Origin of the sequence: Aminobacter ciceronei (assembly GCF_014138625.1) — a bacterium.
Classification (GTDB): Bacteria; Pseudomonadota; Alphaproteobacteria; order Rhizobiales; family Rhizobiaceae; genus Aminobacter; species Aminobacter ciceronei.
Window position 1 is genome coordinate 1 of record NZ_JACJHY010000041.1, and the last position, 44,977, is coordinate 44,977.

Below are 44,977 nucleotides of genomic sequence, written 5' to 3' on the forward strand. Positions count from 1 at the left end.
ACAGAGGACCCTGCAGACCATCGACAACCCGTTCGGCACGAGGTTGTCACCCATGTCTTAGGTACAAACTGTTACCTATGTCTTCGGGCTGTACACAGACGCAGAAAGGTGAGCGCCCAGGGATTCGAACCCTGGATCTGCTGATTCCGTCTCGCCGCTCCAGGAACAATTGTCGTCTCCCGCCGTTATGCCCGTGAAGGAACATCCGCTTTACGAGGAAACGATCATGAACAAATTCATCTCAAGCGTCATGGCAACGGCCATCGCGGCTTCATTTGCGGTGCTGCCTGTGGCCGAGGCGATGGCGGCGCCGGCCTTCGTGCCCAAAGCTCCCCAGGCCGACACGGCTATCCAACAGGTCCAGTATGACGGCTACTGGAAAAAGCGCCGTGTGATGCGCAGCGACAGCGCCAGCCATTTCCGCGCACCGCGCAGCGGTTTCTATCGCGAACGTGGCGACGTGGTGTATTTCAACGGTCATCGCGGTTATCGCGACTACCGACCCGGCTATCGTCGCCACAACAATTTCTGGTTCCCGGCAGGCGCCTTCATAGCGGGTGCGATCATCGGCGGCGCCATCGCCAACCAGCCCCAGCCCCGCTACGTCCAGCCGAGCCGCTACGGCAATGCGCATGTCCAATGGTGTTATGACCGCTACCGGTCCTACCGGGCCTATGACAACACCTTCCAGCCCTATAACGGGCCGCGCCAGCAGTGCTATTCGCCTTACTAGGCACGCTGACGCTCAGGCGCGCTCACTCAGGACCCGCGCTCACGGCGCGGGTCTTTTCGTTTCGACGAGCTGCACGTCCGATTCCGCACAGATCTTGCGGATGCTGGGAATGTCGCAATGGTCGGTGATGAAGGTGTCCATTTGCGACAGATGCGCGATGCGCACCGGTGCGGTGCGCTCGAACTTGGTCTGGTCGGAGACGAGGATGACGTGGCGTGCGTTGGCGATGATTGCCTGCGCCACCTTGACTTCGCGGAAGTCGAAGTCGAGCAAAGCGCCATCATGGTCGATCGCCGAGGCGCCGATCACCGCATAATCGACCTTGAACTGGCGGATGAAGTCGACCGCCGCCTCGCCGACGATGCCACCGTCCGAGCCGCGCACCACACCACCGGCGATCACCACCTCCATGTCAGGGTAGACCCGCATCCTGTTGGCGACGTTGATGTTGTTGGTGATGACCATCAGCCCCTTATGGTCGAGCAGCGCCTTGCCGACGGCCTCCGTGGTCGTGCCGATATTGACGAACAAAGAGGCGTTGTCGGGAATGATGCGCGCCGCCGCCTGGCCGATCGCGTCCTTCTCGTCGGCGGCAATCTTGCGCCGCGCCTCATATTCGAGGTTCTCGATGCCAGAGGGGAATAGCGCCCCGCCATGGATGCGGCTCAACAGCCGCTGGTCGCAGAGATCGTTGAGATCCTTGCGGATCGTCTGCGGCGTCACCTGGAAATGGCTCGCCAGGTCGTCGACCAGCACGCGTCCGTTGTCCTTGGCCAGTTGGATGATCTCGGACTGGCGCGGCGACAGATACATGATGAGCGTTCCCTGAATTTCGTTTTGAGCAACGATAGGCCAGAACGAAAGCAGTGAAAAGGCACTTCGAAAGTCACATCGAAGCCGCATTGGTCGAATATCCGGCCTCCGCGGGATGTGGAACAAATGCGGTTTCGGCCTTGAAATCCGCGCAGCGATCGATTACCAACCTGCCACCCAGGCCGGGCCCCTCTGGCAGTCACCATGGCTGCGATGTCGGACTGGAGTTTCCAATCCGGCGGCCTGGCTCAACATGCATTCACCACTCAGCACGTCCTGATTCTTGCTCGACCGGAGCCATCCCGGTGCGGCAGATCATGTCTGCAAGCCACGCCGCCCTTGCTGAAAGCAAAGGGTGCCATATGACAGAATTCTTTACCCCCGAGGCCCTGACCGCCCTCTTCCAGGTCATCATGATCGATCTGGTTCTGGCCGGTGACAATGCCATCGTCATCGGCCTCGCCGCCGCGGGCCTGCCCAAGGACCAGCGCGCCAAGGCGATCTTGGTCGGCATCATCGCCGCAACGGTGCTCCGTATCGGCTTTGCCGCTGCAACGACCCAGCTTCTCCAGATCGTCGGCCTGCTGCTCGCCGGTGGCGTGCTGCTTCTGTGGGTGTGCTGGAAGATGTGGCGTGAACTCCGCCACAGCCATGCCGAGGAAACCCAGGCCGTCGAAGCCTTGTCCGACCAGGATATCGACAAGGACGGCAAGGTCGCGGGTACCGCGCCGCGCAAGACCTTTGCCCAGGCCGCCTGGCAGATCCTCATCGCCGACGTCTCGATGTCTCTCGACAATGTGCTGGCCGTCGCCGGTGCCGCGCGCGACCATCCCAACGTTCTGATCTTCGGCCTGGTGCTGTCGATCGCGCTGATGGGCGTTGCCGCGAGCTTCATCGCCAACCTGCTGCAGAAGCACCGCTGGATCGCCTATGTCGGCCTGGTCATCATCCTCTATGTCGCCGGCGAGATGATCTATCGCGGCACGATCGAGGTGCTGCCCTATATCCAGGGCGCCTGACACATTGCCTGAACAATGAAGCCAGCCGGAACGTCCTGTTCCGGCTGGTCTTTGCTACGATTGACGCCTATCCCGCAGCCCGTGCGATCTCGACGATCACCTCGAAAGCCGTGTCGACATCGGCTTCCGTCGCCTCGAACTGCCCGGCCTGGAAGCGGATTACGGCGCGCCCGTCGAGCCGCGTCTGCGTCAGATAAATGCGTCCGTCGCGATTGATCGCCTCGACCAGCGCCAGATTGTGGTCGTCGAGATCGTCAACGCCCGGCGGCGCATGACGGAACGAAAACAGCGACAGCATCGGCTCGCTGGTGATCTCGAAATCGACCTCACGACCCAGCCGCTGCGCCAGCCCCTCGCTCCATCTGACATGATTGCGGATCATCCCGCGCAAGCCATCCAGCCCATGCGCACGCAGCAGAAACCACAGCTTCAGCGCCCGGAAGCGTCGGCCGAGCGGCACCGACCATTCCGAATAATTGGTGATCCCGTCGCGGCCATGCGTCTTCAGGAACTCCGGCCGGATCGCCAGCGTGCGTACGAGGCTTTCGGGATCGCGGATGAACTGGATCGAACAGTCGAACTGCGCCCCCAGCCACTTATGCGGATTGAAGACAATGGAATCCACGCCCTCGACACCTGCCCAGAAATGGCGGAACTCCGGGCAGATCATCGCCGAGCCAGCCCAGGCGGCGTCGACATGAACGTAGAGGCCGTGGCGCCTGGCCACCTCCACGACCGCCGCCACGTCGTCAGTGCCGCCCACGCTGGTGCCGCCGACACAGGCAATGATGCCAGCCGGCAGCAGGCCATTGTTGCGGTCCTCGACGATTGCCGCATCCAGTCCCTCGGGCGACAAGGCACGAAAGCGCCCCTCGCTCGGAATGCGCACCAGATTGTCATCGCCAATGCCTGATATCCAGATGGCGCGATCGATCGACGTGTGCACGTGCTCCGAGCAGTAGACGCGGATCCGGGGCGCAGCCGACAGGCCCGACTTGTTGCCCTGCCAGTCGAGTGCGCGTTCGCGCATCGTCAGCACGGCGGCAAGCGTCGCCGACGAGGCCGAATCCTGGATCACACCGGTAAAGCTTTCAGGCAGACCGAGGGCCTGGCGCATCCAGTCGACGACGCGGGTCTCGAGTTCGGTCGCTGCGGGCGAGGTCTGCCACAGCATGCATTGCGCCGCCATTGCGCTCACCAGATACTCCGCCACCACAGACACCGGTGCCGCATTGGCCGGGAAATAGGCGAAAAAGCGCGGATGCTGCCAATGCGTCATGCCCGGCACGATCTTGGCCTCGAAGTCGGCGAAGATCTCGTCCATCGGCTCGGCGGCCTCAGGCGGGCTGGCGGCAATCGAGTTCAGCACCTGGCCCGGCTCGAGGCGCGGTCGCACCGGCAGGTCGCGCAGGCCGTCACGATAGTCGGCGCCCCATTCGGCGGCCTTCTGCGACCAATGGCGAAACGCCTCGCTATGCATGGCAATTCTCCCTCCCCATCAGCCTCAGGACCGGCCAGGCATTCGATTATTCGATGAAATCGGGCAAGCTCTGGAACGCGGCCTTCAAGGCATCCGACCAGCCTTCGGACACACTCCGGTAATAGGGATCGTCGGGGCCGATGCGCCTCTTCAGCCCGATCTTGAAACTGTCCTTCTCGTAGAACGCCAGATCGAGCGGCAGGCCGACCGACAGGTTCGATTTCAGCGTCGAATCGAACGACACCATCAAAAGCTTCACCGTTTCAGCAAAGCTCATTGCGCGGTCATAGGCGCGCACGATGATCGGCTTGCCATATTTGGTCTCGCCGATCTGGAAGAACGGCGTGTCGTCGCTGCATTCGACGAAATTGCCTTCGGGATAGATCATGAACAGTCGGGGTTCGCTGCCTTTGACCTGGCCGCCGAGAATGAAGGAGGCGTTGAAGGCAGCATCCGCTGTCTGGCCGGCCGGGGCCGATTGGGCGATCACTTCCTTGACCGTGTCGCCGACGATGCGTGCGATCTGGAACATCGAAGGCGCTTCGAGCAGCGTCGGCGCACGCTCGGCGGCAGCCTTGGTGCGCTCGTCGAGCAGGCTGACCACGGCCTGCGTGGTGGCCAGATTACCGGCCGACATCAAGACGACCGCGCGCTCGCCCGGTTGCTCCCAGATGCGCATCTTGCGAAAGGTAGAGATATTGTCGACCCCGGCATTGGTCCGCGTGTCCGACATGAACACCAGGCCACGGTCAATTTTCATGCCGACGCAATAGGTCATCGATTCCAGTTCCGGCGAATGTTCTTATGCCGGATTACTGCTCTACCGTGATGTGGACTGCAAGCCGTTCCTGCGCATGCCCGATCAGAATGCCGGCTATCGGCATCGCCTCGCGATAGTCGCGGCCGACAGCCACGCGCACATAGCGTTCGTCGGGCGACATGCCGTTGGCTGCATCGAAGCCGACCCAGCCGAGGTCGCTGACATAGGCCTCCGCCCAGGCGTGCGTGGCAACCTGGTCGACCCGGTCGTTCATCATCAGGTAGCCGCTGACATAGCGCGCGGGAAAACCAAGCAGCCGGGCCGAAGCGGCAAATACATGTGAGTGGTCCTGGCAGACGCCGGTCCCTTTCACCAGTGCTTCCTCGGCGGTCGTGCGCGAGTCCGTCGTGCCGGTGACATAAGCTATCCGCTGCTGGATGAGCGCCATCAACCCGTGCAGCCGCTGCAGATCGCCTCCATCGCCGACGCTTGCCGCCAGATCGCGGATCGCTGTGCCGGGCGCCGTCAGCGGCGTCTGGTGTTCGAACAGCCAGAGCGGCGCAAAACCGCGATGTGGTCCCGAAACACCAGCCGTATCGTTGGTCTCTATCTCGCCTTCAGCCACCACGCTGATCGTATGCGGATCTCCATCGATGGACAGAAGCCGCGTGTCGTTGCCGAACTGATCGAGGAAACGCACCTCCTCCCGCGCGCCTTCGATGTGCAGCGCCCAGGTCAGCATCGTCTGCGCCGGACCGCTCGCGGGCCACAGCCTGAGCCGCTGCAAGCCGTAGCGGATCGGCTCGTCATAGCTGTATTCGGTGCGGTGGCTGACCTTGAGCCGCATCATCCTATCCGATCAATAAAAGCCGAAATCCTGGGCGACCTGATCGCCCAGCCGGTTATTGTCCCTGATGAAGTCGGCCAGGAACTCGTGCAGACCGGTTTCGAAGATATCCTTGATTTCGGTGCCACGCAGACGGGCATAGATCCGCTCGGCGATCTCCTGCGCCGGATGCCGGGCGCCATAGTCCTCGCCGAGGAACTTCAGATGCTCGGCAAGGAAGCGATAGCTGAACGACAGCGAACGCGGCATGCGCGCATTGAGGATCAGATACTCGGCGATGTTGGTTGGCTTGTATTCGGCCTCGTAGACCCAGCGATAGGACCGGTGCGCCGCAACCGACCGCAAGATTGATTCCCACTGGTAGTTGTCGAGCGACGAGCCAACCCAGGAGACCGAGGGCAAAAGCACGTAATATTTGACATCGAGGATACGCGCGGTGTTGTCGGCGCGTTCCATGTAGGTGCCGAGCTGAGCGAAATCGAAGATCTCGTTGCGTAGCATCGTTCCATAGAACGAACCGCGGATCAGCGCGGTTTCACGCTTGATGGCGTCGAGCACGCCGGGCAATTCGCGCTGATCGATCGGAGACGCCAGCATGCGCTTCAGCGCCATCCACGCTTCGTTGATGCTCTCCCAGGTCTCCCGCGTCAAGGCCGTGCGCACCATGCGCGCATTGTTGCGCGCGGTCTCCATCGCCGCCACGGCACTCGACGGGTTCGACATGTCGCGCAACAGGAAATCGGCAACGTTTTCCGCCGTGTAGTCTGAGTGTTTCCCGGCAAAAGAGCTGGCAGCACCGGCGGAGAGCAGCACCGATTTCCATTCCTCGGAGGCATCCTGGCTGCGGGTCAGCGCGATGCGCAGGCCGGCATCGATCAGCCTCGCCATGTTCTCGGTCCGCTCGATATAGCGGTTCATCCAGTAGAGGCCGTTGGCGGTGCGTCCCAGAAGCATGAAAAATCAACGTCCCCCTAGTCGTCCAGAACCCAGGTATCCTTGGTCCCGCCACCTTGCGATGAATTCACCACCAACGACCCCTCCTTGAGGGCCACACGCGTCAACCCGCCCGGCACAATGCGGATACGGTCGGAGACCAGCACGAACGGCCTGAGGTCGACATGCCTGGGGGCAAGCCCCTTCTCGGTCAGGATCGGGCAGGTCGATAGCGATAGCGTCGGTTGGGCGATGTAGTTCGACGGCCGGGCCGCGAGCTTCTTGGAAAACTCCTCGCGCTCCTTCCTAGTAGCCGCAGGGCCGACCAGCATGCCGTAGCCGCCCGAGCCGTGCACTTCCTTGACCACCAGCTCGGCCAGATGCTCCTGGACATATTTCAGGCTGTTTGCTTCCGAGCAGCGCCACGTCGGGATGTTGCCGAGGATCGGCTTGCGGCCGGTGTAGAACTCGATGATCTCGGGCATGTAGGAATAGATCGCCTTGTCGTCGGCGATACCGGTGCCTGGCGCATTGGCAATCGTGATGTTGCCGGCGCGGTAGACGTCCATGATGCCGGGCACGCCGAGTGCCGAATCCGGCTTGAAGGTCAGCGGGTCGAGATAGGCGTCGTCGACGCGGCGGTAGAGCACGTCGATCTGCTTGTAGCCTTCGGTCGTGCGCATCGCGACATGGCCGTCGACGACGCGCAGATCCTGTCCCTCGACAAGCTGCACGCCCATCTGGTCGGCCAAAAACGCATGCTCGAAATAGGCCGAGTTGAAGCTGCCCGGCGTCAGCACGGCAATAGTCGGCGCACCGTTCACACCGTTCGGCTTCACCGCCGCCAGCGACTGCCTGAGCAGTTGCGGATAGTTCTCGACCGGATGCACCTTGATGCGCTGGAACAGCTCGGGAAAGAGCTGCAGCATCGTCTCGCGGTTCTCCAGCATGTAGGATACGCCCGAGGGCGTGCGCGCATTGTCCTCGAGCACGTAGAACTCGTTTTCGGCGATGCGTACAATGTCGACGCCGATGATGTGGGTGTAGACGCCCGCCGGCGGCCGAACCCCGATCATCTCCGGCAGGAAGGCCTCATTGGTGGCGATCAGCTCGCGTGGCACGCGCCCTGCCCTGAGGATCTCCTGGCGATGATAGATGTCGTCGAGAAAAGCGTTGAGCGCCTGAACGCGCTGCTCGATGCCCTGCGTCAGCCGGCGCCATTCATTGCCTGAAATGATGCGGGGGACGATGTCGAACGGGATCAGCCGTTCCGATGCTTCCTGCTCGCCATAGACGGCAAAGGTGATGCCGGTCTTGCGAAAAACGCGCTCGGCATCGCGCATCTTTTCAGTAAGTCGGGCGGGGTCCTGGTTTTTCAGCCAGCCGTCATAGGCCTCATAGGGTCTTCTCAAACCGGCTTCTGCCGGCAGCATTTCGTCGAACGCAACCAATGGCAAACTCCCCTCTTGGCCAGTGAAATGACCTCGGGAGAGAAAATCAAGCGCAATCGCCGGTTTTGGCGACAGCCGGCTTATTTATCGGAAAATTGCCCGTATTTTCGGCAGTATGCAGGCGATATGAGCAGATCCCTGCCCTTGTCCCGCTCAGAACGCGCGGAACGTCACCGTGGTGAAGGTATCCTTGATGTTGCCGATGGCATGGACTCGTTCGTTGACGAAGTGGCCGATGTCCTCTTCGTCATCGACGTAGAATTTGACCAGCAGGTCGTAGTTGCCGGCAGTCGAATAGATCTCCGAGGCGATTTCGGCGTCCGCCAATGCGCTCGCCACCTCATAGGCCTTGCCGAGCTCACATTTGATCTGCACGAAAAAGGTCTTCATCGCTTCGTCCGTTCCATCGTTGCCCGTCTTGTCGCAGAACGGACCATGCCTTTCAAGCGACAGCTGCGTTGTGACCACGGCAAAGAGATTTGATTACGGATGCGACGACTTTCCCGAACCTGCGAACGGAGCTGCAGCCTGTCCTCCCAACAGCACGGGAATGCCTGACGCGCAACCGGCTGATCTGATAAACTCCTTGCCGATGCAACCATTTTGCGCGGTCCAGCGTGTCTGCTGGCATCGCCCATGGTTGGCGACCGGAGAACCTCATGCGCCGCGCCGCCCTTTTTGCCTGCCTGCTCATGTCCCTCCCGGCCTATGCCGGTGAGGCCGAAATCAAGGCAGCACAAGACAGCATTTCGGGCCAGCTCCATGCCTTCCGCTCGGGCAACGACGCCACTGCCTACAGCTACGCCGCCCCCAATGTGAAGCGCATTTTCCCGACCCTCGACACTTTCATGAACATGGTCACGGGCGCGTACAAGCCAGTGCACAAGCCGCAGAGCTTCTCCTTTGGAAAATTCCAGGAAACGAGCCCGACATCGATCGTCCAGCAGGTGATCATCGTCGGTGCCGACGGAAAGGACTACGAAGCCGTCTACACGCTCGAACTCCAGCCCGACGGCGTCTGGCGCATCACCGGCGTCAGCCTGCGTGCCTCAAACTCGCTCAGCACCTGATCAGAGCCGCGACCGACGATCGCCCGAACGCATCCGGCTCCTGACAGCCAAGTTCGACCCGCCTGGTGATCCCGATCGCCTCGAGGAATGCCTGGTCGTGGCTGACCACCAGCAGCGCCCCGTCATAGCCGCGCAATCCGGCTTCCACGGCCTCGATGGCGTCGATATCAAGATGATTGGTCGGCTCGTCGAGGATCAGCAACGCTGGCGGCGCCTTGCCGCCGAGCACGCAGGCCAGTCCAGCCCGCAGCAACTGGCCGCCGCTCAGGCTGCTCGCGACCTGCAACGCCGCATCTGCACGGAACATGAAGCGCGCCAGCGCCGCACGGCAGGCATTTTCGTCCGCCTCGGGATTGATGCGGCGGAAGTTGTCGCGGATCGAAGCCTTGGCGTCGAGCAGGCCGACCTGCTGGTCGAGCATGGCATAGGCGGTCAGTATGGAGACACTGCCCGCCCATGGCTCGAGTTCGCCCGAGATCGCCTTGAGCAGCGTTGTCTTGCCGCTGCCGTTGCCGCCCACCAGCGCGACACGCTCCGGCCCGGTCATATCGAGGGAAAAGTCCGAAATGACCGGCCTTCCCGGCTCGTAGCCAGCCGTCAGCCGATCAACGCGCAGCACCGACTTCGTGGGCGGCAGGCCCGTCGACGGCAATTTCAGCAAGATGGGCTGCAGCACCTCGATCCGCTCGCGGGCGGCGGCGGCATCTGCTTCCGCCTGGGCGCGCCGGCGCTCTGCCAGGCGGATGTTTTCGCCTGATGTGTTCTCGGCGCGGTTTTTCAGCCCGTTCATCAGGATGCGTGGCATGTCACCCTTGGCCGCTTTGCGTTTGCCGACACCGTCCTTGCGTGCCTTGCGCTCGGCCGTCGCCTGGCCTTTCACGGCAACCTCCGACACACGTCGTTCAGCGTCGAGCAGATCGTGCTCGGCCGCGGCCAGTTCGATCGCCTTGCGCTCGCGATAATGGCTCCAGTTGCCGCCATGGCGCGTCGCCCCCAGCGACGTCAGCTCGACTATGGCGTCCATGGTGTCGAGCAGCTCGCGGTCGTGGCTGACGACGATAGCCCCGGTGCGCCAGCCGGCCAGCAGGTCGATCACCGCCTTCCGGCCGTCACGATCGAGATTATTGGTCGGCTCGTCGAGCAGGATGAAGTCGGGCTCGCCAAAGACCAGCGCGGCGAGCCCCGCACGCGTACGCTGGCCGCCCGACAGGGCATCGAGCGCCGTGGCAGGCTCCGCGCTCAACCCGACGCGGGCGAGTGCAGCCTCGATACGTGCCTCCAGCGTCCAGTCGGCATTGGTCAATTCCTCGACACTGGCAAGTCCGGCCCCAGCACGCCGCAGCAGGTCGAGCCCCTCAGATGCCCCGAACAGGTCGGCCACGGTTTCGCCTGGCGAGATCTGCGCCGCCTGGCGCAACAGCCCTAGCGTGCCAGCGACGGATACATTGCCGGTCTCCGGTAGCAAGGAGCGCGATATCAGATGCAGAAGCGTCGACTTGCCAACGCCATTGCGTCCGACAAGCCCCGAACGGCCTGCTTCGAAGTTCAGCGATAGATTGGAAAAGAGCGTCCGGCCGTCAGGCGTGGACCAGGCAATATTCGACAGAGAGATTGATGCAGGCATGGAATTCCCCAATGGCAATGCGGTTCGGCGTTGCTGTCGGGCAAAAATCCATTGAGGCACACATCCTGTTGAAATTACTGATGGCTGCTAGATAGTCGAGCTGCCGCCTTGGTTCAAGCCATTGATTTCATTCCGGCCGGCGCGCCTCGACGCTGATCGTCTCGCAGCCAGTGGCCGGCGCCTGGCCGTAACGATAGTCACCAGAGGCGACGACGTCGACGAAACCCGTTTCACGCAGCGCCATGGCAAATTCCTCGACGCCCCACCAACGCAGGCTGAACAGCTCCAGTTCGGAATCGACGAGTTTGGTGTCCCTCCACAGTTCGTAGCGCAGATGCGTCACGGTGGTCTGCGCGACATAGTCGGTTGAAACGCGCGCATCGGTCAGCGTCATCAGATCGCCGTCCCAGGTGGTCCAACTCCGCACCCGGCCGCCCTCGCCCAGGAAGCCGCCGATGGCGTCCAGGTCGATCATCAGCCGCCCGCCCGGCGCCAGATGATCGAAGAACCGCCGCAAAACGGCCTTCGCCACAGCCATGTCGGTGATCAGCTGGAACGAGCCAAGCGGCACGACGATTGCCGCAAAGCGGCGATCGTAGGCAAAGGTCTCGAACGTCCCATGGCTGATCCGCCCCTCGTCGAGCGAGCGCTCCGCACAGGCCCTGCGACAATAGCCAAGCATCTCGTTCGAGGGGTCGAAGCCGCTGATGTCGAAACCGGCTTCCAGCATCGGCACGAAAAAGCGACCATTGCCGACAGCAGGCTCCAGGATGGAGCCGGCACAATCCGCAAGACGCCCACGATAATATTCGATGTCTCCGAAAGAGCGCCCAACCGGCTTGTCGAGATTGTAGACCCAGGAGGCGAGCGTTCCGTATCTGTTGTTCATGCGCGCCTGCCCCGTCTGATCTACAGCAATTTCCGCTGACCTTCGCGCGGCCAAGCATGTCCGCGCCATACGACGGACTTGCTTGCCACGTCCAGCCACCAAATCTTCGGGAACGAGCGTTGCGTGGTCGCTGTGGCGCGGACACAACGCCTTCAGGCGGAGAGTTGCGCGCCACAGGCTCAGGTCAGACGTCAGGCGTCGGCGAAGAACCCACTCAATGCCTTCAGGTCGACATTGCCGCCGCTGAGCACGATACCGACGCGTTTGCCCGCACAGTCGACGACGCCGTTGAGCGCTGCCGCCGCCGCCAGACAGCCGGTCGGTTCGACAATCAGCTTCATGCGTTCGGCAAAGAAGCGCATCGTCGACACCAGTTGCGCATCGCTGACCGTGACGATGCCGTCGACCTTGGCCTGCAGGATCGGAAAATTGTGGTCGCCGACATATGTGGTCAGCGCCCCATCGGCGATCGACTTCGGCGGCGCGATGCGAACCACCTCACCCTTCTGCAGCGACTGCTGCCCGTCATTGCCGGCCTCCGGCTCAACGCCGATGACGCGACAGCCAGGCGCCAGTGCCTTGGCGCTCAGCGCACAGCCGGCAAGCAGGCCGCCGCCTCCGAGCGGCGCGATGAGGATGTCGAGCTGTCCAACCTCGTCGATCAGTTCAAGTGCCGCCGTGCCCTGGCCGGCAATGATGTCGGGGTGATCAAAGGGCGGGATGACGGTCATGCCGCGTTCCTCGGAAATCCCGCGCGCCATCGCCTCGCGATCATCCTTGTAGCGGTCGAAGAACACCACCTCAGCGCCATAGCCCCGGGTCGCCGCAACTTTGATCTCGGGGGCGTCCTTGGGCATCACGATGACAGACGGCGCGTCGAGCAGCGTCGCCGCATAGGCGAGCGCCTGAGCGTGGTTGCCAGAGGAAAAAGCGACGACGCCCTTCTGCCTGGCTTCCGGCGACAGCGCCGAAACGGCGTTGTAGGCACCGCGGAACTTGAAAGCACCGGCGCGCTGCAAATTCTCGGCCTTGAAGAACAGCTCGCCGCCAATCTTGGCATTGGCAGCGCGCGAGGTCAGCACCGGGGTCCGATGCGCCTCGCCAGCGATGCGCGAAGCCGCAACCCTGACGTCTTCAAATGTTGGAACGCGCAGCGAAACAGTCATGGGATTCTCCTTGGATTGCGGCACCATAGTCGACGCCAGCGATTTCCATAAGCCCGCACCGGACGCCACCGCTTGCGCCAGCGCGCTTGACTTTTCGCATGTATGTTCTCTTTATGTTCCGAACACTCTCGACAGATCGCCTCTATGGAAAGCGCAGCCACCATCCTGCATGCCGACCTCGACGCCTTCTATGCGTCGGTCGAACAGTTGCTCGACCCGAGCCTGCGCGGGCAGCCCATCGCCGTCGGCGGCGGGGTGGTGCTCGCCGCGTCCTACGAAGCCAAGGCGTTCGGCGTCCATGGCGGCATGCCGGGCCGGCGCGCCCGCGAACTGTGCCCCGGCCTCATCTTCGTCGGCGGCAATTTCAGGGAGTACCAGCGTCTGGGCGACGCAGCGATCGCGGTGCTCGGCGATTTCACGCCGCTGGTCGAGCGCATCTCCATCGATGAGGCCTTCGCCGACGTCGCCGGCTGCACCCACCTGTTCGGTTCGCCCGAGGAGATCGCGCAGAAGATCAGGAACAGGGTCCGGACCGAACTCGGCCTGCCGATGTCAGTCGGCGTCGCCCGCACCAAGCACCTCGCCAAGATCGCCTCGCAGGTCGCCAAGCCCGACGGCATCGTCGTGGTCGATGGCAGTGCGGAAATCGCATTCCTGCACGGCTTGCCTGTCGGCCTGATGTGGGGTGTAGGCCCAGCGACCGAAACGCGCCTGGCGGACGCCGGCATCACCACCATCGGCCAACTGGCCAACGCCAACCGGCATGTGCTCGAACGCCTGCTCGGTCACGCATCAGGCGAAAAGCTGGCGGCACTTGCCTGGAACCGCGATCCACGCCGCCTCCAGCCGCATCGCCGCGCCCATTCCGCCGGCGCGCAGTCGGCGCTCGGTATGAAACCGGCGCGGCCCGATATCTACGTGCCTGCCCTGCGCCACCTCGCCGACCGCGTCGCCTCGCGCCTCCGGGCCAAATCACGCCCCGGTCGCACCATCACCGCCCGCGTCCGCTTTGCCGACCTGCGTTCGGTGACGCGGTCAATCACGCTCGACGCGCCGATCTCGGCCACCGCAATGATCACGGAAGTCGCCGAAGAACTGGTGCGCGGCGTGCTCGCCCAGTACCCGAGCGAACGCGCCATATCGCTTCTGGCAATCTCTGTCTCGCATCTCGAGGAACATTCCGGCCTGCAGCTCGAACTGCCGCTTGGGCTCGCCGACGAAAAACACCGACCAGGCACGCGAAAAGGCCAGGCGCGCTGGGGCGCTGACCGTGCCATGGACGCGATCCGCGAACGTTTCGGCTGGGAAGCGGTCGGCTACGCCTCGGTCGCGCTCGGGCACGCGGGGTCCGTGCCCGATGCCTTCCGCGAACTGGCCGAGAAAGAGCTGTGAGCGGCTGACCTCAGCCCTTGTGCAGCGGGATGTCGCCGCGCGCCCATCCTTCGCTGATCTCCGTGGTACGGTCGGCAAAACGCCCGGCCTCGATCGAGGCACGGATCTCGCTCATCAGGTGCTGGTAATAGGACAGGTTGTTCCAGGTCAGCAGCATCGCGCCCAGTGCCTCGCCCGAGCGAACCAGATGATGCAGGTAGGCGCGCGAATAGTCGCGCGCCGCCGGGCAATCGCTTTCCTCGTCCAGCGGCCGCGGATCGTCAGCGTGGCGCGCATTGCGCAGGTTCACCTTGCCGCGGCGTGTATAGGCAAGGCCGTGGCGGCCAGCCCGCGTCGGCATCACGCAATCGAACATGTCGATGCCACGCGCCACCGACTTGATGATGTCGTCGGGCGTACCGACGCCCATCAGATAGCGCGGCTTCTCCTGCGGCAGTTCCGGACAGGTGATGTCGAGCATGTCGAGCATCACCTCCTGCGGCTCACCGACGGCGAGGCCGCCGACGGCATAACCCTTGAGCTCCAGCCCCGTCAGCGCCTGCGCCGAGCGCACGCGCATGTCAGGGATATCGCCGCCCTGCACGATGCCGAACATTGCCTTGCCCGGCTGGTCGCCGAAGGCGGTCTTGCAGCGCTCGGCCCAGCGCAGCGACATTTCCATGGCGCGCTGGATTTCCTTCGGCGTCGACGGCAGCGCCGTGCATTCGTCGAGCTGCATCTGTATGTCGGAATCGAGCAGCCCCTGGATCTCGATCGAACGCTCCGGCGACATCTCGTAGGGCGCGCCATCGATATGCGAGCGGAAGGTCACGCCCTTTTCGCTGAGCTTGCGCAGCTTCGACAGCGACATCACCTGGAAGCCGCCGGAATCGGTCAGGATCGGATGCGGCCAACGAGCAAAGTCGTGCAGGCCGCCGAGCTTGGCCACCCGTTCCGCGCCGGGACGCAGCATCAGATGATAAGTGTTGCCGAGGATGATGTCGGCGCCGACGCCGCGCACCTGATCCATATACATCGCCTTGACAGTGCCGCCTGTGCCGACAGGCATGAAGGCCGGCGTACGGATGGTGCCGCGTGGCATGGTGATTTCACCGCGCCGCGCCTTGCCGTCGGTCGCGAGCAGCTTGAAGGTGAACTCAGAACTCATCGGTCGTCCCTGAACAGCAGGCTTGAATCGCCGTAGGAATAGAAGCGGTAGCCGCTCGAAATGGCATGCGCATAGACATCGCGCATGCGCTCCAGTCCGGCAAAGGCCGAAACCAGCATGAACAGCGTCGAGCGCGGCAGGTGGAAGTTGGTCATCAGCGCATCGACGAATTTGAATCGGTAGCCGGGTGTGATGAAGATGTCGGTCGGGCCTGACCAGGCGGCCAAGGTACCGTCTTCGCGCGCGGCACTCTCCATCAGGCGCAGCGACGTGGTGCCGACGGCAACCACCTTGTTGCCCCGCGCCCGCGCCGCATTCAGCACGGTTGCAGTCTCGGCCGAAACGTACCCGACCTCCGAATGCATCTTGTGGTCGGCGGTGTCATCGGCCTTTACGGGCAAAAAAGTGCCGGCGCCGACATGCAGCGTCACGAACTGCTTTTCGATGCCGCGCGCCTCGAGCGCCGCAAACAATTCCGGCGTGAAATGCAGGCCGGCGGTGGGCGCAGCAACAGCCCCCTCTTCGCGGGCATAAACGGTCTGGTAGTCCTTGCGGTCGCGCTCATCATCCGGGCGCTTCGAAGCGATATAGGGCGGCAGCGGAATGTGGCCGACGGCATGCAACGCCTCATCAAGCCCCGGTCCAGAGAGGTCGAAGGCCAGAAGCGCCTCACCACCCTCACCTTTTTCCAACACCGTGGCGTCGAGCTGGCCGAGCATGCAGGCCTCGGCATCGTGGCCGAACCGGATGCGGTCGCCTATGGCAACCCGCTTGCCTGGCCGCATGAAGGCAAGCCAGCGGTCGGGTGCGGTGCGCATGTGCAGTGTCGCATCGACATGCGCCACGGCCTCGCTACGCACCCGAACACCCTTGAGCTGAGCCGGAATGACGCGCGTGTCGTTGAGCACCAGCACATCGCCAGGGTTCAGAAGCGACGGCAGGTCGCGCACCGACAGATCGGCCAGCGCTTCGTCCGGCCGCACGCACAAAAGCCGCGCCATGTCGCGCGGTTCGGCCGGGCGCAGCGCAATGTTCGCCTCCGGCAGCTCGAAATCGAAAAGATCAACGCGCATCAGTAGATACGGATCATCAGCGCGCCGGTGAGCAGAAGCACGGCACCGACGATGCGGCCCATGGAAATCTCACGCACGGCAACACCCAAAATGCCGGCCTTGTCGACCAGCATGCCGGCCAAGAGCTGCCCCGTCACCAGGAAAGCCATCAATGCCGCCGCACCGATGCGTGGGGTCAGCAGCACGGTCGAGGTGACGTAGGCCGCGCCGAGCACACCGCCAGTCACGAACAGCCAGGGTGCCGGCGCTCTCCAGTCGATAGCTGCGCCTGGCATGCGCGTGGTGAGCAAGGTGACCACGCCGAGCACGACAGCACCAGCGAGGAAAGAGATCGCAGCCGCTGCGACGGGCACGCCGAGGCCGCGCGCCAGCTGCGCATTAATCGGTGCCTGAATGGCAATGAAGGCGCCCGCCAGAACGCCGAGAAGCGACCAGAGAGCGCCAGCCATTGTCAGTTATTCCGCGACGTCGGCCGCAACCTTCAGCGACACGATCTTGTCGGGATCCTGCACCGGCTCGCCGCGCTTGATCTTGTCGACATTGTCCATGCCTTCGATGACCTGGCCCCAGACCGTGTACTGGCGGTTCAGGAAGCCGGCATCCTCGAAGCAGATGAAGAACTGCGAGTTGGCCGAATTCGGGTTCTGGGCACGCGCCATCGAGCAGGTGCCGCGGGCGTGGTTCATGTTGTTGAACTCGGCCTTCAGGTCCGGCTTGTCCGAACCGCCCATGCCGGCACGCGATGGGTTGAAGTCCTTGCCGCCCGACTTGCCGAACTTGACGTCGCCGGTCTGGGCCATGAAGCCGTCGATGACGCGGTGGAACACCACGCTGTCATAGGCGCCTTCGCGCGCCAGTTCCTTGATGCGGCCGACATGGCCGGGCGCCAGGTCCGGGAACAGCTCGATGACCACATTGCCCTTGGTCGTTTCCATGATCAGCGCGTTCTCGCGATCCTTGATCTCGGCCATGATGAAATTCCTTCTCTTCGTTTTCGTTTACTTGGCGTCCGCGGCGATGCGGACCTTGATCATGCGGTCGGGGTCGCTGACCGACCCATTATTGGCCGCGTCACCCTTCTTGATGGCGTCGACCAGATCCATGCCGCTCTCGACGTCGCCGACGATGGTGTACTGGCCGTCGAGTGAGGACGCGGTGTCGAACATGATGAAGAACTGCGAATTCGCCGAATTCGGGTCCTGCGAGCGTGCCATGCCGACGACGCCGCGCTTGAAGTTTTCCTGCGAGAACTCGGCCTGGATGTCGGGCAGCTTCGAGCCGCCCATGCCGGCGCGGTTGGGATCAAAGCCATCCTTCATGTCGCCGAACTCGACGTCGCCGGTCTGGGCCATGAAGCCGCCGATGACGCGATGGAACGCGACGTTGTCATAGGCGCCTTCGCGCACCAGCGTCTTGATCTGCGCGACATGCTTGGGCGCGAGGTCGGGACGCAGCGCGATGGTCACGTCGCCGCCCTTCAGCGTGATGACCATGGTGTTCTCGGGCTCGGCAGCAATGGCTGCAGCCGATCCGGCCAAAAGGCCGGCGAGGACGACGACGGACGAGGCAAGCTTCCTAAGCTGCATGTTTCGATACTCCGGAAAAATTATTTCGCGAATTTGGCGTTGAGCGCGCCGGCAACCGCCGCCGGCACGAACGGACGTATGTCGCCGCCCATCGAGGCTATCTGACGGACAAGTGTGGCGGTAATGGTGCGAACCGAAGGGCTCGCCGGCAGGAAAACGGTCTGCAATTCCGGTGCCATGGTCTCGTTCATGCCGGCCATCTGCATCTCATAGTCGAGGTCGGTGCCGTCGCGCAGGCCGCGGATCATGATCGAGGCGCCTTCCTTGCGCGCCGCGTCGATCACCAGCCCGTCAAAGGCCACCACCTTGATGCGTCCGCCATCGGCGCCGAATTCCGCCGTCGTCGCTTCCTCGATAAGCGTCACACGCTCTTCGAAGGAAAACAGAGGCTTCTTGCCGGGATGAATGCCGATAGCGGCATAGACGACGTCGGCAACGGCCAGCGACGCCTTGAGCACGTCGAGATGGCCGTTTGTGAGCGGGTCGAACGACCCGGCATAGATGGCGATGCGATCAGTCATGGGCTGCTTCTAGAACATCGGCGCCAAAGGTGGAAGCACGCTTTGCCCCCAACCTGCTCCGTGTCCGACCGGAAAATTGGTTTACGAGATGAATGCGAGATGAACGGCAATCTCAGGATCAGTTCAAGCGGATGTGAATAGAACCTCATTATAGTGGGTGAAACCAAACAGCGTCTCGTCCGTTGTTTCCAGCAGGAGAACAGCGCCATGATGATCTACATGCTCGCCGCGGCCATGACTCTGGCCATGCTTGTCGCCACCGCCTTCAGCCTCCATCAGGAGGCTCACCGCGTCCGCACCAAGGTGCAGACCGCACGCGTGCAGCTTCCGGGCTGGCGCAATCCGCGCGCCCCGCGCTGAACAGTTTCTGCCCCTCCAGGCAAAAGCGGCGCCACGGCGCCGCTTCTTTCTCTTCCTGATTGTCTGATCTCAAGCTCTTGAACAGACGCCATTTTCAGGCGCCCGCAAAGATCAGCCCTGTTCCCCCTCGGGTGCAGGGTCTGCGCTCGGTGCGTCGCCGGCAACGCCGTCACCATTGACCGCCTCGTCGGCCTCATCCTCGCCCTGCGGCTCGGAAATCCGCTCGACCGACACCACCTTCTCGCCGTCGGCGGTGTTGAAGATCGTCACGCCCTTGGTGGCGCGGCTGGCCGTGCGGATGCCGTCGACAGGCACGCGGATGACCTGGCCGCCGTCGGAGACGAGCATGATCTGGTCGTCATTGCCGACCGGGAAGGTCGCCACCAGCTTGCCGATCTCCGCCACCTTCGACACGTCGGTGGCGCGGATACCCTTGCCGCCGCGGTTTGTCAGGCGGAAATCGTAGGACGACGAACGCTTGCCATAGCCATATTCGGTGACCGTCAACACGAACTGCTCATGCTCGCCAAGGAACTGGTAGCGCTCCTCGGCGATGTCGGCTTCCTCGCCGACATCCTCGTTGGTCAACGCGATATCCTCGTCCTCGCCGGCGGCGACTCCGGCGGCCAGTCGCCGCTCGGCGACCGAGCGCTTGAGATAGGCGGCACGTTCGGCCGGGCTTGCCTCGACATGCTCGATGATCGCCATCGAGATGACGCGGTCGCCGTCGGCCATGCTGATGCCGCGCACGCCGACCGAGTTGCGGCTCTGGAACACGCGCACGTCGTCGACGCGGAAGCGGATGCACTGGCCGGAATCGGCGGTCAGCAGCACGTCGTCATTGTCGGTGCAGGTCTCGACGCCGAGGATCTCGTCGCCTTCCTCCTCCAGCTTCATGGCGATCTTGCCATTACGCTTGACGTCGACGAAGTCGCTCAGCTTGTTGCGGCGCACGGTGCCGCGCGTGGTGGCGAACATCACGTCGAGTTCGCTCCAGCTTGCCTCGTCCTCCGGCAACGGCATGATCGTGGTGATGCGCTCGCCCTGCTGCAGCGGCAACAGGTTGATCAGAGCCTTGCCACGCGACTGAGGATTGCCGATCGGCAGGCGCCAGACCTTTTCCTTGTAGACGATGCCACGCGACGAGAAGAACAGCACCGGCGTGTGCGTGTTGACGACGAACAGGCGGGTGACGAAATCCTCGTCCTTCGTCGACATGCCGGAGCGGCCCTTGCCGCCGCGACGCTGTGCCCGGTAGAGCGACAGCGGCACGCGCTTGATGTAGCCGGAGTGGCTGACGGTGACGACCATGTCCTCGCGCGGGATCAGGTCCTCGTCTTCCATGTCGGAGCCGGCGTCGGTGATCTCGGTGCGGCGCGGCACGCCAAACTCGTCACGCACGGCAACCAGCTCGTCCTTGACGATCTGCTGAATGCGAGCCCGCGACGACAGGATGTCGAGATAGTCGGTGATCTCGGCGCCGATCTTGTTCAGTTCGTCGGCGATTTCGTCGCGGCCAAGTGCCGTCAGGCGCTGCAGGCGCAGTTCGAGAATGGCGCGGGCCTGCTCTTCCGACAGGTTGTAGGTGCCGTCATCGTTGATGCGGTGGCGCGGATCGTCGATCAGGCGGATCAGTGACTCGACGTCGGACGCCGGCCAGCGTCGCGTCATCAACTGGTCGCGCGCCGTCTGCGGATCGGGCGCGGTACGGATCAGCTTGATGACCTCGTCGATATTGGCAACCGCGATCGCCAGGCCGACCAAGATGTGGGCTCGGTCGCGCACCTTCTTGAGCAGGTACTTGGTGCGACGGCTGATCACCTCTTCACGGAAAGCGACGAACGCCTTCAGCATGTCGAGCAGCGTCAGCACCTCGGGCTTGCCGCCGTTGAGCGCCACCATGTTGGCGCCGAACGACGTCTGCAGCGGCGTGAAACGGTAGAGCTGGTTGAGGATGACCTCGGCATTGGCATCGCGCTTGAGCTCGATGACTACGCGGTAGCCCTGGCGGTCGGATTCGTCGCGGATGTCGGATATGCCCTCGATGCGCTTGTCGCGCACCAGTTCGGCCATCTTCTCGATCATCGTCGCTTTGTTCACCTGGAAGGGAACTTCGGTGATGATGATCGCCTCGCGGTCGCCGCGGCTCTGCTCGATATTGACCCTGCCGCGCATCATGACCGAGCCGCGGCCGGTCGAATAGGCGTTGTAGATGCCCGAACGCCCGAGGATCAGGCCGCCGGTCGGGAAATCCGGACCGGGAATGATCTCCATCAGGTCAGGCAGGTCGATCGCAGGGTTTTCCATGACGGCGATGGCGCCGTTGCAGACTTCGACGAGATTGTGCGGCGGAATGTTGGTCGCCATGCCGACGGCAATGCCGCCGGCGCCATTGACCAGCAGCGCCGGGAAACGCGCCGGCAGCACACGCGGCTCCTGGCCCGACGCGTCGTAGGTATCCTGGAAGTCGACAGTGTCCTTGTCGATATCCTCAAGCAGCTCATGCGCGACCTTGGTCAGGCGCGCTTCGGTGTAGCGCATCGCCGCGGGCGGATCCCCGTCGATCGAACCGAAATTGCCTTGCCCATCGATCAGCGGCACGCTCATCGACCAGTCCTGCGCCATACGCACCAAGGCGTCATAGATCGAGGCGTCGCCGTGCGGGTGATATTTACCCATCACGTCGGCGACCGGACGCGCCGACTTCACATATTTGCGGTTCCAGTGGTAGCCGCTCTCATGCGAGGCGAAGAGAATGCGGCGATGCACCGGCTTCATGCCGTCGCGCACGTCTGGCAGGGCGCGACTCACGATCACGCTCATCGCGTAATCGAGGTAGGAGCGCTGCATCTCCTCGATGATGGAAATCGGCTCGATGCCGGAGGGACCGTCAGGTCCACGCGGTGATTTCTGGTCGGTCAACTCGGATCACGCATGTTGGGAATCATTTACCTTATATATAGGAACGGTCGTCGAATGACCAATTTCGGCCTCGCTTTTCCAATGCTGATTTGGGACGCGATTTCAAAAGGATAGCTTATCCTTCCAACATTGCGGCGAGATGTCCTGCCTGTTCTTGCCGCCCTTGCACCCGACGACCCCACGATCCGGCAGCGGCAACTGCCGGCCATGGCCAAATGACGGCCGCTCGATCTGATTTTGCCACTGGCGCGGCAACTGTCGTCAGGTTAGCCTGCATTCGCCGGGGAGATGCCTGATGCCGCTTTTCGACACTGTTTTCAATGCCTTCGTCACCATCCTCGTAACCATCGACCCGCCGGGCCTGGCGCCGCTGTTCCTTGCGGCGACGCGCGGCATGAACCGCGAACAGCGCCTGCAAGTGTCGGTGCGCGCCAGCGTCATAGCCTTTGTCGTGCTGGCGGTGTTCGCCGTTGCCGGTGCGGCCATCCTCACAGTCTTCGGCATCACCCTGCCCGCCTTCCGCGTCGCCGGCGGCTTCCTGCTGTTCTTCATCGCCTTCGAGATGGTTTTCGAGAAGCGCCAGGACCGCAAGGAAAAAATCTCGGATGTCGCGATCACCCGCGACCACATCCACAACATCGCCGCCTTCCCGCTCGCCATCCCATTGATCGCCGGTCCAGGCGCGATCTCGGCGACGGTGCTGCTCTCCGGCTCATTTCAGGGTTGGGCCGGCCAGCTGGCGCTGGTCCTGATCATCCTCGCCTGCCTCGCCGCCACCTATCTGGTCTTCGTTCTCGCCGAACGCATCGACCAGTTCCTAGGCCAAACCGGCCGCTCGATCCTGACTCGCCTCCTCGGTGTGATCCTGGCAGCCCTCGCCGTGCAATTCGTCGCCGACGGTATCAAGGCACTGATGGCGGCTTAAGGCGCGACAGCCCACTGGGCCGTTCTGACCCCGTCGATCCAGACCACCGGCCTTCGTCACCTGCGCAACAGGCTGCAGGGGCCTGAAGTCAGCCGTTCGTCGCACGAAGCAGCCTTGACCCGGCCCTCGATATGGTTAAGGCAGCGCAAAAGGACAGCCACGCATGAAACAGCCCGATGCGCCGGACCATGACGCGTGGTGCGCCTGGCATCCAACCGAGTTGGCACGTCGCCTGACCGGCGTCTCCGTGCCATGGTGCGTCGCCGGTGGATGGGCGCTCGACCTCTGGCACGGCCATCAAACACGCGAGCACGAAGACCTCGAATTCACGGTCCTGCGCAGCGACGTACCCGTCTTCCGCCGCGCACTGGCCGACATGGAATTCCACACTGCCGGAGACGGCATCGTTAAGCACCTGCCCGCGCAAAGTGCTCCGCCTGCTGAAATCTCCCAGGTCTGGTGCCTGGACGTTGTGCAACATTGCTGGCGGGTCGACATGATGATCGAGGAGGGTTCGCCGGATCTGTGGGTTTACAAGCGAAACCCCGCCATATCAGTGCCGCGCGCCGACATTGTCGCCACGACACCGGCCGGCATCTCCTACCTCAAGCCGGCAGCCATCCTGCTGTTCAAGGCGAAACACGGGCGCCCCAAGGACGAAGTAGATTTCGCCAACGCCCTGCCGAAGCTGCAGCAGTCGGAACGCAGCTGGCTGAAGGACTGCCTCGACCTATGCCACCAGGGACATCGATGGGCGGAAAGGCTGTAACCTCGTCCATCTCGAATTTCGTGCCAGCACGCCCGACCTATTGCTTGAAGCAATGCTCGCGATGCCAGTGCAGGAAGTGTGGATGAGGACGATCGGATAGACGCTGGGGGCCGATTGCTCGGCCGCTGCGATTGACGATGCCCTTGATGCCATCGGGATCGTTTGCCTGGCGGGAAATCAGGATCTCAAGATCATCCGATAGGCTGATAAGGCCGCGATCAAACATCCAGTGGGCTGTTCCGGATAACGCGATGCCGTTGCTGACGACGTCCGGCCCGTCGGCCTCGACAGGGCGAATATGTGCCGCCGCAACTTCCGCCCTTCCGCCACCATTGATGAGCTTCAATCCTGTGATCGCACAGCGCTCGTCATAGGCACGCAGGACGATCTTTCGGAAGACGCGGTCACGCACGATGCGGGATGTCAGGAACTGCGCACGCTCTCGGCTCTCCTCAAACACAAAAGGCGCCTGGTCTTCGAAGAAGCCGCCGGCTGGCGCCACCAGATCGACCCTCGGAAGCGTGGATTCTGCCTGATCCAGCCCCAACGTTACGATGCGACTGAAATCGGTTGGAGAAAGCGGTCTTACCGCCGCCTGGGCGCGCCCGGAAATTCGCCCGTCGTCGTTGAGAAGCCCGCGCTCGATCACACCGTCAGCATCACTGAAGGGAACTGGATTGGCAAAATCGAGATAGCTGCCTGGTTCGATAAGCGCGAGAAACATGCCCTTCGCGCTGGGATCCGGGATGACCTGCTGCACCTTGGCGACTGCGAAGTATCCCTTGGTGTCGGCTACCTTACGTGGCTCGTAGTAGACGATCCAATCGCCGACACAGGCCTGCACCCGGCCGAAATATTGCGGCGGGAACTGATACCGTTCGGCAGGACTGTCGTCGTAGATCGAATCCGATCGGTGAATGAAGACCCCGTACCCCATTCACCTTAGTAACGCGAAGCAGAAAGATTTGCGAGAACAGCCATTCACGAAATCCAGCAACCAACTCTTGCCTTGTCGCAGGCCGTCAGCGTGCAACTGCAAAGCCAGCCTGCCCATGTAGTCCTGCCGACGCCGCGCATCGCTTTCGCAACGGCGTTGGCACAGCAGTTTTGTAATGGCCTTGACGCAGAAAGGCTTTCACCGGCCCGCGTCGCCCAGGCAGACGATCAACGACCTCGATCGCTCGCCTCCTTGGCTACACTCAGAACGGGATTTCGTCGTCGAGGTCGCGCGAACCGCCACCGCCCATGCCCCCACCGCCGCCCTGGCCGCCGCGATTGCCACCGCCGCCGCCAAAGCCGCCGCGGTTGCCGCCGCCATAGCTGTCAGTCGGGCTCGACTGACCGAAGTCAGAACGGCCGCCGCCGCCATAGCCGCCACCCTGACCACCGCCGTAACCGACCTGGCCGCCACCGCCGCCATAGCCTGCGTCACCGCCCTGGCCGCGCGCGTCGAGCATCTGCAGTTCGCCGCGGAATTTCTGCAGCACGATTTCGGTGGTGTAACGCTCGATGCCGTCCTTCTCCCATTTGCGGGTCTGGAGCTGGCCCTCGATGTAAACCTTCATACCCTTCTTCAGGTACTGCTCGGCAACCTTGGCGAGGTTGTCATTGAAGATGACGACCTGATGCCACTCGGTCTTTTCCTTGCGTTCGCCCGAATTCTTGTCGCGCCAGCTTTCCGAAGTCGCGATCCTCAGGTTGACGACTGGCTCGCCCGAATTGAGCCGGCGGATCTCAGGGTCAGCGCCCAGATTGCCGACCAGAATGACCTTATTGACGCTACCTGCCATGACACCGCTCCGCGCTCGTCCGAAACCAAATTCCAAGAAAATGTGAGGGCGCACACTAGCCCATTGCACCCTCCGCCCGCGCCCCCTGGCAGCGGAAAAGCTCGTGCCGTCCACAAGTCATTTTTGTTCTTATTTTGTTCTATCGCCAACAATTGAAAATGGCAAGAGGCATCGTCCCGAATGCGAGCAGGCCGCCCTTCCGGACGGCTCGCCAGCTTATCGGTGTCAGGAACAGGATTACGCTTCGCCCTGCATCCGTTCCTTGAAGAAGTCGAGATGCTTGCGCTGCGCCTCGATCATCTTTTCGCGGTAGAGGCCGTAGATCACGTCGGTATCGTGCAACGTCACGCCTTCGATTGTCGGCGAGGCAAAGGTCGGCAGCTCGATGCCGCGGTCGGCAAGCCTTTGCGCCGTGCGCGCGATCAGCTCATGCGTCATGATCATAGCGAGCACCGTCGACGAGCCGGCCACAGGGCGGCTCCAGCCCTTCACCGGCACGATGGCGTCCTCGATCGGTGAAGTCGTGTCGATGACGACGTCGGCGGCATCGGCCAGGCGCTTGCCGGAGGAATGGCTCGCCGGCTTGTCCAAATTGTTCTTGCTGGTGATGGCGACGACGAACAGCCCGCGCTTCTTGGCGTAGAGCGCGGTGTCGATGCCCGACGCGTTGCGGCCGCTATGGCCATAGATGATGATGGCATCTCCAGGGTTGAGCGGCTGGTGGTCGAGGAATTTTTCCGCGTAGTTCTCCGTGCGTTCGAGCCACAGGAGTTCGCGCACGCCGCCCGAACCCAGCACGTTGTGCCACATCACACGCGGGTCGGTCAGCGGATTGAAGCCGACATAGGAGCCGTAGCGCGGAAACGCCTCCTGGCACGGCAGCACCGAATGGCCGGAGCCGTAAAGATGCACCAGCCCCTTGTTGGCAAGAGTCTCGGCCAGCCGTGCCGAAACGGCCTCGAACGCGGCCTCGTTGGCGCTTGCGGCCCCGTCGATGAGCTTGGCCAGCCGGCTGATGTAGGAAGTCGTCATGGGAAAGAACCTTTCAGATGGTCAGAGATGGAGAACGGAACGGATTTCGTAGCGGTCGCCGCGCATGGTCGAGACCGTGAATTCAAACGGGCCGGAGCGGTCGAAGGCGATGCGTTCGACCATGAAGGCGGAGCTGCCGGCCTTTAGCTGGATCAGCTCGGCATCCTCCGGCTTGACCTCGCCGATGCGGTAGATTTCGCGTGCCTCCTGGGGCACGATGCCGTAGCTCGCCTTCAGCGTCTCATAGAGCGAGGAGACGCTTGCCGCCGTTTCCAGCAGGCCAGGCACGAGCGCCGCTGGCAGATGCGCGGTCTGGATACCGATCGGCTGGTCGTTGCCAAGCCGAAGGCGGCGCAACTGGAGTACCGGCGTGCCTTCCTCGATCTCGAGCGCGCCGGCCACCTGAGCGTCGGCGGCAATGATCCGGGCGTCGAGCAGCCTGGTTCCCAGATTGAGCCCGAGATTGGCCATCTCCTGGGTGAAGCTGGTCAGGCCGCGCACGCCGGCAATGACGGTCGGGCTGCGCACGAAGGTGCCGCGCCCATGTTCGCGGCTGAGCAGGCCGGAATCCTCGAGGTTGCGCAGGGCATGGCGCACGGTGATGCGGCTCACTCCCAATAGGTCGCACAGGCGCTCCTCATTGGGGATCTGCGCGCCCGTCGCCCACTCGCCGGACGAAATCAGCGTCCGCATCGCCTGCTCGGCCTGGTGCCACAGCGGCTCCGGCCGGTTGCGGTTGGGTTTTGCAAAGATTCCGCTCATCGGATTTCGTCCCATTGTTGGCCGCGCGCGCCGGCGAATGCTGCCCCCACAAGGCTGGCGTCCTTGCCGAAGCTGCCGGCCTCGATGCGCACGCGTCTCAGATGCGGCGGCAGTTGCTTTTCCATCGCGGCTCGCACCATCGGCACCAGCACGTCGGCCGCCTCGGCCACGCCGCCGGCGAGGATCACTGTTTGCGGGTCGAGCAGCGCCACGGCGGTTGCCAGGCTCACGCCCAGCGCCTTCGCCGGCCGCGCCAATGCATCAATCGCAGTCGCATTGCCCGCACGCGCCGCCGCCAGCAGCCCGCGACCGTCACTGAAGCCGGCCTGCCGCCCGATAGCATCGAACGCCCGACCCGATGCCTGCCGCTCCAGCCAGCCGTCGCGGTCGTGACCTTCATCGTCCAGATCGGCGCAGGCCCAGCCGAAGGAACAGGCAGTTCCCTGCCCGCCACGCATGATACGCGAACCCGACAGCACGGCGGAACCGATGCCGGTACCGATCGCCACCAGCATCGCGTCCGACAGCCCCTTGGCCGCACCAGCTGACACCTCAGCCAGCAGCGCCAGCTGCGCATCCTGGCCGAGTCCGATCGAGAGATTGGGGAACAGCCCGGCGAGATCGACGCCGTCGAGCCAGGGCAGATTGGGGATCCACAGGCAGCGCGTTCCGCGTGCCGTGCCTGGCACCGACACACCGAACCGCTCGGCACCATGGTCGTGCGCCATCCGGGCTATCGCCTCGCGGAAACCGTCGAGCCCCTTGGGCGCCGGCCAGGCGCCAATGTGCTCGACGGCGGCAGGCGCGGCGGCGGCGCAAAGCCCTGCCCTGAGCTGCGTGCCGCCAAGGTCGACGGCCAGAACCTTGCTCATCCCTTTACTCCGGAGCTTACGATGGAGTCGACGAAGAAGCGCTGCAGGAACACGAACAGCACCAGCGGCGGCAAAACGGCCAGCGTCGCACCCGCCATGACCAGGTTGGTGTTCATCGCCCCCCTGTTGTAGCTCAACAGCCGGCTGAGGCTGATGACGATCGGGTACTGGTCGGCGTTGCCCTGCAGCACCGTCAGCGGCCAAAGATAGCTGTTCCAGTGATAGACGAAGGCAAACAGCGCGAGAGCTGCCACCGCCGGCGTCACCAGCGGAGCCACGATGACGAACAGGATGCGCATCTCCGAAGCGCCATCCATGCGCGCCGCATCGATCAAGTCGTCGGGCACGCCGGCAATGAACTGCCGCATCAGGAAGATGCCGAAGGCATTGGCCAGGTTGGGCAGGACCACGCCTGCCAGGCTGCCGTCGAGCCCGATGGTGCCGATCATCCGGTAGAGCGGGATCAACGTCACGATCGGCGGCAGGAACATGGTCGCGATCAGCAGCGCAAACAGTGCATTGCGACCATGGAAGCGATGCTTGGCAAAGGCGTAACCTGCCATCAGGCTGGTGACGATGATGCCGGCCGTGGTGATGGCGGCGATGACGGCCGAATTCAGCATCGAGCGGCCGACATTGATGACGCCAGACACCTTGCCGAAGGCCTCCAGGCTCGGGCTCTCGGGTAGCCACGCCGGCGGCACCTGCATGGTTTCGGCCGGCGTCTTCAGGCTCGACAGTACCATCCACACCAGCGGAAAGGCCGAGGCCACGGCGACCACAAGCATCAGCGTTGCCACGATATAGTCGCCGCTGGTTGGGCGTGACCTGAAGAAGAACAAGCCGCGGCGCGGCCGCCATTCGCCAGCCGCGCTCATTCGTCGTCCCCCTTCCGAGCGAAAGCGAACAAAGCGAAGATCACGACGATCAGCGACAACATCAGCGTCACCGCCATGGCGGAGCCCAGGCCACCCTGGGCGCGTTCGATGCCGACACGCCTTATGTGATAGGTCAACACGTTGGTCGAGCCCACCGGCCCGCCCTGCGTAATCAGCGCCACCGGCTCGAACACCTGCACGGCATTGATGATGGCAATGACGGCGCTGAACAGCAGCGTCCGCTTGAGCAGCGGCAGGGTGATCGCCGTGAACTGCTGGCGCCCGTCCGCGCCGTCGATGGTCGCGGCCTCGTAGAGGCTGGTCGGGATCTGGGTCAGCCCGGCCACGACAAGCACGGTGAAATAGCCGATCTGCTGCCAGACATTGAGAACTACGATTGATACCAGCGCGGTGCTGGGCGACGACAGCCAAGGCTGCGGGCCGATACCCAGCCAGCCGAGCATCTGGTTGATCGGTCCCTCACTCGGCGAATAGAGTTTCGACCACACCAGCGCCACTGCGATCATCGGCACCATGTAGGTCGAAAACAGGATGGTCCTGAGCGCGTTGCCGCCGGCGACATTACGCTGGTAGACGAGCAGCCCGAGGCCAACCGAAACAGGCAAGATAAGCGCCACCGACATCAGCGTGTAGAGCGCCGTATTGACCAATGCGCCCTTGAAGTCGCGCCCCACCGAGGTTGCGCCAAAAATCTCGCGGAAATTGTCGAGCCCGACGAATTCGGCCGTCTGGAAACCGGTCTGCGTCGACCAGTCCTGCAGCGACAGCCACACCGTCAGCACCATCGGCACGACGATGAAGGCGCCGATCAGCGAGACGGCCGGCGTCAGCATCATCCAGACGGAATGTTGGTGGGTTCTGGTCATGAGATGGATCAGTTGCAGTCGAGGGTGCGCGAGACGGTGACACTGCGTGCTTCTCCCCGTTCACGGGGAGAAGATGCCGGCAGGCAGAAGAGGGGCAGAGCTTACCTCTCCGAACTTGGAGCCGCCCCTCATCCGGCCCTTCGGACCACCTTCTCCCCGTGAACGGGGAGAAGGTGGTGAGCGCCTACTTCGCAGCTTTCTCCAGGATCGCAGCCGCGTCGGCCTGCGCATTGGTCTGCGCCTCGGTGGCTGAAACCTTGCCATATTGCAGCGCCTCGATGGTCTGCTGGAGCGACTCCGAGAACTCCTGGCCGCCGAGAACGACCGGGAATGGTTTTGCATCGCCCAGCACGCTGACATAACCAGACAGGAATTCCGAACCAAGCTTGTCCTTGAAGGCATCGACGTCGGAACTGCGCGACGGCAGGATGCCCATCGACATCAGGATGTTGGCCATGGCCGAAGCGCCGTTCGGGCCCGACTTCGGGCTGTTCAGCCAGGCGAGGAAATCCCACGCCGCCTTCTGCTCGGCCTCCGCCGCGCCCGCATTCACCACGGTCATCCACGAATAGGAGATCGAGCGCGGCTTGTCGCCTGAGGGCCCGACAGGGATCGGCGCCGTGGCGATATCGGCGAACTTCTCGCCCATGCCTGCCTTAAGCGCACTCTCCCACCAGTTGGCCATGATGATCATGCCGGTCTTGCCGGAGACGAAATTGTCGAGGAACGGCCCTGTCGTGTTGGCGTCGGCCGAGCCCATGGCCGGGTCGCTGGAGCCCGACTTGATCAGCTCCTCATAGAGCTGGAAGGTCTCGCCGGCGTTCTTGCTGTCCAACACCGGCTTGCCGCCGGTCACCAGTTCGCCGCCATTGGACACCAGCAGCGACGAAAACGGATGCACCACGCCCGCCGCCCAGCTGTTGATCATGCCAAACCCCTGCTGTCCCGCATCCTTCTTGGTCAGCTTGGCGGCGGCGTCCTTCAGCTCGTCCCAGGTTTTGGGCGCCGCTTCGATGCCCGCCTCCTTGAACAGCGCCTTGTTGTAGTTCAGCGCATAAACATCGATCTCGTTGGGCACGCCGTAGAGCACCCCACCGACGCTCGCCGCCGTCACCACGCCTGCCGGCCAGGCACCCTTGACCTCGCCGGCAACCGTCTCGGGTGCAGGGGCAACGAGCTTGTCGCGCGCCAGTTCCGGCAGCCACAGATCGTAGATGCCGGCGATGGTGGCAGCCTGCCCGCCGGCCTGCGAGCGCAGCGTCGTCAAAAGGTCGCCGAACGGCACGGCGCGCACTGTTACCGCCACGTCGGGATGGTCCTTGGCAAAATCCTTGGCCGCCTGTTCCAGCAGCGCCACCGTCTCCGGCGACCAGTGGGTCAGGTAGGAAATATTGACTGACTGCGCCCATACGGCGCTCGGCAACAGGGCGATGCCGGCGGCCAGCGCGCCCTTGATCCACGCGAGTTTCATAAGATCGTCCTCCACATGCGGGGCCACGTTCCCGGCTTGACCCGCACCAAGAGGTTATAACGTCATACTGACCTGTCAAGGCAGCAGGGTTCGATTTCCGGTGCGCACTTTGTCAGGAGACCGACCGCCCGTGTCTTGCAGTGCCAGACACGGTCCACGACAACTGAACTCGGCAACGACTCACGCTTCGGGAGGATCCGTTGATTGCCGCCTATATCGACGAGTTCATCATGCTCTGCGCCGGCGCCTGGATGACGGCCGTCGGCTTCGGTTATGTCGATCTGACGACGTCTCCCAACCAGCCCTGGCTCGCCAACCTCGTACGCCAGTTCAAGTGGATGGGCCCGCTCCTGATGCTGATCGCCGTCATCCTCGGTATCGCTGCTCCGTCCTGACGAGCGCGCGATGCGCATTACTGAAATCGGGGAGGCCACAATCCCCATTTCGCGCTACGCCGACCCGGCGATTGCGTCCGGCGGCCTGACAACAAGCATCGTCGCAGTCGTCACCGATGTTCTGCGCGCCGGCAGGCCGGTTATCGACTGGGGTTACGCTCAGTTGGACGCTTCTCCCAAGGCGGACTGATCCGCGAACAGGCATCGGCTTCGAGGCCAACGCAGCAACCCGCGCTGTTCAAGGCAAAGCTCGGCGTGCCGTGATCGCGCACCTCCGGCTTGCCGCCGCCGCGCCCGCCTGCTCTTATTTGCAGCGGAAAACGGAGAGAGGCAGGGCATGGGTTTCATCAAGGTCACGGCGGTTTCGCCCTCGGGGGCAACATCCTACATCCGCATCGCCGACATCGTCGGCGTGGCCGCCGGCACGAGCAGTCCGAACACCGGCAAGGCAGTGGTGCAGGTCCGCTCCGGCGGCGACAGGCCCTACCCCTGGCAGGTCATGGAGACGCCCGACGAGGTGATGGCCCTTATCGCGGCCGGATCGTAACAGCAGCGGCGGTACAGTCGGAACTCCACGCCCTGCCCAGCAGGCATGGCGGTGCGCTGCGGCGCTCGCCTAATACTCCTGCTGCCCGCCAGGAATGCCTCCCACAGCACATTGCCGTACCACGCCTGGCAGATCGCCTCCGACCACTCCTCGCTGTCGGTTGCCAAGCGCCCAGACGCTCCCTCACCCCGCCAGTGCCAGCTCCACCGCCGCCTCGGCATGCAGCTTGACCACGTCGAATGCCGGCATCGGATAGGCATCCATACCGAGCAGCAGCGGCAGTTCGGTGCAGGCGACGACGGCGGCTTCTGCCCCGCGCGCGCCGAGATCGCCGGCCAGTTGCTGCAGCACCGCGGCCGACACCGGCTTCACCAAGCCGAGCGTCAGTTCGTCGATGATGATGCGATGCAGTGCCGTGCGCTGTTCCTCCGATGGCACGATCACCTCGATGCCAAAACGCTGCTGCAGCCGCTCGGCGAAGAACCCGAGTTCCATCGTGTAGCGCGTTCCGAGCAGCCCGACGCGCTTGATGCCGGCGGCACGGATCGCTTCGCCGGTTGGGTCGGCGATGTGCAGCAGCGGAATGCCGATCGCGCCGGCCACCTGATCGGCAACCGTGTGCGGCGTCACCGCTGTCAGCATGGCGAAGGCGGCTCCCGCCTTTTCAAGGCTGCGCGCCGCCTCCGAGATCACCGCTGCAACCCGCATCCAGTCGCCTTCGGCTGCCAGCCGATTGAGTTCGTCGAAATCGAGCGTGAACATCAGCGAGCGAGCATTGTGATGCCCGCCCATCCTGGCATGTGCCGCCTGATTTATCAGCCGGTAATAGAGCGCGCTGGACTCCCAACTCATCCCGCCCAAAAGTCCGATCAGCCTGGTCCGGTCAACAGTCACGATTGTTCCCCCGCTCGGCCGTGCTGGCGGCCTCAATGCTAGGTCGGAACGATCAGGCGATTGTGCAAGGGTTGTACAAGCGGAGTTTCAGCACCTCGCATGCTTTGGAAAATCGAGCCCGGAATCGGCAGCGACAAACAGACCAGGGACAGGCGCAGCCCAGGGACAGGCGGGCCCAAAAAAGTTGACCCCGCCGCTACCAGGAGCGCACGGGGCCTGTTGTCGGGTTATACCCTTACCTGCCGGGAATGGTTTACCGGCTTTGCTCTCTCGGATGCTTCGTGGCTCACAGCCAACGATCCGACCATGGTTTCAAATTGTCTGAGGGAACAACAGGTCGGGGTTTGCGTGAGGCTTTTCGCTAGGGAAAGCCAGGCACCTGCGCCTGCTGTGGTTCCGTCCTGTTAGCGGAACCCTTTGGGACTGTCCGGTGGAGTCATGCTCTGCTCCTACGTCAGTTGCGCCATGTGTTCGCCCGCTGCTCAACTCGCGTGTCTGCGGCGTCTCGCAGACCGACCGTAGCATGGTGAGGAGCCCTCAAGGAGGCTCGGCCTCAGGCGACACAGGCACTCTGCATCCCTGATTCCCTCACGTCAACCACAACATTGTTAATCGGGAAAAATGTGATCGAAGTCGGCTTTCGCGGCCCCGGATTCGCGTGATGCTCCTGCCATAACGTTGTCAGGAGCGCGTTCGGCCTTTGTTCTTTCCACTTGCCCCTGCGCGCCAAAGGCGCTTAAACGCGTTTGGTTGCCGCCCCTCTCGACCGGGCGGCGAAATTACCTACATGAGGGGGATGGTTGGGCTCGCCCGCCACTCCAAGCAATTCCAGATTTGAGGCGGCGGCGCGGCAATGGCCGATCACAAGTACATTTCCATTCGCGGTGCGCGCGAACACAATCTCAAGAACGTCGATCTCGACCTGCCGCGCGACAAGCTGATTGTCATGACCGGCCTGTCCGGCTCGGGCAAATCCTCCCTCGCCTTCGACACCATCTATGCCGAGGGCCAGCGCCGCTATGTCGAGAGCCTGTCGGCCTATGCCCGCCAGTTCCTCGAGATGATGCAGAAGCCCGACGTCGACCAGATCGACGGCCTGTCACCGGCGATCTCGATCGAGCAGAAGACGACGTCGAAGAATCCGCGTTCGACGGTCGGCACGGTCACCGAGATCTACGACTACATGCGCCTCTTGTTCGCGCGCGTCGGCGTGCCCTATTCGCCGGCGACCGGCCTGCCGATCGAGAGCCAGACTGTCAGCCAGATGGTCGACCGCGTGCTGGCGGTCGACGAAGGCACCCGACTGTTCATCCTGGCGCCCATCGTCCGCGGCCGCAAGGGTGAGTACAAGAAGGAGCTCGCCGAGCTCCAGAAGAAGGGTTTCCAGCGCGTCAAGATCGACGGCGCCTTCTACGAGATCGCCGAAGCGCCCGTTCTCGACAAGAAGTACAAGCACGACATCGATGTCGTCGTCGACCGCATCGTCGTCCGCCCCGACCTCGCCACGCGTCTGGCCGACTCGATCGAAACCGCGCTCAAGCTGGCCGAGGGCCTGGCGGTCGCCGAATTCGCCGACAAGCCGCTCGATGCCAGCCAGACCGGCGCCGACGCGATCAACAAGTCCGCCAACGAAACCCACGAACGCATTCTGTTCTCGGAGAAATTCGCCTGTCCGGTCTCGGGCTTCACCATCCCGGAGATCGAGCCGCGTCTGTTCTCCTTCAACAACCCGTTCGGCGCCTGCCCGGCCTGCGACGGCCTCGGCAACCAGCGCGCCATCGACCCGGCGCTCGTCGTGCCGGAAGAGCATGTATCGCTGCGCGAGGGTGCTGTGGCACCCTGGGCCAAGTCGACCTCGCCCTACTACACCCAGACACTGGAAGCGCTCGGCAAGGTCTATGGCTTCAAGATCGGCGACCGCTGGCGCGACCTTTCGACTGAGGCGCAGGAGGCCATCCTGCGCGGCACGGGCTCGAAGGAAATCACCTTCAATTATGACGACGGCCTGCGCTCCTACAAGACGACCAAGACCTTCGAGGGCGTGATCCCCAATCTCGAGCGCCGCTGGAAGGAAACCGAATCCGCCTGGATGCGCGAGGAGATCGAGCGCTTCATGTCGGCCACGCCCTGCCCGACCTGCGCCGGCTACCGCCTCAAGCCGGAAGCATTGGCGGTCAAGGTCGGCGGCAAGCACATCGGCGAAGTCACCGAGCAGTCGATCCGCAAGGCCAATGCCTGGTTCGAGGAATTGCCGGCCCTGCTCAACGACAAGCAGAACGAGATCGCCGTCCGCGTGCTCAAGGAAATCCGCGAACGCCTGCGCTTCCTCAACGACGTCGGCCTCGAATATCTGACGCTGTCGCGCAATTCCGGCACGCTGTCGGGCGGCGAAAGCCAGCGCATCAGGCTGGCCTCGCAGATCGGCTCGGGGCTGACCGGCGTGCTCTACGTGCTCGACGAGCCGTCCATCGGCCTGCACCAGCGCGACAATGCCCGCCTGCTCGACACGCTGCGTCACCTCAGGGACATCGGCAACACCGTCATCGTCGTCGAGCATGACGAGGACGCGGTGCTGACCGCCGACTATGTCGTCGACATGGGCCCGGCCGCCGGCATCCATGGCGGCCAGATCATCGCCGAAGGCACGCCGCAGCAGGTCATGGCCAACCCCAACTCGATCACCGGCAAATATCTGTCGGGCGAACTCGAGATCGCGGTTCCGCCCCAGCGCCGCGAATTGAAGAAAAACAGGCGCATCAAGGTCGTCGGCGCGCGTGGCAACAATCTCAAGAATGTCAGCGCCGAGATCCCGCTGGGCACCTTCACCGCCGTGACCGGCGTGTCGGGCGGCGGCAAGTCGACCTTCCTGATCGAGACCCTGTTCAAGGCAGCGTCGCGCCGCATCATGGGCTCGCGCGAGCATCCAGCCGAGCACGACCGCATCGAGGGCCTCGAATTCCTCGACAAGGTCATCGACATCGACCAGTCGCCCATCGGCCGCACGCCACGCTCCAACCCGGCCACCTACACCGGAGCCTTCACGCCGATCCGCGACTGGTTCGCCGGCCTGCCGGAAGCCAAGGCGCGCGGATACCAGCCCGGCCGCTTTTCGTTCAACGTCAAGGGTGGCCGCTGCGAAGCCTGCCAGGGCGACGGCGTCATCAAGATCGAGATGCACTTCCTGCCCGACGTCTATGTCACCTGCGACGTCTGCCACGGCAAGCGCTACAATCGCGAAACGCTCGACGTGTTGTTCAAGGGCAAGTCGATCGCCGACGTGCTCGACATGACGGTCGAGGAAGGTGTCGAATTCTTCGCTGCCGTTCCCGTGGTGCGTGACAAGCTGATGACGCTCAACCAGGTCGGCCTCGGCTACATCCACATCGGCCAGCAGGCCAACACGCTGTCCGGCGGCGAAGCCCAGCGCATCAAACTGGCCAAGGAGCTGTCGCGCAAGGCAACCGGCAAAACGCTCTACATCCTGGACGAACCGACCACCGGCCTGCACTTCCACGATGTCGCCAAGCTGCTCGAGGTGCTGCACGAGCTCGTCGACCAGGGCAACACGGTGATCGTCATCGAGCACAACCTGGAGGTGATCAAGACCGCCGACTGGGTGCTCGATCTCGGCCCCGAAGGCGGCGACGGCGGCGGCGAACTCGTCGCCTCGGGCCGGCCCGAAGACATCGTCGCCGAACCGCGCAGCTACACCGGCCAGTTCCTCAAGGAACTTCTGGAGCGTCGCCCGCGCGGCAAGCAGGAGGCGGCGGAGTAGTCCGCCGCCATGGCAACGAACGAGCCACATGAACACGCGCGACGCGAGGCATTCGCGGAGATCCCAGGTGGCCGCGAGCTAATCGATTGGTTTGGCTTCGTGCCACATTTTCACGATGCCGAAATGTTCGACATCGACTTGTCCTCCAGCCGGTCCGGACAGCTGAAGATCCGAGCGTTTCGGATGACCGCTCAGGTTGATGACCAGGGCTATTTTGTCCTTGATCGTCATGTTGTCGTGACACTCACACTCGAATCCATCAGCGAAATCTCGCTGTCCGACTTTCATCTGCCGGGCATTATCGGAGACCTCGTGGTCGTGCGGTCTGACGACGAGTTTCGCGTTGAGTGGGACGCATCCTATGGCGTGGCCGGCCGCATCGCGGCGGCAAGGGTACGCTTTGATTTCGAAGCATGCCCCGTCGAACGAACACCATTGACCGCAACGCATCCAGTCTGACGCCCGGCAGGTTGGCAGGCTATCCAGCTTACGTGGCTACCACCTAGCCCGCCTCGGGCTGCCAGGATGATGCAGGCGATCAGGAACTCGCGGATTTCCGACAGCTCGTAGCCGTCGGCCATCCTGTGCCCGCCGAAGACGAGCAGTTGCGACGCCGGTAAGAGCACGGCGACGACAATCCCCGCAGCGCGATACGCCGCCGGCGCCTGCCGCAGTTCGATCGCCAGCCGCCACGCGATCACGACGCCCATGAAAAACCACAGCTGGTAGGGCACGATGTTCCATTCCTCATAGAGCAGCCCGGCCAGTGGCAGCGCCGCAAGCGCAAACAGCCTCGGCGGAACGAATGGCGCGACCGGTCGCAGCCAGGCTGCGACATGCGACGGCCAGGCGGCCGGCAGGACGACGAACAGCAGAAACGCCGCCGAATAATAGACCGCCTCGAACCTGTCTCGTTCTGGACGTTGCCGGCGAACATCGGCCCGGCCGTCCAGCCGCCCCAGTGCTGGCCCCAGGACATCTCCTCCATCAGGATGAGGAAGGTCACCAGGATCAGCGCCGCATGCACGACCCAGCGCGGCAGCCCCAGCACCCTGGCGCGGTTGCGGCGGTCGCGCCAGGCTGCGGCCCCGAGCGCAACCAATGCGCCGATGAAAACCACCTCGGTCAGGATGCTAAGCACCTGCCGTCTCGTTGAGAACCGTCGGCACCGCGGCAACCGCAATCGCCGCTGCCAGCAGTGCACCGGCCATCAGGTAGGATGCACCGAGCAGCAGCGGCGCCTGGCCGTCATCCAAAGGCGATCGCGCATGATCAGGCTAATACAGCGCCGCGACCAGCAGGCAGGCAGAGATCAGGGCGACGAATGGCCTGATCAGCCCGAACATCGTCCAGTCGACACGGTCCTTGGCCAGCAGGTCACGGTCGTTGACCGCGAAATCGTAGGCTATCAGCGACACGATGGTTGCCCCGGCCAGGGCGATCATGCCCATCCGCACCACCCCGTAGGGCGAAGCCGCCCGCGTCCCTGGAATCGTCGACATGAAGGCTCAGACATGTTTGTGTTTGTATGAGCTTCGCTAGCCGGCTACCCTCCAACAGACAGTAAATCTCACACCGGTTCCGCGCGATATATTGCCTGCCGGCCTCGGCCTTCGCGCAAGTTGCTGTCAGGATGCTTGCCCAAGACATCGTTCGCGGCTTTGACGCTCCTCTGCCTTCCGCTAGAAGAGACCGCAGCGACTGAGAAGGGATAGATCGATGACTGGAAACATCCGGGCAGGCATGGGCGGCTGGACGTTTGAGCCCTGGGAGGGCACGTTCTACCCGGAAAAGTTGTCCAAGGCCAAGCAGCTGCAATTCGCCAGCAGCCACGTGCCGACGATCGAGGTCAACGGTACCTATTATTCATCCTTCAAGGAACCGACCTTCCTGAAATGGGCCAGCGAGGCCCCTGATGGTTTCGTCTACGCGCTCAAGGGCAACCGCTTCGTCACCAACCGCCGCGTACTTGGTGAGGCTGGCGAATCAATGACGCGGTTTCTCGGCTCCGGCGTTGCCGCACTTGGCGACAAGCTCGGCCCGATCCTGTGGCAGTTTGCGCCGACCAAGAAATTCGACGAAGCCGACTTCGGCGCCTTCCTCAAGCTTTTGCCTGAAAAGCAAGATGGCGTGAAACTGCGCCATGCGGTCGAGGTGCGCCATGATTCCTTCATCGTGCCCGAGTTCGCCGCGCTGGCCCGGAAGCATGACGTCGCCATCGTGTATGCCGACCACGCCAAATATCCGGCAATTGCCGACATCACCGGCGATTTTGTCTATGCGCGGCTGCAGACCGGCAGCGACGACAATCACGATTGCTACACGTCGGAGGCACTTGATGTGTGGGCCGAACGCGCCAAGGTCTGGGCTGACGGCGGCACACCTGCCGACCTGCCCCGTGCCGATCCAGGCACCGAGGCGCCGGTCAAGCCGCGCGACGTGTTCGTCTACTTCATCACCGAGGGCAAGGTCCGCGCGCCCTTCGGCGCCATGGCGTTCATGAACAGGATCAACGGCTAGCGCACTCCAGGAGAGCCGCCGCAGTTTTCTAGAAAGGCTTTGATCAAGCTCCGGCGTTGCGTCCGGAACCGGCCGTCAGCGCATCCCAGGCGGCCATCGCCCCATCGGCAATGGCCAGCAGCGCCGCACGTGAGGCGCCATCGCGGGCCTGCACCGACATGCCTTGCTGCACGGCAAGGTAAAACGCCGAAATCGCGTCACAATCGGCGGACTCGGGCAGTTCGCCCGCAGCCACGGCCTGTTTCAGGCGGCCGGCCAAGTCGCGCGCGCTCGACATGCGGCGTTCGCTGAGATCGCGGAACACCTCGGCATTGGTTTCGCTGACATTGAGTGCGCCTAGCACGATAAGGCACCCCCTGGGATCGCCAGGTTCGCTGAACGCCCGCGCCGACGCACGCAGTAAATCGCTGATCGCCTCCCTGGCACTGCCGGGGCGTTCGAAGGCGCCCCAGATATCGACACCTTCGGTAGCCCCATAGAGATCGACAGCCTCGCGAAACAACGCTTCCTTGCTGCCGAAAGCCGCGTAAAGGCTGGGCGAATTGATGCCCATTGCCGTCGTCAGCTCCGCCAGCGACGCCCCGTCATAGCCCTTTTTCCAGAACACGCGCATTGCCTGCCGCAACGCTGCATCACGGTCGAAGCTGCGTGGACGACCCTTCTGAGACATCTCAAACCTTTCTGTTATGAACGATACATAATGTTCTTGACGCCCTTGCGCAAGGCTGCCATCTATTTTGTATCGTTCAATACCGAAAGATAAATCATGTCCTCCCTCAGCGATACGAAACAACACTCCGGGCTCAAGCTGTCCGGTCTGGAACTGGCCGGCAAGGTCGCCCTGGTGACCGGCGGCAGCCGTGGCATCGGTGCTGCCATTGCCGTCCAGCTCGCCACGTCAGGCGCCGACGTCGCCCTGACCTATGTCCGCTCTGCGGAAAAGGCCGAGGCCGTCGTCGGGCAGGTCGAAGCCCTTGGGCGGCGTGGCCTGGCGATCCAGGCCGACAATGCCGATGCCGCAGCCGTCGAAGCGGCGGTGACTGCCACCATCGCGGCGTTCGGGCGTCTCGACATCCTGGTCAACAGCGCCGGCATCTGGCACCACGGCCCCATCGACACGGTTTCGCTGGAACAGCTCGACGAAGTGATGTCGGTCAATTTCCGCGCCCCCTTCATCGCCTCGAAGGCAGCGGCCGGCGTCATGCATGACGGCGGTCGGATCATCTCGATCGGCAGCAACCTGGCTGACCGTGTTCCCTTCGAGGGCATCGCGCTCTATTCGGCCAGCAAGGCAGCGCTTGTCGGCCTGACCAAGGGCCTCGCGCGCGACCTCGGCCCGCGCGGCATCACCGTCAATGTCGTCCATCCCGGCTCGACCGAAACCGATATGAACCCCGCCGAGGGCGACGTCGCCGACTACCAGCGCAGCCTGATGGCAATCCCGCAATTCGGCTTGCCCGACGACATCGCCGGCCTTGTAACCTGGCTGGCCGGCCCGCAATCCCGCTTCGTCACGGGTGCAGCGCTGACGATCGACGGCGGCACCAACGCCTGATCACGTCCTCTCCACCACCCTGCCTACGGAGCGTTGAGCGCATTTCGCCTTTGTCGCGATCCTTCCCACCACCTCTGGCCTGCCGGCCATCTCCCACGCAAAAGGGGATATCAAGCCGTCATTAACCTCGCAGTCAATCGCCATGGTTGCACATTGGGACATCACAGCATTGGCGCCGCCGGCGACGCGACTGATCTCCACCCTTGCGGGGGAGATGGCCGGCAGGCCAGAGAGGGGGGGAACGCGAAGCAAAGGATTGCTTCGCACGACACCTGCCAAACTGACCAAGTCCGTTGTCACCATCCGTCACCCAATCCGCGTGGATAGTCCGGCCCGACTGCCCACGCCCGACGCGGAGAAAGCGCGCGCCCTCACCCGCTCAACCCCGCCACCACCTCCCGCAATGCCAGCGGCAGGTCCTCAGCGATCAGGCCGGGCCCGAAACGCCGTGCCGCCTCGGCGTGAATCCAGACGGCGGCGCAGGCCGCCTCGAAAGCCGGCATCCGTTGCGCCAGAAGGGCGGCAACAATGCCGGACAGCACGTCACCCGACCCTGCGGTCGCCAGCAGCGACGTGCCATTGGCATTGATCGCAGCACGCCCGTCGGGCACAGCTATCACCGTGTCGGGGCCCTTATATATGATGATGGCATTGGCCTTGGCCGCCGCCGCCCGCGCCCGCTCGAGCTTGGACAGCGACGCATCGGCGGCGATCCCGGGAAACAGCCGGCCGAACTCGCCATGATGCGGTGTCAACACAAGCGCTGGCGCATTCGGGCGTTTTCGTGCCTCGAAGAACGCGGCGCGGCGATGCGAAAGCGAGGTGATGCCGTCGGCATCGAGCACAAGTGCTGCGAAGCGGCCCTCGGCGACAGACATCAGCTCCAGCGCAAAACGCCCGATTTCAGGCTCGGAGCCAAGGCCTGGGCCATAAACCAGCACTTCGGGCTTGCGTGCGCCGAGGAAGGCCAGCGCATCTTGGAGCGTATCGGAACGCCTCAGGATGATTGAGGTCAGGTGCGCCGCATTGGCAGCCAGTGCCGCTCCAGGTGACAACACCGTCACCGCACCCGCCCCTGCCCGTGCTGCCGCCATCGCCGACAGTCGCGCAGCACCCGTGGCCGACGGACCACCGGAAAAAACGCCGACATGGCCGCGGCTATATTTGTGGGCGTCGTTCGCCGGCGACGGAAAATGCCGCCGCCACCATGCCGGATCGTTTTCGAAGCAGCGCACGGACGTAGCGCCAACTATGGCCGCGGCAATACCGATATCGGCAACCACCACCTCGCCGCACTGCGCACGCCCGGGATAGAGCAGGTGCCCCGGCTTCTTGCGGGCAAAAGTCACGGTCACCGTCGCCTGGAAGGCACTGCCCATAATCTCGCCGGAAGCACCCGACACGCCGGAGGGTAGATCGACCGAAATCACCGGAACAACGGCCGAATTCGTCCGTGTTATCGCCTCGACCACCTCACCGTCGAGCGGCTTGGAAAGACCGGCGCCATAAAGCGCATCGACGACGATCGCGCCCGACTCGGGAGCGAAGGCAGCCAACGGCTCCACCTTGACCGAACATTCGGCAGCAGCCAGCGCCGCATCGCCGCCGCTGCGCGGCGCAGCGGTCGCGAAAAGCCTGACTGCAACGCCGCTTTCGGCAAGCAGGCGCGCCGCGACATAACCGTCGCCGCCATTATTGCCCGGCCCACACAGCACATGGACGGCCTTCGCACCGGGAAACCGCTGCAGCACCACATCGGCAACGCTGCAGCCCGCCCGCCGCATCAGGCCGATGCCGTCCACGGGCCCGGCGGCGATCGTCAGCCTGTCGGCCTCAGCCATCTCGCTGGGGGTCAGCAGTTCAAATGCCATGGCAGTCATCCCGGATGAATCCTGCTACCGAGTTAGCACGCCGCAGCCACTCCGCCCAAACGGCCATGCCTCAATTCAACCACGCACAAATCGAAGGCATGTTGCCGCATTTTTGTGCACCACCAGCGTTGCGAAAACGATGAATTTTTGTGCGCATCTCGACCCGAAGCTGGAAATCGGCTCCAATCGCCCACGTCTTCGGCTGCCTCCTGGGCAAACCGAACAAAGTTGCCGCACCCACTCGACTTGGCACGCTTCGTGCTTGAAGTTGCGCGAGTGGGTGCATCACCCCTGAGTTACGGCAGTGGAGGCCATATCCGCATGAAAAAAATCGAAGCAATCATCAAGCCGTTCAAGCTCGACGAAGTGAAGGAAGCGCTCCAGGAAGCCGGGCTGCAGGGCATCACGGTCACCGAAGCCAAGGGTTTTGGCCGCCAGAAGGGTCACACCGAACTCTATCGCGGCGCCGAATATGTCGTCGACTTCCTGCCCAAGGTGAAGATCGAAGTCGTTCTCGGCGACGAGTCGGTCGAGGCGGCCATCGAGGCGATCCGCAAGGCGGCCCAGACCGGCCGCATCGGCGACGGCAAGATCTTTGTCTCCAACATCGAGGAAGTCGTTCGCATCCGCACCGGCGAGACCGGCGTCGACGCCATCTGACCTCGCAAAGAATTCTCGTTTCAACGTCATCAAGACAGGAAAACCCCACATGACGACAGCCAAAGACGTAATGAAGCAGATCAAGGACAACGACGTTAAGTTCGTTGACCTGCGCTTCACCGACCCCAAGGGCAAGCTCCAGCACGTCACCATGGACATCGCCGAGGTCGAGGAAGAGATGTTCGCCGACGGCGTCATGTTCGACGGCTCGTCGATCGCCGGCTGGAAGGCCATCAACGAGTCCGACATGGTGCTGATGCCGGACCTGGATACGGTCCACATGGACCCGTTCTTCGCCCAGTCGACCATGGTCATCCTGTGCGACATTCTCGATCCGGTTTCGGGCGAAGCCTACAACCGCGACCCGCGCGGCATCGCCAAGAAGGCTGAGGCCTACCTCAAGGCCGAAGGCATCGGCGACACCGTCTATGTCGGCCCGGAAGCCGAATTCTTCGTCTTCGACGACGTCAAGTACAAGGCCGACCCCTACAACACCGGCTTCAAGCTCGACTCGACCGAACTGCCGTCCAACGACGACACCGACTACGAGACCGGCAACCTCGGTCACCGTCCGCGCGTCAAGGGCGGCTACTTCCCGGTCCCGCCGATCGACAGCTGCCAGGACATGCGTTCGGAAATGCTGACGGTGCTGACAGAGATGGGCGTGCGCGTCGAAAAGCACCACCACGAAGTCGCTGCCGCCCAGCATGAGCTCGGCGTCAAGTTCGACACGCTAGTCCGCAACGCCGACAAGATGCTGATCTACAAGTACGTCGTGCATCAGGTCGCCAATGCCTATGGCAAGACGGCCACCTTCATGCCGAAGCCGATCTTCGGCGACAACGGCTCGGGCATGCACGTCCACCTGTCGATCTGGAAGAATGGCAAGCCGACCTTCGCCGGCAACGAATATGCCGGCCTGTCGGAAAGCTGCCTCTATTTCATCGGCGGCGTCATCAAGCACGCCAAGGCGATCAATGCCTTCACCAACCCGCTGACCAACTCCTACAAGCGCCTGGTCCCCGGCTATGAAGCCCCCGTCCTGCTCGCCTATTCCGCGCGCAACCGTTCGGCCTCCTGCCGCATTCCGTTCGGCAATTCGCCGAAGTCCAAGCGCGTCGAAGTCCGCTTCCCAGACCCGGGCGCGAACCCCTACCTCGCTTTCGCTGCCCTCTTGATGGCCGGCCTCGACGGCATCAAGAACAAGATCCATCCCGGCCAGCCGATGGACAAGGATCTTTACGACCTGCCGGCCAAGGAGCTGAAGAAGATCCCGACCGTCTGCGGCTCGCTGCGCGAAGCTCTCCAGAGCCTCGACAAGGACCGCGGCTTCCTGAAGGCCGGCGGCGTCTTCGACGACGACCAGATCGACTCGTTCATCGAGCTCAAGATGGCCGAGGTCATGCGCTTCGAAATGACCCCGCACCCGGTCGAATACGACATGTACTATTCGGTGTAATCATCGGAAAATAATGAGAAAAAGCCCCGGATCGTGAACTGACCCCCGAAAGTTGGACACAACCTTCGGGGGTTTTGCATGTCCAAACACAGTGCGCGTTTCAAGCGCTCGGTTGTCGATAGCTATTTG

47 protein-coding genes are annotated in these 44,977 nt (G+C 63.2%); 15 read left to right on the forward strand and 32 right to left on the reverse strand.

Annotated features, from left to right (window positions below; translation table 11 throughout):
* Positions 1–226: 226 nt before the first annotated feature.
* Positions 227–733 carry a BA14K family protein gene (locus HNQ95_RS28930; protein WP_067966576.1) on the forward strand — a complete coding sequence of 169 codons (507 nt, stop codon included), beginning with the start codon at positions 227–229 and terminating at the stop codon, positions 731–733.
* 39 nt (positions 734–772) lie between these two features.
* Here the strand turns inward: HNQ95_RS28930 and HNQ95_RS28935 are convergent, their stop codons facing one another.
* A complete protein-coding gene (locus tag HNQ95_RS28935) occupies positions 773–1,546 on the reverse strand; it encodes a DeoR/GlpR family DNA-binding transcription regulator (protein WP_067962218.1) in 774 nt (257 codons plus the stop codon).
* A 362-nt stretch (positions 1,547–1,908) separates the two neighbouring features.
* Between HNQ95_RS28935 and HNQ95_RS28940 the strand changes: the two genes are divergently transcribed.
* Positions 1,909–2,565 (forward strand): TerC family protein, encoded by a 657-nt coding sequence (locus tag HNQ95_RS28940; protein ID WP_067962220.1) that lies wholly within the window; start codon positions 1,909–1,911, stop codon positions 2,563–2,565.
* 67 nt (positions 2,566–2,632) lie between these two features.
* On the opposite strand, the gene HNQ95_RS28945 is transcribed toward HNQ95_RS28940, so the two are convergent.
* The 6 genes from HNQ95_RS28945 to HNQ95_RS28970 form a co-directional block, all read right to left on the reverse strand.
* A complete protein-coding gene (locus HNQ95_RS28945; protein WP_182575832.1) occupies positions 2,633–4,045 on the reverse strand; it encodes a pyridoxal phosphate-dependent decarboxylase family protein in 1,413 nt (470 codons plus the stop codon).
* A 46-nt stretch (positions 4,046–4,091) separates the two neighbouring features.
* The gene (locus HNQ95_RS28950; RefSeq protein WP_067962223.1) at positions 4,092–4,823 is read right to left on the reverse strand and encodes a proteasome-type protease; all 732 of its coding nucleotides are present in this window, start codon (positions 4,821–4,823) and stop codon (positions 4,092–4,094) included.
* A 34-nt stretch (positions 4,824–4,857) separates the two neighbouring features.
* Positions 4,858–5,652: a transglutaminase family protein gene (locus tag HNQ95_RS28955; RefSeq protein WP_067966579.1), complete on the reverse strand. Its 795-nt coding sequence runs from the start codon at positions 5,650–5,652 to the stop codon at positions 4,858–4,860.
* Between the two features lie 12 nt (positions 5,653–5,664).
* Positions 5,665–6,606, reverse strand: coding sequence for an alpha-E domain-containing protein (locus HNQ95_RS28960; protein ID WP_067962227.1), 942 nt, complete (start codon positions 6,604–6,606; stop codon positions 5,665–5,667).
* Positions 6,607–6,623: 17 nt separating this feature from the next.
* Entirely contained in the window at positions 6,624–8,036 is a 1,413-nt protein-coding gene (locus HNQ95_RS28965) for a circularly permuted type 2 ATP-grasp protein (RefSeq protein ID WP_182575833.1), read from the reverse strand.
* A 153-nt stretch (positions 8,037–8,189) separates the two neighbouring features.
* Positions 8,190–8,426 carry an Lrp/AsnC ligand binding domain-containing protein gene (locus HNQ95_RS28970; RefSeq protein ID WP_067966581.1) on the reverse strand — a complete coding sequence of 79 codons (237 nt, stop codon included), beginning with the start codon at positions 8,424–8,426 and terminating at the stop codon, positions 8,190–8,192.
* 269 nt (positions 8,427–8,695) lie between these two features.
* Between HNQ95_RS28970 and HNQ95_RS28975 the strand changes: the two genes are divergently transcribed.
* A complete protein-coding gene (locus HNQ95_RS28975) occupies positions 8,696–9,106 on the forward strand; it encodes a DUF4864 domain-containing protein (protein ID WP_067962229.1) in 411 nt (136 codons plus the stop codon).
* Here HNQ95_RS28975 and HNQ95_RS28980 read toward each other — a convergent pair.
* The 3 genes from HNQ95_RS28980 to HNQ95_RS28990 form a co-directional block, all read right to left on the reverse strand.
* A complete protein-coding gene (locus tag HNQ95_RS28980; RefSeq protein ID WP_182575834.1) occupies positions 9,096–10,730 on the reverse strand; it encodes an ABC-F family ATP-binding cassette domain-containing protein in 1,635 nt (544 codons plus the stop codon). The two genes, HNQ95_RS28975 and HNQ95_RS28980, sit on opposite strands and share 11 nt — an antisense overlap.
* A 127-nt stretch (positions 10,731–10,857) precedes the next feature.
* On the reverse strand, positions 10,858–11,619 hold the full coding sequence (locus tag HNQ95_RS28985) for a class I SAM-dependent methyltransferase (protein WP_182575835.1): 762 nt from the start codon (positions 11,617–11,619) through the stop codon (positions 10,858–10,860).
* Positions 11,620–11,810: 191 nt separating this feature from the next.
* The gene (locus HNQ95_RS28990) at positions 11,811–12,785 is read right to left on the reverse strand and encodes a threo-3-hydroxy-L-aspartate ammonia-lyase (RefSeq protein WP_154387046.1); all 975 of its coding nucleotides are present in this window, start codon (positions 12,783–12,785) and stop codon (positions 11,811–11,813) included.
* Positions 12,786–12,929: 144 nt separating this feature from the next.
* Here HNQ95_RS28990 and dinB point away from each other — a divergent pair, with 144 nt between their 5' ends.
* Complete coding sequence (gene dinB / locus HNQ95_RS28995) at positions 12,930–14,177, forward strand: DNA polymerase IV (protein WP_154387047.1); 1,248 nt, start codon at positions 12,930–12,932, stop codon at positions 14,175–14,177.
* Positions 14,178–14,187: 10 nt separating this feature from the next.
* On the opposite strand, the gene tgt is transcribed toward dinB, so the two are convergent.
* From tgt to coaD, 6 genes are all read right to left on the reverse strand, one after another.
* Positions 14,188–15,324 (reverse strand): tRNA guanosine(34) transglycosylase Tgt, encoded by a 1,137-nt coding sequence (tgt, locus tag HNQ95_RS29000; RefSeq protein ID WP_182575836.1) that lies wholly within the window; start codon positions 15,322–15,324, stop codon positions 14,188–14,190.
* Positions 15,321–16,397 (reverse strand): tRNA preQ1(34) S-adenosylmethionine ribosyltransferase-isomerase QueA, encoded by a 1,077-nt coding sequence (gene queA / locus HNQ95_RS29005; RefSeq protein ID WP_182575837.1) that lies wholly within the window; start codon positions 16,395–16,397, stop codon positions 15,321–15,323. Before queA ends, tgt begins: the two co-directional genes overlap by 4 nt.
* Positions 16,397–16,846: a DMT family transporter gene (locus tag HNQ95_RS29010; protein ID WP_067962240.1), complete on the reverse strand. Its 450-nt coding sequence runs from the start codon at positions 16,844–16,846 to the stop codon at positions 16,397–16,399. The genes queA and HNQ95_RS29010 overlap by 1 nt, the downstream gene beginning before the upstream one ends.
* Before the next feature lie 6 nt (positions 16,847–16,852).
* Positions 16,853–17,368 (reverse strand): peptidylprolyl isomerase, encoded by a 516-nt coding sequence (locus HNQ95_RS29015; protein WP_182575838.1) that lies wholly within the window; start codon positions 17,366–17,368, stop codon positions 16,853–16,855.
* 27 nt (positions 17,369–17,395) lie between these two features.
* Complete coding sequence (locus HNQ95_RS29020; RefSeq protein WP_246341036.1) at positions 17,396–17,890, reverse strand: peptidylprolyl isomerase; 495 nt, start codon at positions 17,888–17,890, stop codon at positions 17,396–17,398.
* A gap of 113 nt (positions 17,891–18,003) precedes the next feature.
* Complete coding sequence (gene coaD / locus HNQ95_RS29025; RefSeq protein WP_067962246.1) at positions 18,004–18,504, reverse strand: pantetheine-phosphate adenylyltransferase; 501 nt, start codon at positions 18,502–18,504, stop codon at positions 18,004–18,006.
* Between the two features lie 207 nt (positions 18,505–18,711).
* Here coaD and HNQ95_RS29030 point away from each other — a divergent pair, with 207 nt between their 5' ends.
* A complete protein-coding gene (locus tag HNQ95_RS29030) occupies positions 18,712–18,864 on the forward strand; it encodes a hypothetical protein (protein WP_165915867.1) in 153 nt (50 codons plus the stop codon).
* Positions 18,865–18,975: 111 nt separating this feature from the next.
* Here HNQ95_RS29030 and gyrA read toward each other — a convergent pair whose 3' ends face one another.
* Positions 18,976–21,786 carry a DNA gyrase subunit A gene (gene gyrA, locus HNQ95_RS29035; RefSeq protein ID WP_067962248.1) on the reverse strand — a complete coding sequence of 937 codons (2,811 nt, stop codon included), beginning with the start codon at positions 21,784–21,786 and terminating at the stop codon, positions 18,976–18,978.
* A 295-nt stretch (positions 21,787–22,081) separates the two neighbouring features.
* Here gyrA and HNQ95_RS29040 point away from each other — a divergent pair, with 295 nt between their 5' ends.
* Positions 22,082–22,711, forward strand: a complete 630-nt coding sequence (locus tag HNQ95_RS29040; RefSeq protein ID WP_182575839.1) for a MarC family protein — start codon at positions 22,082–22,084, stop codon at positions 22,709–22,711.
* Positions 22,712–22,874: 163 nt separating this feature from the next.
* Entirely contained in the window at positions 22,875–23,480 is a 606-nt protein-coding gene (locus tag HNQ95_RS29045; RefSeq protein WP_182575840.1) for a nucleotidyltransferase domain-containing protein, read from the forward strand.
* Between the two features lie 37 nt (positions 23,481–23,517).
* Here the strand turns inward: HNQ95_RS29045 and HNQ95_RS29050 are convergent, their stop codons facing one another.
* From HNQ95_RS29050 to HNQ95_RS29085, 8 genes are all read right to left on the reverse strand, one after another.
* Positions 23,518–24,417: an HNH endonuclease gene (locus HNQ95_RS29050; protein WP_154387052.1), complete on the reverse strand. Its 900-nt coding sequence runs from the start codon at positions 24,415–24,417 to the stop codon at positions 23,518–23,520.
* A gap of 262 nt (positions 24,418–24,679) precedes the next feature.
* On the reverse strand, positions 24,680–25,270 hold the full coding sequence (gene ssb / locus HNQ95_RS29055; RefSeq protein WP_182575841.1) for a single-stranded DNA-binding protein: 591 nt from the start codon (positions 25,268–25,270) through the stop codon (positions 24,680–24,682).
* 237 nt (positions 25,271–25,507) lie between these two features.
* Positions 25,508–26,302 (reverse strand): sugar isomerase domain-containing protein, encoded by a 795-nt coding sequence (locus HNQ95_RS29060; RefSeq protein WP_154387054.1) that lies wholly within the window; start codon positions 26,300–26,302, stop codon positions 25,508–25,510.
* Positions 26,303–26,323: 21 nt separating this feature from the next.
* The gene (locus HNQ95_RS29065) at positions 26,324–27,064 is read right to left on the reverse strand and encodes a GntR family transcriptional regulator (protein ID WP_154387055.1); all 741 of its coding nucleotides are present in this window, start codon (positions 27,062–27,064) and stop codon (positions 26,324–26,326) included.
* Complete coding sequence (locus HNQ95_RS29070; protein ID WP_182575842.1) at positions 27,061–27,936, reverse strand: ROK family protein; 876 nt, start codon at positions 27,934–27,936, stop codon at positions 27,061–27,063. The genes HNQ95_RS29065 and HNQ95_RS29070 overlap by 4 nt, the downstream gene beginning before the upstream one ends.
* Complete coding sequence (locus HNQ95_RS29075) at positions 27,933–28,814, reverse strand: carbohydrate ABC transporter permease (RefSeq protein WP_182575843.1); 882 nt, start codon at positions 28,812–28,814, stop codon at positions 27,933–27,935. Before HNQ95_RS29075 ends, HNQ95_RS29070 begins: the two co-directional genes overlap by 4 nt.
* Positions 28,811–29,671, reverse strand: a complete 861-nt coding sequence (locus HNQ95_RS29080) for a carbohydrate ABC transporter permease (protein ID WP_246719281.1) — start codon at positions 29,669–29,671, stop codon at positions 28,811–28,813. The genes HNQ95_RS29075 and HNQ95_RS29080 overlap by 4 nt, the downstream gene beginning before the upstream one ends.
* A 214-nt stretch (positions 29,672–29,885) precedes the next feature.
* Positions 29,886–31,172 (reverse strand): extracellular solute-binding protein, encoded by a 1,287-nt coding sequence (locus tag HNQ95_RS29085; RefSeq protein WP_182575845.1) that lies wholly within the window; start codon positions 31,170–31,172, stop codon positions 29,886–29,888.
* 200 nt (positions 31,173–31,372) lie between these two features.
* Between HNQ95_RS29085 and HNQ95_RS29090 the strand changes: the two genes are divergently transcribed.
* The 3 genes from HNQ95_RS29090 to HNQ95_RS29100 all read left to right on the forward strand — a co-directional run bounded on the left by HNQ95_RS29090 (position 31,373) and on the right by HNQ95_RS29100 (position 32,114).
* Positions 31,373–31,567 carry a hypothetical protein gene (locus HNQ95_RS29090; RefSeq protein WP_067962271.1) on the forward strand — a complete coding sequence of 65 codons (195 nt, stop codon included), beginning with the start codon at positions 31,373–31,375 and terminating at the stop codon, positions 31,565–31,567.
* Positions 31,568–31,577: 10 nt separating this feature from the next.
* Positions 31,578–31,757, forward strand: a complete 180-nt coding sequence (locus HNQ95_RS29095; RefSeq protein WP_067962273.1) for a hypothetical protein — start codon at positions 31,578–31,580, stop codon at positions 31,755–31,757.
* 147 nt (positions 31,758–31,904) lie between these two features.
* A complete protein-coding gene (locus HNQ95_RS29100) occupies positions 31,905–32,114 on the forward strand; it encodes a hypothetical protein (RefSeq protein WP_154387060.1) in 210 nt (69 codons plus the stop codon).
* A gap of 183 nt (positions 32,115–32,297) precedes the next feature.
* Here the strand turns inward: HNQ95_RS29100 and HNQ95_RS29105 are convergent, their stop codons facing one another.
* Positions 32,298–33,008: an aspartate/glutamate racemase family protein gene (locus HNQ95_RS29105; RefSeq protein ID WP_246765287.1), complete on the reverse strand. Its 711-nt coding sequence runs from the start codon at positions 33,006–33,008 to the stop codon at positions 32,298–32,300.
* An 853-nt stretch (positions 33,009–33,861) separates the two neighbouring features.
* Here HNQ95_RS29105 and uvrA point away from each other — a divergent pair.
* Entirely contained in the window at positions 33,862–36,783 is a 2,922-nt protein-coding gene (gene uvrA, locus HNQ95_RS29110) for an excinuclease ABC subunit UvrA (RefSeq protein ID WP_182575846.1), read from the forward strand.
* Positions 36,784–36,861: 78 nt separating this feature from the next.
* On the opposite strand, the gene HNQ95_RS29115 is transcribed toward uvrA, so the two are convergent.
* The 4 genes from HNQ95_RS29115 to HNQ95_RS29125 form a co-directional block, all read right to left on the reverse strand.
* Positions 36,862–37,014, reverse strand: coding sequence for a hypothetical protein (locus HNQ95_RS29115; protein ID WP_182575847.1), 153 nt, complete (start codon positions 37,012–37,014; stop codon positions 36,862–36,864).
* A gap of 128 nt (positions 37,015–37,142) precedes the next feature.
* Complete coding sequence (locus tag HNQ95_RS29120) at positions 37,143–37,517, reverse strand: hypothetical protein (RefSeq protein ID WP_182575848.1); 375 nt, start codon at positions 37,515–37,517, stop codon at positions 37,143–37,145.
* A 399-nt stretch (positions 37,518–37,916) separates the two neighbouring features.
* Complete coding sequence (locus tag HNQ95_RS34020; protein ID WP_263007257.1) at positions 37,917–38,039, reverse strand: hypothetical protein; 123 nt, start codon at positions 38,037–38,039, stop codon at positions 37,917–37,919.
* Between the two features lie 21 nt (positions 38,040–38,060).
* Positions 38,061–38,285 carry a hypothetical protein gene (locus HNQ95_RS29125; protein ID WP_182575849.1) on the reverse strand — a complete coding sequence of 75 codons (225 nt, stop codon included), beginning with the start codon at positions 38,283–38,285 and terminating at the stop codon, positions 38,061–38,063.
* A 217-nt stretch (positions 38,286–38,502) separates the two neighbouring features.
* On the opposite strand from HNQ95_RS29125, the gene HNQ95_RS29130 reads away from it, so the two are divergent.
* Positions 38,503–39,303 (forward strand): DUF72 domain-containing protein, encoded by an 801-nt coding sequence (locus tag HNQ95_RS29130; RefSeq protein ID WP_246341035.1) that lies wholly within the window; start codon positions 38,503–38,505, stop codon positions 39,301–39,303.
* 43 nt (positions 39,304–39,346) lie between these two features.
* Here the strand turns inward: HNQ95_RS29130 and HNQ95_RS29135 are convergent, their stop codons facing one another.
* Positions 39,347–39,973 carry a TetR/AcrR family transcriptional regulator gene (locus HNQ95_RS29135; protein ID WP_182575852.1) on the reverse strand — a complete coding sequence of 209 codons (627 nt, stop codon included), beginning with the start codon at positions 39,971–39,973 and terminating at the stop codon, positions 39,347–39,349.
* A 138-nt stretch (positions 39,974–40,111) separates the two neighbouring features.
* On the opposite strand from HNQ95_RS29135, the gene HNQ95_RS29140 reads away from it, so the two are divergent.
* The gene (locus HNQ95_RS29140; RefSeq protein WP_067966585.1) at positions 40,112–40,858 is read left to right on the forward strand and encodes an SDR family NAD(P)-dependent oxidoreductase; all 747 of its coding nucleotides are present in this window, start codon (positions 40,112–40,114) and stop codon (positions 40,856–40,858) included.
* Between the two features lie 371 nt (positions 40,859–41,229).
* Here HNQ95_RS29140 and HNQ95_RS29145 read toward each other — a convergent pair whose 3' ends face one another.
* A complete protein-coding gene (locus HNQ95_RS29145) occupies positions 41,230–42,729 on the reverse strand; it encodes an NAD(P)H-hydrate dehydratase (RefSeq protein WP_182575850.1) in 1,500 nt (499 codons plus the stop codon).
* Positions 42,730–43,050: 321 nt separating this feature from the next.
* On the opposite strand from HNQ95_RS29145, the gene HNQ95_RS29150 reads away from it, so the two are divergent.
* Positions 43,051–43,389 (forward strand): P-II family nitrogen regulator, encoded by a 339-nt coding sequence (locus HNQ95_RS29150; protein ID WP_055976860.1) that lies wholly within the window; start codon positions 43,051–43,053, stop codon positions 43,387–43,389.
* Between the two features lie 49 nt (positions 43,390–43,438).
* The gene (gene glnA / locus HNQ95_RS29155; protein ID WP_067962285.1) at positions 43,439–44,848 is read left to right on the forward strand and encodes a type I glutamate--ammonia ligase; all 1,410 of its coding nucleotides are present in this window, start codon (positions 43,439–43,441) and stop codon (positions 44,846–44,848) included.
* Positions 44,849–44,977: the final 129 nt, after the last annotated feature.

Excerpts from the sequence above, each read along its gene's own strand:
- HNQ95_RS29100 (WP_154387060.1), top strand. The coding sequence starts at position 31,905 with ATGGGTTTCATCAAGGTCACGGCGGTTTCGCCCTCGGGGGCAACATCC.
- HNQ95_RS28940 (WP_067962220.1), top strand. The coding sequence starts at position 1,909 with ATGACAGAATTCTTTACCCCCGAGGCCCTGACCGCCCTCTTCCAGGTC.
- HNQ95_RS29150 (WP_055976860.1), top strand. The coding sequence starts at position 43,051 with ATGAAAAAAATCGAAGCAATCATCAAGCCGTTCAAGCTCGACGAAGTG.
- HNQ95_RS28935 (WP_067962218.1), bottom strand. The coding sequence starts at position 1,546 with ATGTATCTGTCGCCGCGCCAGTCCGAGATCATCCAACTGGCCAAGGAC.
- HNQ95_RS28955 (WP_067966579.1), bottom strand. The coding sequence starts at position 5,652 with ATGCGGCTCAAGGTCAGCCACCGCACCGAATACAGCTATGACGAGCCG.
- HNQ95_RS28970 (WP_067966581.1), bottom strand. The coding sequence starts at position 8,426 with ATGAAGACCTTTTTCGTGCAGATCAAATGTGAGCTCGGCAAGGCCTAT.
- queA (WP_182575837.1), bottom strand. The coding sequence starts at position 16,397 with ATGCGCGTTGATCTTTTCGATTTCGAGCTGCCGGAGGCGAACATTGCG.
- coaD (WP_067962246.1), bottom strand. The coding sequence starts at position 18,504 with ATGACTGATCGCATCGCCATCTATGCCGGGTCGTTCGACCCGCTCACA.
- HNQ95_RS29070 (WP_182575842.1), bottom strand. The coding sequence starts at position 27,936 with ATGAGCAAGGTTCTGGCCGTCGACCTTGGCGGCACGCAGCTCAGGGCA.
- HNQ95_RS29065 (WP_154387055.1), bottom strand. The coding sequence starts at position 27,064 with ATGAGCGGAATCTTTGCAAAACCCAACCGCAACCGGCCGGAGCCGCTG.
- HNQ95_RS28950 (WP_067962223.1), bottom strand. The coding sequence starts at position 4,823 with ATGACCTATTGCGTCGGCATGAAAATTGACCGTGGCCTGGTGTTCATG.
- HNQ95_RS29050 (WP_154387052.1), bottom strand. The coding sequence starts at position 24,417 with ATGGGGTACGGGGTCTTCATTCACCGATCGGATTCGATCTACGACGAC.
- HNQ95_RS29015 (WP_182575838.1), bottom strand. The coding sequence starts at position 17,368 with ATGGCCGAGATCAAGGATCGCGAGAACGCGCTGATCATGGAAACGACC.
- HNQ95_RS29020 (WP_246341036.1), bottom strand. The coding sequence starts at position 17,890 with ATGGTCATCACGCTGAAGGGCGGCGACGTGACCATCGCGCTGCGTCCC.
- HNQ95_RS28980 (WP_182575834.1), bottom strand. The coding sequence starts at position 10,730 with ATGCCTGCATCAATCTCTCTGTCGAATATTGCCTGGTCCACGCCTGAC.
- HNQ95_RS29125 (WP_182575849.1), bottom strand. The coding sequence starts at position 38,285 with ATGTCGACGATTCCAGGGACGCGGGCGGCTTCGCCCTACGGGGTGGTG.
- HNQ95_RS29115 (WP_182575847.1), bottom strand. The coding sequence starts at position 37,014 with ATGACGATCAAGGACAAAATAGCCCTGGTCATCAACCTGAGCGGTCAT.
- HNQ95_RS29060 (WP_154387054.1), bottom strand. The coding sequence starts at position 26,302 with ATGACGACTTCCTACATCAGCCGGCTGGCCAAGCTCATCGACGGGGCC.
- ssb (WP_182575841.1), bottom strand. The coding sequence starts at position 25,270 with ATGGCAGGTAGCGTCAATAAGGTCATTCTGGTCGGCAATCTGGGCGCT.
- HNQ95_RS28960 (WP_067962227.1), bottom strand. The coding sequence starts at position 6,606 with ATGCTTCTGGGACGCACCGCCAACGGCCTCTACTGGATGAACCGCTAT.
- HNQ95_RS29085 (WP_182575845.1), bottom strand. The coding sequence starts at position 31,172 with ATGAAACTCGCGTGGATCAAGGGCGCGCTGGCCGCCGGCATCGCCCTG.
- HNQ95_RS28945 (WP_182575832.1), bottom strand. The coding sequence starts at position 4,045 with ATGCATAGCGAGGCGTTTCGCCATTGGTCGCAGAAGGCCGCCGAATGG.
- HNQ95_RS29040 (WP_182575839.1), top strand. The coding sequence starts at position 22,082 with ATGCCGCTTTTCGACACTGTTTTCAATGCCTTCGTCACCATCCTCGTA.
- HNQ95_RS28990 (WP_154387046.1), bottom strand. The coding sequence starts at position 12,785 with ATGACTGTTTCGCTGCGCGTTCCAACATTTGAAGACGTCAGGGTTGCG.
- uvrA (WP_182575846.1), top strand. The coding sequence starts at position 33,862 with ATGGCCGATCACAAGTACATTTCCATTCGCGGTGCGCGCGAACACAAT.
- tgt (WP_182575836.1), bottom strand. The coding sequence starts at position 15,324 with ATGAGTTCTGAGTTCACCTTCAAGCTGCTCGCGACCGACGGCAAGGCG.
- HNQ95_RS29045 (WP_182575840.1), top strand. The coding sequence starts at position 22,875 with ATGAAACAGCCCGATGCGCCGGACCATGACGCGTGGTGCGCCTGGCAT.
- HNQ95_RS28930 (WP_067966576.1), top strand. The coding sequence starts at position 227 with ATGAACAAATTCATCTCAAGCGTCATGGCAACGGCCATCGCGGCTTCA.
- dinB (WP_154387047.1), top strand. The coding sequence starts at position 12,930 with ATGGAAAGCGCAGCCACCATCCTGCATGCCGACCTCGACGCCTTCTAT.
- HNQ95_RS29075 (WP_182575843.1), bottom strand. The coding sequence starts at position 28,814 with ATGAGCGCGGCTGGCGAATGGCGGCCGCGCCGCGGCTTGTTCTTCTTC.
- HNQ95_RS28985 (WP_182575835.1), bottom strand. The coding sequence starts at position 11,619 with ATGAACAACAGATACGGAACGCTCGCCTCCTGGGTCTACAATCTCGAC.
- HNQ95_RS29145 (WP_182575850.1), bottom strand. The coding sequence starts at position 42,729 with ATGGCATTTGAACTGCTGACCCCCAGCGAGATGGCTGAGGCCGACAGG.
- glnA (WP_067962285.1), top strand. The coding sequence starts at position 43,439 with ATGACGACAGCCAAAGACGTAATGAAGCAGATCAAGGACAACGACGTT.
- HNQ95_RS29030 (WP_165915867.1), top strand. The coding sequence starts at position 18,712 with ATGATGATCTACATGCTCGCCGCGGCCATGACTCTGGCCATGCTTGTC.
- HNQ95_RS29130 (WP_246341035.1), top strand. The coding sequence starts at position 38,503 with ATGACTGGAAACATCCGGGCAGGCATGGGCGGCTGGACGTTTGAGCCC.
- HNQ95_RS29095 (WP_067962273.1), top strand. The coding sequence starts at position 31,578 with ATGCGCATTACTGAAATCGGGGAGGCCACAATCCCCATTTCGCGCTAC.
- HNQ95_RS29135 (WP_182575852.1), bottom strand. The coding sequence starts at position 39,973 with ATGTCTCAGAAGGGTCGTCCACGCAGCTTCGACCGTGATGCAGCGTTG.
- HNQ95_RS28975 (WP_067962229.1), top strand. The coding sequence starts at position 8,696 with ATGCGCCGCGCCGCCCTTTTTGCCTGCCTGCTCATGTCCCTCCCGGCC.
- HNQ95_RS29010 (WP_067962240.1), bottom strand. The coding sequence starts at position 16,846 with ATGGCTGGCGCTCTCTGGTCGCTTCTCGGCGTTCTGGCGGGCGCCTTC.
- HNQ95_RS29080 (WP_246719281.1), bottom strand. The coding sequence starts at position 29,671 with ATGATGCTGACGCCGGCCGTCTCGCTGATCGGCGCCTTCATCGTCGTG.